The 41,579-nt window shown below is 62.3% G+C and carries 41 protein-coding genes; 19 read left to right on the top strand and 22 right to left on the bottom strand.

What is annotated here, in order from left to right; translation table 11 throughout:
- The first annotated feature begins 128 nt into the window (after positions 1-128).
- Together WBR57_RS14320 and rlmF are read left to right on the top strand one after the other, a co-directional pair.
- On the top strand, positions 129-2,975 hold the full coding sequence (locus WBR57_RS14320) for a valine--tRNA ligase (protein ID WP_424084373.1): 2,847 nt from the start codon (positions 129-131) through the stop codon (positions 2,973-2,975).
- Between the two features lie 212 nt (positions 2,976-3,187).
- Positions 3,188-4,207, top strand: a complete 1,020-nt coding sequence (rlmF, locus tag WBR57_RS14315) for a 23S rRNA (adenine(1618)-N(6))-methyltransferase RlmF (RefSeq protein WP_424084372.1) — start codon at positions 3,188-3,190, stop codon at positions 4,205-4,207.
- Positions 4,208-4,285: 78 nt separating this feature from the next.
- Here the strand turns inward: rlmF and WBR57_RS14310 are convergent, their stop codons facing one another.
- Positions 4,286-4,567, bottom strand: coding sequence for an HU family DNA-binding protein (locus WBR57_RS14310; protein WP_003188840.1), 282 nt, complete (start codon positions 4,565-4,567; stop codon positions 4,286-4,288).
- 396 nt (positions 4,568-4,963) lie between these two features.
- Between WBR57_RS14310 and yejK the strand changes: the two genes are divergently transcribed.
- Positions 4,964-5,968 carry a nucleoid-associated protein YejK gene (yejK, locus tag WBR57_RS14305; protein WP_048720332.1) on the top strand — a complete coding sequence of 335 codons (1,005 nt, stop codon included), beginning with the start codon at positions 4,964-4,966 and terminating at the stop codon, positions 5,966-5,968.
- Entirely contained in the window at positions 5,968-6,318 is a 351-nt protein-coding gene (locus tag WBR57_RS14300) for a glutaredoxin family protein (RefSeq protein WP_424084371.1), read from the top strand. The genes yejK and WBR57_RS14300 overlap by 1 nt, the downstream gene beginning before the upstream one ends.
- Here WBR57_RS14300 and WBR57_RS14295 read toward each other — a convergent pair whose 3' ends face one another.
- From WBR57_RS14295 to WBR57_RS14275, 5 genes are read right to left on the bottom strand one after another with little or no spacing between them, the layout of a single operon-like run.
- The gene (locus WBR57_RS14295) at positions 6,319-7,296 is read right to left on the bottom strand and encodes a FecR family protein (RefSeq protein WP_424084370.1); all 978 of its coding nucleotides are present in this window, start codon (positions 7,294-7,296) and stop codon (positions 6,319-6,321) included. It lies immediately after the preceding gene.
- Complete coding sequence (locus WBR57_RS14290) at positions 7,293-7,871, bottom strand: RNA polymerase sigma factor (RefSeq protein WP_424084369.1); 579 nt, start codon at positions 7,869-7,871, stop codon at positions 7,293-7,295. Before WBR57_RS14290 ends, WBR57_RS14295 begins: the two co-directional genes overlap by 4 nt.
- A gap of 8 nt (positions 7,872-7,879) precedes the next feature.
- Positions 7,880-8,206, bottom strand: coding sequence for a DUF3325 domain-containing protein (locus tag WBR57_RS14285; protein WP_424084368.1), 327 nt, complete (start codon positions 8,204-8,206; stop codon positions 7,880-7,882).
- Positions 8,207-9,781, bottom strand: a complete 1,575-nt coding sequence (locus WBR57_RS14280) for a PepSY-associated TM helix domain-containing protein (RefSeq protein WP_424084367.1) — start codon at positions 9,779-9,781, stop codon at positions 8,207-8,209. It abuts the gene before it with no gap.
- Complete coding sequence (locus WBR57_RS14275) at positions 9,778-10,080, bottom strand: DUF3649 domain-containing protein (RefSeq protein WP_424084366.1); 303 nt, start codon at positions 10,078-10,080, stop codon at positions 9,778-9,780. The genes WBR57_RS14280 and WBR57_RS14275 overlap by 4 nt, the downstream gene beginning before the upstream one ends.
- 182 nt (positions 10,081-10,262) lie before the next feature.
- Between WBR57_RS14275 and WBR57_RS14270 the strand changes: the two genes are divergently transcribed.
- The 3 genes from WBR57_RS14270 to fecA all read left to right on the top strand — a co-directional run bounded on the left by WBR57_RS14270 (position 10,263) and on the right by fecA (position 14,127).
- The gene (locus WBR57_RS14270) at positions 10,263-10,751 is read left to right on the top strand and encodes a sigma-70 family RNA polymerase sigma factor (RefSeq protein ID WP_424084365.1); all 489 of its coding nucleotides are present in this window, start codon (positions 10,263-10,265) and stop codon (positions 10,749-10,751) included.
- Positions 10,748-11,689, top strand: coding sequence for a FecR domain-containing protein (locus tag WBR57_RS14265; protein ID WP_424084364.1), 942 nt, complete (start codon positions 10,748-10,750; stop codon positions 11,687-11,689). The genes WBR57_RS14270 and WBR57_RS14265 overlap by 4 nt, the downstream gene beginning before the upstream one ends.
- Positions 11,690-11,790: 101 nt before the next feature.
- Complete coding sequence (fecA, locus tag WBR57_RS14260; protein ID WP_424084363.1) at positions 11,791-14,127, top strand: TonB-dependent Fe(3+) dicitrate receptor FecA; 2,337 nt, start codon at positions 11,791-11,793, stop codon at positions 14,125-14,127.
- 1 nt (position 14,128) lies between these two features.
- Here fecA and WBR57_RS14255 read toward each other — a convergent pair whose 3' ends face one another.
- Entirely contained in the window at positions 14,129-15,001 is an 873-nt protein-coding gene (locus tag WBR57_RS14255) for a LysR family transcriptional regulator (RefSeq protein ID WP_424084362.1), read from the bottom strand.
- Between the two features lie 106 nt (positions 15,002-15,107).
- Between WBR57_RS14255 and WBR57_RS14250 the strand changes: the two genes are divergently transcribed.
- Positions 15,108-16,616, top strand: a complete 1,509-nt coding sequence (locus WBR57_RS14250; RefSeq protein ID WP_424084361.1) for an MFS transporter — start codon at positions 15,108-15,110, stop codon at positions 16,614-16,616.
- 59 nt (positions 16,617-16,675) lie between these two features.
- Here WBR57_RS14250 and WBR57_RS14245 read toward each other — a convergent pair whose 3' ends face one another.
- Positions 16,676-17,086: an HPF/RaiA family ribosome-associated protein gene (locus WBR57_RS14245; protein WP_424084360.1), complete on the bottom strand. Its 411-nt coding sequence runs from the start codon at positions 17,084-17,086 to the stop codon at positions 16,676-16,678.
- A gap of 218 nt (positions 17,087-17,304) precedes the next feature.
- Positions 17,305-18,246, bottom strand: coding sequence for a LysR substrate-binding domain-containing protein (locus WBR57_RS14240; protein WP_424084359.1), 942 nt, complete (start codon positions 18,244-18,246; stop codon positions 17,305-17,307).
- A gap of 137 nt (positions 18,247-18,383) precedes the next feature.
- On the opposite strand from WBR57_RS14240, the gene WBR57_RS14235 reads away from it, so the two are divergent.
- Together WBR57_RS14235 and WBR57_RS14230 are read left to right on the top strand one after the other, a co-directional pair.
- Positions 18,384-19,760 carry an L-serine ammonia-lyase gene (locus tag WBR57_RS14235; protein WP_424084358.1) on the top strand — a complete coding sequence of 459 codons (1,377 nt, stop codon included), beginning with the start codon at positions 18,384-18,386 and terminating at the stop codon, positions 19,758-19,760.
- A 337-nt stretch (positions 19,761-20,097) separates the two neighbouring features.
- Positions 20,098-20,415, top strand: coding sequence for a DUF3509 domain-containing protein (locus WBR57_RS14230; protein WP_424084357.1), 318 nt, complete (start codon positions 20,098-20,100; stop codon positions 20,413-20,415).
- Here WBR57_RS14230 and WBR57_RS14225 read toward each other — a convergent pair.
- The gene (locus tag WBR57_RS14225) at positions 20,412-20,900 is read right to left on the bottom strand and encodes a phosphate-starvation-inducible PsiE family protein (protein ID WP_122543591.1); all 489 of its coding nucleotides are present in this window, start codon (positions 20,898-20,900) and stop codon (positions 20,412-20,414) included. The two genes, WBR57_RS14230 and WBR57_RS14225, sit on opposite strands and share 4 nt — an antisense overlap.
- Before the next feature lie 248 nt (positions 20,901-21,148).
- Between WBR57_RS14225 and WBR57_RS14220 the strand changes: the two genes are divergently transcribed.
- The gene (locus WBR57_RS14220) at positions 21,149-21,409 is read left to right on the top strand and encodes a YebG family protein (RefSeq protein ID WP_003171979.1); all 261 of its coding nucleotides are present in this window, start codon (positions 21,149-21,151) and stop codon (positions 21,407-21,409) included.
- A 55-nt stretch (positions 21,410-21,464) separates the two neighbouring features.
- On the opposite strand, the gene WBR57_RS14215 is transcribed toward WBR57_RS14220, so the two are convergent.
- Complete coding sequence (locus tag WBR57_RS14215) at positions 21,465-22,484, bottom strand: Glu/Leu/Phe/Val dehydrogenase dimerization domain-containing protein (RefSeq protein WP_424084356.1); 1,020 nt, start codon at positions 22,482-22,484, stop codon at positions 21,465-21,467.
- A gap of 188 nt (positions 22,485-22,672) precedes the next feature.
- Between WBR57_RS14215 and WBR57_RS14210 the strand changes: the two genes are divergently transcribed.
- Positions 22,673-23,476 (top strand): SirB1 family protein, encoded by an 804-nt coding sequence (locus WBR57_RS14210; RefSeq protein ID WP_424084355.1) that lies wholly within the window; start codon positions 22,673-22,675, stop codon positions 23,474-23,476.
- On the opposite strand, the gene WBR57_RS14205 is transcribed toward WBR57_RS14210, so the two are convergent.
- The 4 genes from WBR57_RS14205 to hmgA all read right to left on the bottom strand — a co-directional run bounded on the left by WBR57_RS14205 (position 23,400) and on the right by hmgA (position 28,091).
- The gene (locus tag WBR57_RS14205) at positions 23,400-24,788 is read right to left on the bottom strand and encodes an MFS transporter (protein WP_424084354.1); all 1,389 of its coding nucleotides are present in this window, start codon (positions 24,786-24,788) and stop codon (positions 23,400-23,402) included. The genes WBR57_RS14210 and WBR57_RS14205 overlap by 77 nt on opposite strands.
- A 72-nt stretch (positions 24,789-24,860) precedes the next feature.
- A complete protein-coding gene (maiA, locus tag WBR57_RS14200) occupies positions 24,861-25,505 on the bottom strand; it encodes a maleylacetoacetate isomerase (RefSeq protein ID WP_424084353.1) in 645 nt (214 codons plus the stop codon).
- Between the two features lie 12 nt (positions 25,506-25,517).
- On the bottom strand, positions 25,518-26,804 hold the full coding sequence (gene fahA, locus WBR57_RS14195; protein WP_424084352.1) for a fumarylacetoacetase: 1,287 nt from the start codon (positions 26,802-26,804) through the stop codon (positions 25,518-25,520).
- A 3-nt stretch (positions 26,805-26,807) separates the two neighbouring features.
- Positions 26,808-28,091 (bottom strand): homogentisate 1,2-dioxygenase, encoded by a 1,284-nt coding sequence (gene hmgA / locus WBR57_RS14190; protein ID WP_424084351.1) that lies wholly within the window; start codon positions 28,089-28,091, stop codon positions 26,808-26,810.
- A 120-nt stretch (positions 28,092-28,211) separates the two neighbouring features.
- On the opposite strand from hmgA, the gene WBR57_RS14185 reads away from it, so the two are divergent.
- Complete coding sequence (locus WBR57_RS14185) at positions 28,212-28,991, top strand: IclR family transcriptional regulator (protein ID WP_424084350.1); 780 nt, start codon at positions 28,212-28,214, stop codon at positions 28,989-28,991.
- Between the two features lies 1 nt (position 28,992).
- On the opposite strand, the gene dacB is transcribed toward WBR57_RS14185, so the two are convergent.
- The 7 genes from dacB to WBR57_RS14150 all read right to left on the bottom strand — a co-directional run bounded on the left by dacB (position 28,993) and on the right by WBR57_RS14150 (position 36,586).
- Positions 28,993-30,438, bottom strand: coding sequence for a D-alanyl-D-alanine carboxypeptidase/D-alanyl-D-alanine endopeptidase (gene dacB / locus WBR57_RS14180; RefSeq protein ID WP_424084349.1), 1,446 nt, complete (start codon positions 30,436-30,438; stop codon positions 28,993-28,995).
- Between the two features lie 102 nt (positions 30,439-30,540).
- Positions 30,541-32,961, bottom strand: coding sequence for a TonB-dependent siderophore receptor (locus WBR57_RS14175; RefSeq protein ID WP_424084348.1), 2,421 nt, complete (start codon positions 32,959-32,961; stop codon positions 30,541-30,543).
- A gap of 109 nt (positions 32,962-33,070) precedes the next feature.
- On the bottom strand, positions 33,071-34,006 hold the full coding sequence (locus tag WBR57_RS14170) for a glutathione S-transferase family protein (protein WP_424084347.1): 936 nt from the start codon (positions 34,004-34,006) through the stop codon (positions 33,071-33,073).
- A 75-nt stretch (positions 34,007-34,081) separates the two neighbouring features.
- Positions 34,082-34,357 carry a GIY-YIG nuclease family protein gene (locus tag WBR57_RS14165; protein WP_101266778.1) on the bottom strand — a complete coding sequence of 92 codons (276 nt, stop codon included), beginning with the start codon at positions 34,355-34,357 and terminating at the stop codon, positions 34,082-34,084.
- Positions 34,358-34,393: 36 nt separating this feature from the next.
- Positions 34,394-34,864, bottom strand: coding sequence for a nuclear transport factor 2 family protein (locus WBR57_RS14160; protein ID WP_424084346.1), 471 nt, complete (start codon positions 34,862-34,864; stop codon positions 34,394-34,396).
- Between the two features lie 86 nt (positions 34,865-34,950).
- Positions 34,951-35,586 carry a response regulator gene (locus tag WBR57_RS14155; RefSeq protein ID WP_424084345.1) on the bottom strand — a complete coding sequence of 212 codons (636 nt, stop codon included), beginning with the start codon at positions 35,584-35,586 and terminating at the stop codon, positions 34,951-34,953.
- A gap of 199 nt (positions 35,587-35,785) precedes the next feature.
- Positions 35,786-36,586 (bottom strand): response regulator, encoded by an 801-nt coding sequence (locus tag WBR57_RS14150; protein WP_424084344.1) that lies wholly within the window; start codon positions 36,584-36,586, stop codon positions 35,786-35,788.
- 361 nt (positions 36,587-36,947) lie between these two features.
- On the opposite strand from WBR57_RS14150, the gene WBR57_RS14145 reads away from it, so the two are divergent.
- The 6 genes from WBR57_RS14145 to WBR57_RS14120 form a co-directional block, all read left to right on the top strand.
- Complete coding sequence (locus tag WBR57_RS14145; protein WP_424084343.1) at positions 36,948-37,565, top strand: DUF1120 domain-containing protein; 618 nt, start codon at positions 36,948-36,950, stop codon at positions 37,563-37,565.
- Between the two features lie 39 nt (positions 37,566-37,604).
- Positions 37,605-38,222, top strand: a complete 618-nt coding sequence (locus WBR57_RS14140; protein WP_424084342.1) for a DUF1120 domain-containing protein — start codon at positions 37,605-37,607, stop codon at positions 38,220-38,222.
- A gap of 41 nt (positions 38,223-38,263) precedes the next feature.
- Entirely contained in the window at positions 38,264-38,893 is a 630-nt protein-coding gene (locus tag WBR57_RS14135) for a DUF1120 domain-containing protein (RefSeq protein WP_424084341.1), read from the top strand.
- 64 nt (positions 38,894-38,957) lie between these two features.
- Positions 38,958-39,581 (top strand): DUF1120 domain-containing protein, encoded by a 624-nt coding sequence (locus WBR57_RS14130; protein ID WP_424084340.1) that lies wholly within the window; start codon positions 38,958-38,960, stop codon positions 39,579-39,581.
- 22 nt (positions 39,582-39,603) lie between these two features.
- Complete coding sequence (locus WBR57_RS14125) at positions 39,604-40,302, top strand: fimbria/pilus chaperone family protein (protein ID WP_424084339.1); 699 nt, start codon at positions 39,604-39,606, stop codon at positions 40,300-40,302.
- 74 nt (positions 40,303-40,376) lie between these two features.
- Positions 40,377-41,579: fimbria/pilus outer membrane usher protein (locus WBR57_RS14120; RefSeq protein WP_424084338.1), on the top strand; the 1,203-nt coding region annotated here is incomplete at its 3' end.

The following is a 41,579-nucleotide window of genomic DNA, read 5'->3' as shown; positions in this document are numbered from 1 at the left end:
CGCGAGCAAGCCCGCTCCCACATTTGCTCAGCGCCAACCTTAAGCCCGTCTTCAACTCGCCCTCTCCCCTATCCCCCGTTATACTTGCCGGCTTTCCTGAATAAATGCCAACTAGGGTCCCGCCGCGCATGGATAAGACCTACCAGCCGCACGCTATTGAAACTTCCTGGTACGAGACCTGGGAGTCCGAGAATTATTTCGCTCCGCAAGGCGCGGGTGATTCCTACACCATCATGATTCCGCCACCGAACGTCACTGGCAGCCTGCACATGGGCCACGGCTTCAACAATGCGATCATGGATGCGTTGATCCGTTTCCGCCGCATGCAGGGCCGCAACACCCTGTGGCAACCGGGCACCGACCACGCCGGTATCGCCACCCAGATGTTGGTGGAACGCCAACTCGAAGCCACCGGCCAGAGCCGTCACGACTTGGGCCGCGAGAAATTCCTGGAAAAGATCTGGGAATGGAAAGACCAGTCCGGCGGCAACATCAGCCGTCAGATCCGTCGCCTCGGTTCGTCCGTCGACTGGAGCCGCGAGCGCTTCACCATGGACGACGGCCTGTCGGAAGCCGTCAAGGAAGCCTTCGTGCGCCTGCATGAAGACGGCCTGATCTACCGCGGCAAGCGCCTGGTCAACTGGGACACCAAGTTGCACACGGCGATTTCCGACCTTGAAGTGGAGAACCACGACGAGAAAGGTTTCCTGTGGAACCTCAAGTACCCGCTGGCTGACGGCGCCAAGACCGCCGAAGGCAATGACTACCTGATCGTCGCCACCACCCGTCCGGAAACCATGCTCGGCGATGCCGCCGTGGCCGTTAACCCGAACGACGAGCGCTACCAGGCGCTGATCGGCAAGTTTGTCGAGCTGCCGCTGGTGGGCCGCCGCATCCCGATTATCGCGGACGACTATTGCGACCCTGAATTCGGCACCGGCTGCGTGAAAATCACCCCGGCCCACGATTTCAACGACTATGAAGTCGGCAAGCGCCACAACCTGCCGCTGCTGAATATCTTCGATAAAAACGCCGCCGTACTGCCGGCCTGCCAGGTGTTCAACCTGGACGGCACGCTGAACGACAGCATCGACGGCAAGATCCCGGCCGAATACGCCGGCCTCGACCGTTTCGAAGCGCGCAAACAGATCGTTGCAGCCTTCGACGCCGCCGGCCTGCTGGTCAGCGTTGACGACCACGGCCTGAAAGTGCCGAAGGGCGACCGCTCCGGCACCGTAATCGAGCCGTGGCTGACCGACCAGTGGTACGTCTCTACCAAGCCGCTGGCCGAGCCGGCGATTGCTGCCGTGGAAGACGGCCGTATCCAGTTCGTGCCCAAGCAGTACGAAAACATGTACTTCTCGTGGATGCGCGACATCCAGGATTGGTGCATCAGCCGCCAGCTGTGGTGGGGCCACCGCATTCCGGCCTGGTACGACGAGTCGGGCAAGGTCTACGTAGGCCGTGATGAGGCCGAAGTGCGTGCCAAGCACAACCTCGGCCCGGACGTAGCGCTGCAACAGGACAACGACGTACTGGACACCTGGTTCAGCTCGGGCCTGTGGACCTTCTCGACCCTGGGCTGGCCGCAGCAGACTGAATTCCTGAAGAAATTCCACTCCACCGACGTGCTGGTCACCGGTTTCGATATCATTTTCTTCTGGGTTGCACGGATGATCATGCTCACCATGCACTTGGTGAAGAACGAGGACGGAACCCCGCAGGTACCGTTCAAGACCGTGTATGTGCACGGCCTGGTGCGTGATGGCCAGGGCCAGAAGATGTCCAAGTCCAAGGGCAACGTCCTGGACCCGCTGGACATCATCGACGGCATCGACCTGGAAACCCTGGTGCAGAAACGCACCTCGGGCCTGATGCAGCCGAAACTGGCGAAGAAGATCGAGAAGCAGACCCGCGACGAATTCGCCGACGGCATCGCCAGCTACGGCACCGACGCCCTGCGGTTCACCTTCTGCTCGCTGGCGTCGACCGGGCGCGACATCAAGTTCGACATGGGCCGCGTCGAAGGCTATCGCAACTTCTGCAACAAGATCTGGAACGCGGCGCGTTACGTGCTGGATAAAGGCGAAGACTGCGGCCAGAACGGCGAGGCCATCGAGCTGTCACTGGCGGACCGCTGGATCATCTCGCAGTTGCAGCGCACCGAAGCCGAAGTGACCCGCCAGCTCGACCAGTTCCGTTTCGACCTGGCTGCCCAGGCCTTGTATGAGTTCATCTGGAACCAGTATTGCGACTGGTACCTGGAACTGTCCAAGCCCGTGCTGTGGGACGAAAACGCGCCGATCGAACGTCAGCGCGGCACCCGCCACACCCTGGTCCGCGTGCTGGAAGTGGCCCTGCGCCTGGCGCATCCGTTCATGCCGTTCATCACCGAAGAAATCTGGCAGCGCCTGGCGCCGCTGGCCGGCAAAGACGGCAAGACCATCATGCTGCAACCTTGGCCGGTGGCCAACGAAGCGCGCATCGATGAGGCGGCCGAGAGCGATATCGAATGGCTCAAGACCCTGATGCTCGGCACGCGCAACATCCGCGCCGAGATGAACATCGGGCCGGGCAAGCCACTGGCGGTGTTTGTGAAGAACGCCAGCGCCGAAGACCAGCGTCGTCTCACCGAGAACGATGCACTGCTCAAGAAGCTGGCGAAGCTGGAGTCGATCACCGTACTGGCTGCCGGCGCCGAAGCACCGCTGTCCGCCACCGCGTTGGTAGGCGACATGGAAGTGCTGGTGCCAATGGCTGGCCTGATCGACAAGGGCGCGGAACTGGCCCGTCTCGACAAGGAAATCCTGCGCCTGCAAGGCGAAGTGCAGCGAGTGGGCGGCAAGCTGTCCAACGCGGCGTTCGTCGACAAGGCCCCGGCCGAGGTGATCGAGAAAGAACGCGCCAAGCTGGCCGAGGCTGAACAGGCCCTGGGCAAGCTGGCGGAGCAACATGCGCGGATTTCCAGCCTGTAAGGTGGACCGTGATTTAAAAAAGAGGCCTTCGGGCCTCTTTTTTTGTGCACGCAGTCAGTGTGGGAGGGGGCTTGCCCCCGATAGCGGTGTATCAGTCCGAGCATTTTTGCCTGTCACACCGCTATCGGGGGCAAGCCCCCTCCCACATTTGCCCGAGTTGCACTCAAGATGTGTGACAATGGCCGCCACTTTGAGCCAACACCAGAATCAACATGACCGCCCCCAGCACACCAAAACCTCCGCGCAAGAAGCCTAAAACCGCAGCCCCGGCCAAGCCCGTGGCGCCGCGCAAAGAGGCCACGCTGCACCCGCGCAACCGCCACACAGGCCGTTACGACTTCCCGGCGCTGATCAAGACCACGCCCGAGCTGGCGCAATTCGTGATCATCAACCCCTATGGCAAGGAAAGCATCGACTTCGCCAGCCCGGATGCGGTACGGGTGTTCAACCGGGCGCTGCTCAAGTCGTTCTATGGCATCCAGCATTGGGATATCCCGGCGGATTACCTGTGCCCACCGGTGCCGGGGCGTGCCGACTACGTGCACTTCCTCGCCGACCTGCTGGCCAGCGTCAATGACGGCAAGATCCCGCGCGGTTCGATCGTCAAGGTGCTGGACATCGGCATGGGCGCCAACTGCGTCTACCCGCTGATTGGCTATATGGAGTACCGCTGGAACTTCCTCGGCTCGGAGGTCGACCCAATCGCCGTGGCCGCCGCCAAGGCTATCGTGCAGTCCAACGACCTGAGCAAGGTCATCCAGTTGCGCCAGCAGACCAATCCCAAGCAAATCCTGCTGGGCTTGCTGGAGCCGGGCGAACGCTTTGACCTGACCCTGTGCAACCCGCCGTTCCATGCGTCCATGGAAGAAGCCACCAAAGGCAGCGAGCGCAAATGGCGTGCACTCGGCAAGGCCGACCCCAAGCGCAAGTTGCCGGTGCTGAACTTCGGTGGCCAGTCGGCCGAGCTGTGGTGTGAAGGCGGTGAAGCGCGCTTTGTGACGCAGTTGATCGCCGAGAGCGCGCATTTTGCCCACAAGGTGTTGTGGTTCAGTTGCCTGGTGTCAAAAGCGTCGAACCTGCCCGCGATCCAGACAGCCCTGAAAAAAGCCGGCGTGCTTGAAAGCCAGGTCGTGGAAATGTCCCAGGGCCAGAAGCAAAGCCGTTTTGTGGCCTGGACCTTCCAGACCAAGAATGAGCAGCAGATCTGGCGCCAGCGCTGGGTTCGCGACTAACCGTTCAGCGCAGCAAATCGCAGGCAACAAAAAACCGTGCCCGGATCGCTCCGGAGCACGGTTTTTTTTTGCTGCGTCTTACTTGTTAACAGCGTCGGTCAGGCCTTTGGCCACAACCAGCTTGATAACTTTCTTGGCAGCGATTTCGATGGCTGCGCCAGTCGAAGGGTTACGGCCAGTACGGGCAGGACGCTCGGTCACTTTCAGTTTGCCAACGCCTGGCAGAGTGATTTCGCCGCCGTTTTCCAGCTGATCAGCAACAACTTGGCTCAGTTGGTCCAGCAGGGCGCGCACGGTGGTTTTCGGTGCGTCTACTGCTTCAGCCAGGTCAGCGATCAGTTGGTCTTTAGTAATAGCCATTGTGGTGTTCCTTCCCTATCAAATTCATATGGATTGCAGAGTGCAGTGTCAGCCATCGAGCCCGACCGTCATGGCCTGGCACCCCCGGCTATAACCACGGAGATCGGGGTTATAGATGCTTGAAACGGGGATTGGTTCGACCTGACAGATGCTGAATGCACGCTTAACGCCGAGACTTGGCGTAAGACGGGGCAAAACTAGCACAGAGACGGGGAAATATCCGCCTCTACCTACCCATTTGGTCAGCTTTATCGCTCTAAACCGTGAAAAAAAGGCATATGGGCCGTCGGAGAGCGCCCAAACCACCCTTCAAAGCGCGTCTTGGCCAACGGGTGCGGTACACTGGGCGACTTTTTGGGGAGGCCGACCGCTCCCCTTCAACCAGCCGAGAAGCCTATGCCGATCCGTCATTGCATCGTCCACCTGATCGACAAAAAACCCGACGGCACACCTGCAGTTCTCCACGCCCGCGACTCCGAGCTTGCCGAGTCGGCCGCCATCGAGAACATGCTTGCCGACCTCAACGAGAGCTACAACGCCAAACAAGGCAAGGCCTGGGGTTTCTTCCATGCCGAGTCGGGCGCGCACCCGTTCAGCGGCTGGTTGAAGGAATATTTTGACGGTGGGCAGGATTTCACCACGTTCAGCCGCACCGCCGTCGAGCACCTGCAAAAGCTGATGGAAGAGTCCAACCTCTCCACCGGCGGCCACGTGCTGTTTGCCCACTACCAGCAAGGCATGACCGACTACCTGGCCATCGCCCTGCTGCACCACAGCGAAGGCGTGGCGGTGACCGAGGACCTCGACGTGACCGCGTCGCGCCACCTGGACCTGGGCCAACTGCACCTGGCCGCGCGCATCAACGTGTCCGAGTGGCAGAACAACAAGCAATCCAAACAGTACATCTCGTTTATCAAGGGTAAGAACGGCAAGAAGGTGTCGGAGTACTTCCGCGACTTCATCGGCTGCCAGGAAGGCGTCGACGGCCCCGGCGAAACCCGTACCCTGCTCAAGGCCTTCAGCGACTTCGTAGAAAGCGAAGACCTGCCGGACGAGTCGGCCCGCGAAAAAACCAAGACCCTGGTCGACTACGCCAGCAGCCAGGCCAAGCTCGGCGAACCGATGGGCCTGGAAGAACTGTCGGGTTTGATCGATGAAGATCGACCAAAGGCGTTCTACGACCATATCCGCAACAAGGACTACGGCCTGTCGCCGGAAATCCCGGCGGATAAACGCACTCTCAACCAGTTCCGCCGCTTCACCGGGCGTGCCGAGGGGCTGTCGATCAGCTTTGAAGCGCACCTACTGGGCGACAAGATCGAGTACGACGAAGCCGCCGGCACCTTGATCATCAAGGGCCTGCCGACCCAGCTGACCGACCAGCTCAAGCGTCGTAACTGATGCTCGGCGGGGTCTTTAAAAAAGTCCTGCTGGTGTTGCTGGTCGTGGTGGTCATCCAGAACTGGGGCAAGATCGAGCGGGTGTTCAACCCGTCCCAGGTCGTGCCGGAGCAGACCCGGGCCTCGGCGCGGGTGGTGCTGTACGCCACCGAGTGGTGCGGCTACTGCAAGCAGATCCGCCGCCTTCTCGATCAGAAGGGTATTCCCTACACCGCCGTCGACATCGAAAAGGACGCCCAGGCGCGCAAGGCGTATGAGGCGCTGGGTGGCGGCGGAATTCCATTCGTGGATGTGAACGGCACGCTGATCCGCGACTACGACCCCGAGAAAATCATGGCGGCGCTGAACTAATCAGCGCAGCACAATCACTCGTCCCAACAGGCTGCGCTGCTCGAAACCCAGTACCGCCTGCAATGCATTCAGCACCGCCTGTGGGTCTTTGCTGGGGAAACTGCCGCTGACGCGCCTGGTGCCCATCTCGTCATTGAGCAGCAGGATTCGGCCTGGGTAGTAACGGCCCAGATCCTTGACCACCTCCGCCAACGGCGCCTTGTAGTAGTTGAGCCAGCCATCGCGCCAGGCCAGGCGCGCTTCGCTGTCGACGGCATGCAGGGGCTCAGCCACACCGTTGGCATAGGCCACTTGCTGACCGGCTGTGAGGATTTGCTGCTGGCCCTGTTTCGATGGTGTCACCGCAACCCGCCCGGACAGCACCGTCACCTCGGCCCCTGCCGGTTGCAGGCGCACTTCAAACTGCGTGCCCAACACCCGCGCCTCGCCACTGCCCGCCTCCACTACAAACGGCCGGCCCGTGTGGGTCACGCTGAAAAATCCGGCACCCCGGCGCAACTGGATATGCCGCTCGCCCTGGCTGAAATCCACCGCAATGGCGCTGTCGGCGTCCAGGGTGACCTGGGATTGATCGGCCAGGGTCACGGTTTTCACCTCGCCCGGGGCGGTTACGTAATCGGCGCCAATGTCGTCGACCCAGCGTGACGGCTGCCAACCGGCGCCCACGCAAACCATCAGCAGCACGCACGCAGCCATGGCCAATGCGCCGGACCAGCGCACCGCGCGTGAGCGTTTCGAGGTGTTCATCGTCTTCAGATAGCCCTGCAACGCCAGCGCGTCTTCGTCCGCCAGCGTGCGCGCCGGCACTTCGCTCAACTCCCACAGCACCTGGGCCTGGGCATAGGCCTCAACGTGTGCAGGGTCGGCGCGCAACCAGTGACTGAACGTGGCCTGGTCGCCGCTGCTGGGCTGGTCATGCAGCAGGCTCAGCCAGGCCAGTGCCGCTTGCTCCTGGTCGGGCGTGGGGGTGAGGTTCACGGTGCTTTCCCTGGCGTGCGTGGGGGCGATGGTTCGCGAAGGCTGGCTTTGCAGGCTTCAAGGGCACGCATCATATGTTTTTCCACGGCACTTTGGGACAGCCCCATGGCTTTGGCGATTTGCGCGTATTTGCGGCCGTGGATGCGGTTGAGCAGAAAGATCTGCCGCGTGCGCTCGGGCAGGCTGCGCAGGGCCGCTTCGACATGCCGCAGGTCATTGCCCGCCTCCAGCGCCGCCTGGGGTTCGGAACCCTGGTTATCCTGCTGTTCGGGCAGCCAGCCTTCGCTGCTGCGCACCCGCGCGCCTTCGCTGCGCAGGTGGTCGATGGCGATATTGCCGGCACAGCGCAACAGGTAAGTGCTGAGCTCTTCGACCTGCACCAACGGCCGCCGCCAGAAGCGCAGGAATAGGTCCTGCACCAGGTCGGCGGCCGTGGCGCGGCAGCCCACGCGCCGGCTGACCAGGGCTTCCATCTGCGAGCGCTGGGACAGGAATACTTGCAGAAAATACGCGCGACCGCCCGCCGCTTCAGCCGGTTGGCTGTCCTGGGATTCGGGCGGCGTGCTGATCATCATGGCAGGGCTCAGAGAGTGGCGAAGGCAGCAACGGGGCTCGCCAGCAGGCCGACGCCTGCCAGGATCAAGGCCAGCCTTGGCCGATACGGCAACAACAGCACCAGCAGCAATGCGCTGAGCATCAAGACTGCGCACCACTCCACCAGGCCCTGGCCCCAACCGGCGAGGCTGACGGCCGGCCAGATCGCCCCGCTCAACAGCAGCCAGCCCAGCACCCGCAGCCCCAACCGCCGACGCGGTGAAGGCTTGCTGCGCAGCAACTCGCCATGGTGACGGTCGGTGGACAGGCACAGCGCGGTAAACCCCGCGTAACACATCAACAGCGCGAGCAGCATTCAGTTGGCCTCGCGCTTGAGGGTCAAGGGCCGTGCGCGTTCAGCCTTGGGCGCCGGCGCGCTACGGTGCTGCATCTTCCAGGCGGCCCAGCCGAGGAATACGCCGCTGGCCAGGCAGGTGAGGTCGAAGCCGGCCATGGCCCAGTCACCCGTTGCCAGTGAAACGCCCAAATGGCTGGAGGTGGTCAGCGCATTCAGCAGCGGAATCGCAACAAACAGCAGCGCGCCGAAACTCAATTGCTCGACCCAGCCCTGGCGACCGCGCCGCAGGATCGCGTGCAGCAGGCTCAGGCCCCAGGCGATAAAGAAGGCCTGCACTTCCCAGTCGGAGCGTGCGGCAAAGCTCACCGGCAACAAGCGGTTGGCCCAGAAGAACCCCGCAATTGCGATCATCAGCCCGGACATGCTGGCGACGTTCAGCACTTCCACCAACCGCAACTCGAAAGGCATCGCCGCGCTCTTGGCATGTTTGAGCTGACGCTTGCCCAGCCAGATCACCAGCCCGGTGCCGATCATCGCCGTGCCCGCCAGGCCGCAGATAAAGTACAGCCAGCGCAGCACCGGGCCGGCGAAATGCCCCATATGCAGGCCGTAGAAACTGCCACCGATCACCGCCGGTAACGATTGCCCGCTACTTGCCCGCAGCAGTTCGGACGTGGTGCCATTGAACGACACGGTACTGCCGGCCCCATGCACCACGCTGTCTGAACCGGCGCGGAATACATTCACCGATGCGTTCACATCGCCCGGGTTATTCACCGCGATTCGCCCCACATGGCCGCCGTCCCATTGCGCCCGTGCCCGCTCGTACATCGGTACCAGCGGCTGCAAGGTGCCAGGCTGCCCGAGCGCCGGTGCATTGTTGGTCGCCGGGAATACCTCATTAAAGAACGCGCGGGAGTCGTTGCCATACGAGGCCAGGATCGGCGCCGGCATCACCATGCTCATGAAGATCACCAGGCTGCTGTAGGTGATTATCAAGTGGAAGGGCAGCACCAGCACACCCACTGCGTTATGCCCGTCCAGCCAGGAACGCTGGCCTTTGCGGGGGCGGAAGGTGAAGAAGTCCTTGAAGATTTTCTTGTGGGTGATGATGCCGGTGATCAGCGCGACAAACATCACCATGGCGGCAATGGTCGAGAGCCAGCGGCCCCACGGGTAAGGCATCTGCAACTGGAAATGGAAGCGATAGAAGAATTCGCCGCCCATGCTTTCACGCGCCTGCACCGCCTGGCCGCTGACCGGGTCGAGGGTTTTCTGGATGAAATTGCCGCGTTTGCCGGGGTCGACCTTGTCTTGCCACATCACTGACAGACCGGGGTCGCGGCTGTCCGGCAGGGTGATGAACCAGCGTGCCGCCGTCGGTGCGACTTGCTGCAGGTAAGTTTGGGCGACCGTCAGGCTGCGTTTATCGTCCAGGGCATGGGCCTGCACTTCAGGTTGCATCCAGTGGCTGATTTCATCTTTGAAATACGACAGGGTGCCTGTCAGGAAAATCGCAAACAGCAGCCAGCCAAAGATCAGCCCGGCCCAGGTGTGCAACCAGGCCATGGCCTGGCGAAAGCCCTCTTTCATGTGCGTGCCATCCAGAATCCCACGCCCGCCAGGGTGGCGAACGCCGCGCTCGGCAACATCACACCGAACCACGCACGCGCCGCACTGCGGCAGGCGAAACACCAGAGCACCGCGAGCAGATAGAACACAAAGGAACTCATCATGCCGATGATGACTGCGTCGGCGCGGGCGGTGGGCATCCACAGCGCCAGGCAGATACTGGCCAACGAAGCCATCAGGTAGCCGCCCACCACGGCAGCCAGTACGCGCGAGGTCACGGCGAGACGGTAGGAGACAGGCAGCGAGGTTTTGCTTTTCATGCAGGGAGCGCCAGGTTCATCAGCGCGCAATATTAATGATAAATATTCTCATAAGCAAAAAAGAACGGATGAATCACCCGCTTTACCGGATTGCCGAAGGTGCTCCGGCGCCCTACAATGCGAACAATTCTTGTTCTCTAAAGCATGCCGATGCTAGCGGCCTGTCGTTAAGGGTGATCGCGTTGAGCCCGTCCAATACCGTTGAAGTTTTGTACAACGATCATCACCACTGGCTCACCGGCTGGTTGCGACGCAAGCTCGGCTGCCCGGAAAGTGCCGCCGACCTGGCGCAAGACACCTTCATCCGCGTGTTGACCGCCCGCGAGGCGCCCACACTGGTCGAACCACGCGCGTTCCTGACCACAGTCGCCAAGCGCGTGCTGTTCAACTTCTACCGCCGCCAGGACCTCGAGCGCGCCTACCTCGACGCACTGGCACAAATGCCCGAACACGTGGCGCCGTCGGAAGAAGAACGCGCAATCATCCTGCAAACCCTGGTGGAGCTGGACCAACTGCTCGACGGCCTGCCGGTCCAGGTCAAACGCGCGTTCCTGCTGGCCCAGCTCGACGGCCTGACCTATGCCCAAATCGGCGCCGAACTGGGCATCTCCATCGCCACCGTCAAACGCCATCTGAATAAAGCCGCCCTGCGCTGCTACTTTGCCCTATGAATGTCTCGACCCAGGTTGCCGAGCAGGCTGTGCATTGGCTGCTGGAAATGCAGCAAGGCGCACTCAACCCTCGCCAGCAGGCCGCGTGGCAGCAATGGCTGAATGCCCACAGCGAGCATCAGCGCGCGTGGGACCATATCCAGCGCGTCAACCAGCGCCTGCGCGGCATGCCCTCGCCCCTGGCGCACGCGGCGTTGAACGCACCGCAGTCGCGTAGCCGACGCCAGGCGCTGAAGTTGCTGTTGATTCTGGGCGCAGGCTCAGCCGCCGCCTGGAGCCTGCGCCAGCAGCACATCCTGCCGCCGCTGACCGCCGACTACCGCAGCCCCGTCGGCCAGCGACGCAACGTGCAATTGGCCGATGGCAGCCAGTTGCAGCTCAATACCGGCAGCGCGGTAGATGTACATTTCGACGGCCAGCAACGCCTGATCCGCCTGCTCGAAGGCGAAATCCTGCTGACCGGCACAGCCGGTAATACGCCGTTGCAGGTGCTCACCGGCCAAGGCCTGCTGACCAGCCAGGCGGCGCGCTTGAATGTGCGCCAGTTCAGTGATCACACCCAAGTGGCAGTGTTCGACGGGCGCGTCGACGTGATGCCCAACACCTACAGCGGCCTGCCCTTGACGGTCGAGGCCGCACGCCAGGTCAATTTCACCCGCAAGGGCTGGGACACCCCGCGCGCCACCGACGCCAACAGCGGCGCCTGGGCCGACGGCATGCTGATGGCCGCGCATATGCGCCTTGCGGACTTCCTCGCCGAACTCGGGCGTTATCGCCGTGGCCAGCTCAACTGCGACCCGCAGGTCGCCAATTTACTGATCTCCGGCAGCTACCCGCTGGACGACAGCGAGCGCATTCTCGACCTGCTGGAAGTCAGCCTGCCGGTGAAAGTACGGCGCTTTACCCGCTATTGGGTGACGGTAGAGGCGCGGGTATAAATCTTTTTCCGACTTTATTTAAAAAAAGTGAGCCGTTTTCCACACCTCGCGTGACAGAGAAGGAAAGCCACCTAGATCCTTCCTTCTCAGGACCGCACTTCATGCCCCAGCAACCGACTCTTCTTGCCCGCAGCCTGCGCCAGCTGTTGCTGGGCGCCAGCCTCAGTTTCAGCGCATTGCCCTCTGTGATGGCGGCCGACGCCAAGCCCTACCACATCGCCCCCACCTCGCTGGAAGCGGCATTGAATCAATTTGGCCGCGAAGCCGGGGTGTTGATTTCCTTCAGCTCCGAGGTCACGGCGGGCATGCAGAGCCGCGGGCTGTCCGGCCAATACGACGCTGCCGAGGGCTTGCAGAAACTCCTGGAAGGCACCGGCCTGCAAGCCCGCGCAGAAGGCGAAAATGCCTACAGCCTGCAACCGGCTTCAGCCCCCGCCAGCATTGAGCTGGGCACCTCCAGCGTGGTCGGCGACTGGCTCGGCGATGCGGCGCAAACCAATGTATTCGAACACCCAGGCGCGCGTGATGTGATCCGCCGCGAAGAGTTCGAACGCCAGGGCGCCACCCAGGCCCGCGACGTGCTCAACCGTATTCCCGGCGTCAACGCCCCGGAAAACAACGGCACCGGCAGCCACGACATGGCGCTGAACTTCGGCATTCGCGGCCTCAACCCGCGCCTGGCATCGCGCTCCACGGTGCTGATGGACGGCATCCCGGTGCCGTTCGCGCCGTATGGCCAGCCGCAGCTGTCTTTTGCGCCAATCAGCATGGGCAACATGGACGCGGTCGACGTGGTGCGCGGTGGCGGCGCCGTGCGCTACGGCCCGCAGAACGTCGGCGGCGTGGTCAACTTCGTGACCCGGGCAATCCCCGACGCGCCGACCGTCAAAGGCGGCTTGCAGACCGAAACCAGCCCATCTTCCAGCCATGACGGCTTCAAGACCACCGGCAACCTGCTGGCCGGCGGCACTGCGGAAAACGGCCTGGGCGGCGCAATCCTTTACTCCGGCACCCGTGGCGGCGACTGGCGCGAAAACAGCAACACGCGCATCGACGACCTGATCCTCAAAGGCAAATACCAGCTCGACGACGCCAACAGCTTCAACGCCATGGCGCAGTATTACGATGGCCAGGCCGATATGCCGGGCGGTCTTAACGTCGCGGACTACAAGGCCAATCCCTATCAGTCCACCCGCCCCTACGACAAATTCTGGGGCCGGCGCACAATGTTCAACGTCGGCTATCGCTACGAACAGGATCGCCGCGAATTCACCGTGAACAGCTTCTTCACCAAGACCCTGCGCAGCGGTTACCTGGACCAAGGCAACTTCCTCTCGTTGTCCCCACGCGAATATTGGGTGCGCGGCCTCGAAACCCGTTTCGCCCAGGGCTTCGACCTCGGCCCGACCAGCCACGAAGTGGGCGTGGGCTACCGCTACATCAATGAAGCCGGCCACGAACTGCGCTACCGCACGCCGATCAGCGCCAACCAGCAGATCCCCACCACCGACAGCCGCAACGACCGTGATACCCGCGGCGGCACCGAGGCCAACGCGTTCTTCATTGATGACCGGATCGATATCGGCAAGTGGACCATCACGCCGGGCATTCGCTACGAGATGATCGAGTCCCAGCAGACCAACAACCTGACCAACGTCAAGTACAAAGGCGACTACAACACCGCGCTGCCGGCGTTGAACGTGCTGTATCACCTCACCGACAGCTGGAACCTGTACGCCAACACCGAAGGCTCATTCGGCAGCGTGCAATACAGCCAGATGCCCAACCGCGTGACCAGCGGCGAAGTGAAGCCGGAGAAAGCCCGCACCTGGGAACTGGGCACGCGTTATGACGACGGCACCCTGCGTGCAGAAATCGGCGCGTTCCTGATCAACTTCGACAACCAGTACGAAAGCAACCAGACCAACGACTCGGTGATCGCCCGTGGCGAGACACGCCACCAAGGTATCGAGACCAGCGTCAACTACGCGCTCGATGGCTTGAGCCCGGCGCTGGCAGGCTTTGATGTGTACGCCAGCTACGCGTATGTCGACGCCACCATCCGCGAAGACGGCGCGAATAAAGGCAACCGCGTGCCCTTCTCGTCCAAACACAAAGGCACACTCGGCGTGGGTTACACCGAAGGTCGCTGGAAGCTCAACCTGGACAGCAGCTTCCAGAGCAGCCAGTTCGCCGACAACGCCAACACTGAAAAGGAAAGTGCTGACGGTGCCAACGGACGTATCCCAGGCTACATGCTGTTCAGCAGCCGCGCGGCGTATGATTTCGGCCCACAGCTGTCGGACTTGAACGTGGCGGTCGGTGTGAAAAACATTTTCAACACCCAGTATTTCACCCGCTCGTTCGACGATAACAACAAGGGCAAATACGTCGGCGAGCCGCGTACGGTGTACGTGCAGACCTCCATCGCGTTCTGACTCAACTGCCCGCCAGGCACGAGGGTGTCCCGGCCACCAACGCGTCAATGGCACAGCGCGTCTTGGCCGGCATATGCGCCGCCGTGGGCCAGATCACATGGATCGGCGCAGGCTGGTCGCGGTAGCTCGGCAGTACAGCCTCAAGCTGCCCGCGCAGCACATAGTGCGCAATCAACCAGCTCGGCAACCAGGCCAGCCCAACGCCGGCAATCGCGGCATCGGCCACGGCCTGGAGGTCGTCCATCAACAGCGGTGAGATGATGCCGGAACCTTGCGGCGTGAGGCTGCGGTAAGCAATGCCTCGCACGCCGGCGAGGTCTTGGATAGATTCAATCGGGCCCACCCGTTGCAAGAACGCCGGTGAGGCCGCCAGCCCCATGGCCTGTTCACCCAAACGCCGCGCGCTAAGCCGATCAGTGTCGGGCAGCGCACCGATCCGCACCGCGACATCAAAGCCCTCCTGCGCCAGATCCACGCGCCGATCGGCAAAGCTGACCTCGATCTCCAATCCCGGATAACGCTCCAGCAAGCCCCACAAGGCCGGCGCCGCATAGTGGTGACCAAAAGCCAGCGGCAAGCTCGCCCTTAAACGCCCGCGTGGCTGTTGTCGGCCACTTTCCAGCACCGACTCGGCGGCCTCGAGTTCTGCCAGCGCACGCAAGCAATGCTCGTAATACGCCTGGCCATCCTCGGTCAATCGCTGACGGCGGGTGGAGCGTTGCAGCAGGCACGTGCCCAGGCGCGCCTCCAACCGCGCCAGGCCCTTGCCGACGGCGGAGCGCGTGAGGTTCAGCCGCTCGGCCGCCTCGGTCAGGTTGCCGCTCTCGACGATTTGCAGAAACAGTTCAACGCCATCAAAACGCGGAGTGGCCATGGCTCGATTGTTTCCATTGATTCCCTGATAGGAGGAAAACTTATCACGAATCAGGAATCCTGTTCCCGAGAGAATGATGCGCTCATTCAAGCGAAAGGACCTCCCCATGCCACCCGCCGCCGCCGTATCGGCCGTCAACGCACCGCACACTGCCAGAGATGGCCTCGCCCTCACCGCCGTATGCCTTGTGGCACTGATGTTCGGCCTGGAAATCTCCAGCGTGCCGGTCATCTTGCCCACCCTTGAAAGTGAGTTGGGCACAGGCTTCCTGGACGCGCAGTGGATCATGAATGCCTACACCCTGGCCTGCACCAGCGTACTGATGGCTGCGGGCACATTGGCGGATCGTTTTGGTCGACGGCGCATGCTGGTGATGTGCTTGTGGCTGTTTGGATTGGCCTCGCTGGCCTGCGGGTTGGTCGACGATGCGTCCCTGTTGATCGCGGCGCGTTTCGTCCAGGGCGTGGGCGCGGGGGCGATGATGATCTGCCAGTTCGCGATTCTTTCGCACCAGTTCCGGGAGCCGGCAACGCGGGCGCGGGCCTTCGCAATATGGGGGGTGATCGCCGGCGTGGGCCTGGGCTTCGGGCCGATGGTCGGGGCGCTGATCCTGGCGGTGGCAGATTGGCGTTGGGTATTCCTGGTGCATGTGCCGCTCACGCTGTTCACGTTGGTGCTGCTGCACCTGAGCGTGCAAGAGTCGCGCGACCCGGCCGGCCATCGTCTCGATATCGCCGGCATGCTGACCCTGACGCTGTCGGTGTTCGCCCTGGTGTACTTCATTACCCAGGGCAGCGAAAACGGTTTCGGCACACCGGCCATGCTGGGCTGGGCCGGCCTTGCGCTGGCGGGATTGCTGTTGTTCATCGTTGTCGAACAACGCAGCGCACACCCGATGTTTGATTTCTCGGTGTTTCGAATCCAGCGTTTCAATGGCGCGCTGATGGGCTCGATCGGCATGAACTTCAGCTTCTGGCCCTTCATGATCTACCTGCCGCTGTATTTCCAGGCAGGCCTGGGCTACGACACGCTGACCACCGGCGGTGCCCTGCTCGCCTACACGTTGCCGACCTTGCTGGTGCCGCCACTGGCCGAGCGCCTGGCCCTGCGTTATGGCGCCGAGCGCATCATCCCCGTGGGCCTGGGCTTGATGGGCGCGGGGTTCGTGGTGATGGCCGTGGCCAATGGCGCCGAGCATCCGGGCATCATAGTTGTGCTGTTGGGCTGCGTGATCGCCGGTGTGGGGCTGGCATTGACCAACTCACCCACCACCAACACCACCACCGGCTCGGTCTCAGCCGACCGCGCGGGCATGGCCTCGGGCATCGACTTCAGCGCGCGGCTGATCACCCTGGCGCTCAACATCGCATTGATGGGCCTGGTGCTGTTGCTGGGGATCAGCCAGCACCTTTCCAGCCTGCTGCCCGCGACCACGGCAATGGATTGGCCGGCCATCAGCCAGAACATTGCGGCGGGCAAACTGGATACGCAGGGGTTGAGCAGCGCAGAGGCCCAGGCGGCCCTGCGGCATGGCGCCGGTTGGGCGATGCTCTTTGCGGGGTTGGGGGCATGCGGGCTGGCAGTGTTGAGCAGGTATTTCTTCCGCCGCAGCTAAACGAAAACGGGCCTGCATGTGCAGGCCCGTTTTATTCAGGATGAACGAACTGTCAGTGATCAGCCGTTGAATACGGCACGTTCTTTTTCCAGGAACTCCTGTTCAAGCTCATCTTCGTTGACCTTGGTGGTCGGCTGGTTTTTCCCGGCAGCGCGTGGCTTGCCTTGCAGTTTGCCAAACAGGTGTTCCAGCGCATGGTCCAGTTTGGTCGCGGCGCCGTCGATCGCCTGCTCCAGGGTATCGGCCTTGTGGAGCACCGAAAGCGGTTGATGGCCTTTTGGCCGGGCTTCCAGGCGGCAACTTAAATCATGGGGACCAGGCTTGTCGCCGTTCTCGTCCCGCAGGTAGACCTCGACACGGGTCAGGTCTTCTTCATAACGTTCGAGCGTGCTTTCAATGGTATTACGTACCCACTCCTCCAGTCGGATGCTGCTTTCAATATGGTTATCGCTATTGACTTGGATTTGCATAGTTCTTCCCTTATTTCAGCTAGCTCGCGGGAGGTCACGATTGCTTTACCAGGCAGGTAAAACCATGACCTCTTGATTACACAATTGGGCAGACCGAGAAACAATTCAACCCCTTTTCAAAGATAATTAGCACATTACAAATTAACTCTGACAACCATCAAACACGCTGTTATCGTCGGGAGTTGGGCGCACCTTCCTACCTGCCCAATTCCTTTCAATTACCCCTCTCCCAAGGGGTGCAAGCCACGAAAGATATTCGCTTCTTCCACCAGCCAATCATGGACCGCCCGCACGCCCGGATGGTTCAGCGCGCCTGGCGCGTACAGCAGCACATAGCGTTTGTGGTTGGGCACGGCCAGGCCGAAGGGCACGATCAAGGTGCCACGTTCCAGCTCATCGTTAAGCAAGGTGCGCCGCGCGATGGCCACGCCCATCCCGGCAATCGCCGCTTCGATGGTCAGGTGGTTGCGGTTGAACGTATGGCCGCGTCGTACATCGGCGTCGTGGTAGCCAATAGCGTCCAGATAAAACTCCCACTCGGCGTACTCATAACTCCCACGCCAGGCGGTGATGTCGTGCAACAACGGGAAATGCACCAGGTCAGCCGGCCCGTGCAAGGGCGGACGGCCACGTAGCAGGCCGGGCGCGCACACCGGGAAAATCTGCTCATCCAGCAAGGCTGTGGATAACAGGCCAGGGTAGCTGCCGTCGTTCAGGTCGATGGCCAGGTCGAAGTCCCCCTCGTGCAGGGCGATGCTGCTGTCTTCGGCGACCAAGCGCAGCTGGATATCCGGGAAACGTTGCTGCAGGCGCGGCAACCGCGGGGTCAGCCACTTGCCCAGGAAAGACGGGATCGAGCGCACGCGCAAGGTGCCGCTGATCATCCCCGCATCCAGGCGCTGCAATTCGGCATCAATGCTGCCGTAGGCCTCCCCTACCGTCGTCGCCAGCCGTTGCCCTTCGGCGCTGAGCTCCACACCCCGCGCCCGTCGGTGGAACAGCCGAAAGCCCAGGCGTTCCTCCAACTGGCGAATCTGCTGGCTCACCGCCCCCGGCGTGATGTGCAGTTCTTCGGCGCAACGGGTGAACGACAAGTGCCGCGCCGCACAGGAAAAAACGTGCAGCCAGACGTAAGTCTGACCATGAAGGGGCCGGGTCATAGCGTTTAGTCCTGCTAAAGGGTGTCTTAGAATAATTCGTTGGTCAGTGTCATTCCAGAGGATCAGTATCGCCTCAATTCCGCATGTCCTACAAAACATGGCAGCGATCCCTACTCCATTGCTTGTAAGGCTTTAGCATGGCTATCAGCGTTTTCGATCTATTCAAGGTGGGCATCGGCCCTTCCAGCTCGCATACCGTCGGCCCGATGCGGGCAGCGGCGACCTTTTCCCAAGCCCTGACCGACCAACAACTGCTCAGCCAAACCCGGCGTGTCGAAGTACGCCTGTATGGCTCGCTGTCGGCCACAGGCGTCGGCCACGCCACCGACCGCGCCTGTGTCATGGGGCTGATGGGCGAATGGCCGGACCGGATCGACCCCCTCTCGATCAACGGGCGCATCCAGCAACTGCGTGAGTCAGGCCGGTTGTTGCTCGCTGGGGTACAGGAGATTGCCTTCAATTGGCACACCGACCTCCTGCTGCTCGAAGAAAGCCTGCCCTACCACCCCAACGCCATGTCCCTGCACGCCTATGGCGAAAACGGCCTGCTGAGCGAACAAATCTATTACTCGGTGGGCGGCGGTTTCATTATCGAAGCGGCCGAGGCTGCCTCCGGCGTCGCGCCGACCAGCGCCGTGCAATTACCCTACGAATTTTCCAGCGCCGTCGAGCTGCTGGCCTTGTGCAACAAGCACGGCTTGCGGGTTTCGGAACTGATGATGGCCAATGAAAGGGCGTGGCGCAGCGACGAAGACATCCGCAGCGGCCTGTTGCACATCTGGTCGGTGATGCGCGAATGCGTCGAGCAAGGCCTGCGCGATGAAGGCATCTTGCCTGGCGGCCTGGATGTGCCGCGCCGCGCGGCGAAATTGCACCGCAGCCTGCTGGAAATCGGCAAGCCGAATGTCATCACCTCGACGTTGTCGGCGATGGAATGGGTCAACCTGTTCGCCCTCGCCGTCAACGAGGAAAACGCCGCCGGCGGGCGCATGGTCACCGCGCCGACCAACGGCGCCGCAGGCATCATCCCGGCTGTGCTGCATTACTACATGAAGTTCAACGCCGACGCGTCCGACGATGATGTGGTCAATTTCTTCCTCGCCGCTGCCGCCGTCGGCATTCTTTGCAAGAAGAACGCCTCGATCTCCGGCGCTGAAGTCGGCTGCCAGGGCGAAGTCGGTTCGGCCTGCGCCATGGCCGCCGCCGGCCTGGCCGACATCCTTGGCGCCACCCCGGAGCAACTGGAAAACGCCGCCGAAATCGGCCTGGAACACAACCTCGGCCTGACCTGCGACCCGGTCGGCGGCCTGGTGCAAGTGCCGTGTATCGAGCGCAACGCGATTGCCGCCGTCAAGGCGATCAATGCCACGCAAATGGCCCTGCGCGGTGATGGCAAACACTTCATTTCCCTCGACCGGGTCATCCGCACCATGCGCGATACCGGCGCCGACATGCATGACAAATACAAAGAAACTTCACGGGGCGGCCTGGCGGTGAGCTGGGTGGAGTGCTGATTGCGCTGTCTGTGCTCGTTTTCTCGGTACCGCCCTGAAATAGATCACTCACATCACAAACAACACAGGGCAAATGTGCGAGGGGGCTTGCCCCCGAACGCGGTGTGTCGGCCAATGAATGCTCGGCTGAAAGACCGCTATCGGGGGCAAGCCCCCTCCCACATCAGAATTTCACTTGAGGGTAGAGCGCCGCACGGCACGCCCTTTGCTGTACAGCCTGTGAGGCAAACGGAATTTGTAAAACCTCAACGACGTAGTGGCCGATGGTCAGGAGACGCGAACTAATCCCGACACCGGTCGTCAATGACTGCATGTTCTTATCAGGCGGTAACGCACCATGGACAATCCTTTTCAGATCATCACCGACACCTTCACGCCAAAATACCGCGTCAACCTGAGCATCCAGCGGCTGGATGGCAGCATCATGCTCACCCTCTCGGACGATACCGGGGTGGTCGCCAAACGCATGATCAGCGCCGAACAACGCAACGACCCGCAACGCCTCAAGCGCCTGGTGCAAAGCATCCAGTTCGGCATTGCGATCGAGCAGGGCCACAGCGCCATGGAGATCCTGGCGGTGATGACGGACGGCGATAGCCACAAAGTGCTGCAACGACCGCCCGCCCCCAGCCTGCCCTTCAACGTCGGGCTTTAAAGCTCGCCTTTCTCGGTTTCCAGGCTCGCCTCGCCCTTGCGACGCGGGCCTTCGACTTTCACCGAGGGGAACGCCGACGACGCGTAGCGCACCACCAGAATCGCAAACGCCAACAGCAGAATTCCGCCGCACAGGTAGATGATGCCGATATCGGGCGGGTTGTGATGGGACACGTTGGAAATCAGCAGGCGCGTCAACGCGGTGATCGCCACATAGATCAGAAAGCGCACCGGCATGTGGTTGGTCTTGAAATAAATCCCGACCATGGCGCCCAGTTCCAGGTAGATGAACAGCAACAAGATGTCATCAATCTTGATATGCCCGTTCTCCAGCATTCCCAGAAACTCCATCACCGCCGCCCACGCGGTCACCGCACCAATGGCAAACAGCGCCAGGTAGTGGAATGACTCGACAAACAGATTGCCCAGCGACTCGGCCAGGCCATGGACGTTCTGGCGCAGCTTTTCGGCCCAGTTGATTTTCACGATGATGCTTCCTTAGGTCGACTCGACCGGATAATGCGGGTTAGACGTGACGGTTGTTCTGCATGCAGAAAAAAGGCCAGAGGCAGGTCTAAGATGATGGCGGGGTGACATGAGGCACGCCTGACCTGTATTTCCCGACTACATTAAAAAACTGCTACCCAAACCGCGCGGTTTGGCTTACTCTTTTTGCTGTATATAAATACAGTAGTCGCAAAAGACAACTATCGTGAAGGCATGTGAGGTGGTGAATGGCCGTCGAAGTGGTATACCGCAGCAGCCGAGATCTGGAGCGTTTGTTCATGGATAAAGCCGAAGCTGACCGTCATGACAAAATGCTAGAACTCGCTGAGTTGCTGGCAGAAGTGTTGCAAAAGGCCGTGCCGTCGCTGAGCGAGCAGCAGGTGGAAGAAGCCGGGATCTACATGGCGAAGAACCGCGATGTATTTGCCAAGGCGTTCAAGAGCCAACCGGACGCGCTGTCCGAGTTGCTGAACGCAGCGGCGGAATAAAGCCCGAATTGAACAGGCCCTGAATCATCGATTCAGGGCCTTTTTAATGCCTGGCTTATTTGTAGAGCAGGCGCTCGGCCAGTTCGTCCGCCACTCGGGCGGGGGAGCGTTTTTCGGCCTGGGCGTGGGCGAAGATTTCCGTCAGGCGCGTGCCGATGTTCGACAGGTGCGCGGTAATACTGTGTAGCTCGGCACCGCTGTGTTTGAGAGCGACGTAAATCAGGCCACCGGAGTTGATCACGTAGTCCGGGGCGTAGAGGATGCCACGCCCTTCCAGTTGGTCGGCCACTTGCAGGTTGGTCAATTGTGCGCTGGCGGAACCGGCGACGGCGGCGCAGCGCAGTTGCCCAACGCTGGTGCGCGTGAACACCGCGCCGAGGCCGCATGGCGCCAGGATATCGCACGGGGTGCTAAGCAAAGCGTCGTTGGCGATCGGGTGCGCGCCGAATTGCTCCATGGCCAGTTGCACTTTGCCGTGGTCGATATCGCTCACCAGCAGTTCGGCGCCGGCCGCGTGCAATTGCTCGGCCAGGGCATAACCGACATTGCCAAGGCCCTGGATCGCCACGCGCAAGCCTTCGAGGTTATCACTGCCCAGGCGGGCCATGGCGGCGGCGCGAATGCCGGTAAACACGCCCATGGCGGCATGGGGCGCCGGGTCGCCTGCGGCAGTGGTGCTGGTAACGAAGCGGGTGTGCTGGGCAATGCAGTCCATGTCGGCCACCGACGTGCCGCTGTCGATCGAGGTGATGAAGCGGCCGTCGAGTTTTTCGATGCAGCGGCCAAATGCTTCGAACAGCGCCGCACGACTTTCCACGTGTACGGGACGGATGATCACGGCTGTGCCGCCACCCACCGGCAACCCAGCCAACGCGGCTTTGTAGCTCATGCCCTGGGCCAGGCGCGCGGCATCGGCGACGGCGCTTTCGTCGTCGGGGTAGGAGAGATAGCGACAGCCACCCAAGGCAGGGCCCAGGCGGCTGTTGTGAATGGCTATGACCGCCTTCAATCCCGTCACCGGGTCGATGCTCAGGTGCAGCGATTCAAGGCGGGTGCTGTGCATGAGCGCAAACATCGTCGAGCTCCCGAATCACTTCTTGTAGTCGCCAAGTATAGGCGTGCGCCAGAAAACTGCAGAAGCGCGCTGGAATAAGCCACCCGGTTTTGCAGGCTCCACGACATAAGCAGAAAGGATATTGCTCAAGCCACTGGACGAAAATTCCCAGCAAGGCTAAAACGGGGGGGCATCCGCCGGAGAATGCAATGAATCCCCGCACAGCCTTTTTCGCCTGCCTGGAACGTTTGCCCCCTGCGCTGTTTGAAGCCGCGCTGTGGATTGCCGCCGAGCACGACCCGGCAGTGCAGCCGTTGCTGATCCTGCAGGATCTCACCGCGCTCGAGCATCAGGTCGGCCTGGGCATGCCCATGCTGCCGGCGGATGAACTGGGCCAACCGCTGCTGCGGCGCATGAATGACCTGGGGTTCGCCCAGGATGAGTTCACCCCGTTGCGCCCCGCCGCCGCCCTGCTGGACAAGGTGCTGCAACGCAAACGCGGGCAACCCTTGGCCATGGGCTTGATTGCCATGGAGCTGGCGCGACGCCTGAATATCCCGATGGTCGGCGTCAATTTTCCGGGCCACTTCCTGTTACGTGTGCCGGGCGCCGATCACCTGCTGGACCCCTGCGGCGGTCGGCGCCTGTACCCCAACGATTGTCGCGAACTGTTGCAACGCCAATACGGCCCGAACCTCAAGCTACAGGCCGACCACCTGCACAGCGCCGAACCGCGCTCGATCCTGCAACGCCTGTCGCGCAACCTGCGCCAGCTGCACCTCTCGAATGACAACCCGCTGTCAGCCCTGATCGACGCCGAACGTGTGCTGGAGCTGGGCAACGCCAGCGCCGCCGATTACCTCGCCCGCGCCAGCCTGTATCAACGCCTGGACTGCCCGAACGCCGAGCGTTTCGACCTGGAACACGCGCTGATGCTCAGCGAAGACCCGATCCAGCGTCTGCGCCTGACGGAGCGGCTGGGGCATCTGCCGCCCAACTCGGTGGTGCACTAGGCTGCGGCGAGCGCACCTGAATAATCAACACCGCCGCAATCACCGCCGGAATCGCGCAGAAGAAGAAAATCTGCTGCACCGGAATGTGCATCGCCAACAGCATGCTGCCAAACAGCGGCCCCAGGATCGAGCCGAACCGCCCGACACCCAGCGCCCAGCCGGTTCCGGTGGCGCGCACCTGCGCCGGGTAGAAATTACTGGCGAACGCATTCAGGGTCAGCTGCCCACCGATGATGCAAAACCCCGCCGCAAAGACGCAGGCCACCAGGTAGCGCGGGTTGTCGTGGTTCAGGCCGAGCAAAAGGGTGCACACCGCCGCCGCCGCCAATACACCGGACAGCAGCCGCACCTTGCTTTTCAACCGGTCGGCAAACCATGCCATACCGATGGCGCCCAAGGTGCCGGCAAACAGGAACATCGAGGTCACCAGGTTGGCTTGCTTGAGCGCCAGGCCACTTTCCAGCAACAGCGACGGCAGCCAGCTGATCATGAAATACAGCAGGATCAGGCTGACAAAAAAGGTCGCCCAAATCAGCACGGTCGGCCGCGCATAGCCGTTGCGAAACAACTCGACCACAGTGAGCTGGCTGCCCTGCTCCTGCTGGTTTTGGGCATCGCTGGCTGGCGGTGGTTGCCAGCCGGGTAACATGCGCGCGGTGACTTTTTGCAGCCGCGCATAGGGGGGGGCATCACGCAGCAGGCGCGGCAGCGATTCAGGCAGTAACCACACCAGGAAAGGGAACAGCAGCAACGGCGTCACGCCGCCCGCGAGGAATACCGCCTGCCAGCCGTAGCCCTCGATAAACCCTGCCGCTACAAACCCACCCGCTGCGCCGCCGAACGAAAAGCCGCACGCCGCCAACGTCACCATGAACGTGCGCATGCGTGGCGGCGAATATTCCGACATCAAGGCCATGGCGCTGGGCATCGCACCGCCCATGCCGATCCCGCAGATAAACCGCGCGGCCATCAGGGTCGTCAGCGAGTTGGCGAACACCATCAGCACCGTGAGGCTGGCGTAGATCAGCACACAACCGAGCAGGATGCGCCGCACGCCAAACCGGTCCGCCAGCGGCGTAACCAGCAGCGAGCCCAACGTGAGGCCCAACAGGTTGGCGCTGAACACCGGGCCGAACGCGGCTTTTTCCAGGCCCCAATCCTTGGCCAGGGCGGGCACCACGTAGCCCAGCACCTGGGCGTCATAACCGTCGGTTACCAGCAGCAACGCCAGCAACAGGAGAATCAACCACTGATAGCGTGATACCGGACGGGCGTCGAGTGCCGCGCGAAAGCTGGCAATCTGAGTGTGCATGGCAAGGTACCTGTTATTTTTATAAGGATGACGCCAATCAAAATGTGGGAGAGGGCTTGCTCCCACATTGATTTAGGGTGTGTCAGGGGTATCCGGTTGATTGGCGGGGTGAGCCTGCATAAACGCCGGATGCTGCGCCGCCAACGCCGCCACCCGCCCGATGCGCGGGTACGCCGCCAATGGCACCTTGAAGCGCTCCGCCGCGTACAGCTGCGGAATCAGAAACGCATCGGCCAGGCCCGGCTGCTCGCCAAAGCAGAAACCCTCATTGCCAATCAACTGCTCCACCGCGCCCAGCCCCTGGCTGATCCAATGCCCGATCCACTCCAGGATCTGCGCCTCGTCATGCCCCCACTGGCGCAACAGGTTCTGGGTGCTGGAGTTGTGCAGCGGGTGAATATCGCAACCGATGATCGACGCCACCGCGCGCTCATGGGCACGGGTGGCCAGGTCCTTGGACAGCAGCGGCACCTGTGGATAACGTTCGTCCAGGTATTCGATGATCGCCGGCGATTGAATCAACAGCTCACCATCGTCGGTGCGCAAGGCCGGCACACGGCCTTGCGGGTTGATCGCCAGGTACTCGGGTTGGCGATTGGCCCCGCCGCCCGGCACCAGCAGATTCACCGGCACCGCGCTGAAATCCAGGCCCTTGAGCGCCAAGGCGATACGCACCCGGTACGACGAGGTGGAGCGGTAATAGGTATAGAGTTCCATCGCCCTGCCCTCTCAACGCGCGGCGACCACCGTGCCGCGGCACTCGCCAAAACCTATGGAGGCAAAACCTTCGCGGCTGCAACGCGCGCGCAGGATGATTTCGTCGCCGTCTTCGAGGAATTTACGCACCTCGCCGGACGGCAATTCAATCGGCTTTTTGCCGCCTTCGGTCATCTCCAGCAGGCTGCCGAACTGCCCTGCTTGCGGCCCGGACAGGGTGCCGGAGCCAAACAGATCACCGGCCTGCAACTGGCAGCCGTTGACGCTGTGGTGCGCGACCAATTGCGCGACGGTCCAGTACATGTGCAGGCTATTGCTCAGGGCCAGACGATGGGCCGGCAGGTTTTGCTCTCGCATCGAGTCGGTAGTCAGCAGCACTTCCAGTTCGATGTCCAACGCGCCGGTTGCCTGGTCACGCGCATCCAGCAGGTAGGGCAGCGGTTGCGGATCGCCTTCGGGACGAGCCGGTTGCGCTTTGCGGAACGGCGCGAGTGCTTCGGCCGTCACCACCCAGGGCGAGATCGTGGTGATAAAGCTTTTTGACAGAAACGGCCCGAGCGGCTGGTATTCCCAGGCCTGGATATCCCGCGCCGACCAATCGTTGAGCAGGCAGAAACCGGCGATGTGCTCGGCCGCGTCACCGATGGCAATCGAGTCGCCCAGGGCATTGCCCTGGCCGATCCAGATGCCCAGTTCCAGCTCATAATCCAGGCGCGCGCACGGACCGAATGTCGGCTCGGTCTGGCCGGCTGGCAGGGTCTGGCCTTTGGGGCGACGCACCTCGGTGCCCGACGGGCGAACGGTCGAGGCACGCCCGTGATAGCCGATCGGCACGTATTTGTAGTTGGGCAGCAGCGGGTTATCCGGGCGGAACAGTTTGCCGACGTTCTGTGCGTGTTCGATGCCGACGTAGAAGTCGGTGTAATCGCTGATTCTGGCCGGCAAGTGCATCTGGCAATCGGCGGCGCGGTGCAGCACCTGCGCCTCACGGGTGTGCAGCGTGCTGCCTTCGGCCAACAGCTCCAGCAAGCGTTCGCGCAAGGCCACGCGCGGGCCACGGCCCAGTTCGAAAAACGCGTTGAGTTGGCCGCCCGCGGTAGCTTCGACCGCGCGGCGCGCTTCGCCGTCGAACGCGTCGATGGCGGCGTGCAAGTCGAGGATCGCGTCGCCAATCGCCACGCCGGTGCGCGGCGCCGAGCCGTTGATGCTGAACACGCCCAGCGGCAGGTTCTGCAACGGGAAATCACTGTGCCCGTTGGCAGAGTCGACCCAGCTGCGGGTAAGGGTTGGCTGAGTCATGGGTTATCTCCGGTTCGGGTTGAAGGTGGCAGGCAACGAGGCCCAGCACGCGTCGTAAGAGGGCTGCAGTTGCGGGCATTGCAGCGCGAATTGCGTGGGCCGCAGCACTTGGCTGGTTTCGAACATAAAGGCCATGGTGTTATCGATCTTGTGCGGCGCCAGGTCCACGTTGATGGCCTTGGTGCAGGTCTCGCCGTCCGGGCCGTGAGCACTCATGCAGCTGTGCAGCGACGCGCCACCGGGCAGGAAGCCTTCGGCCTTGGCGTCGTAGACGCCCTGGATCAGGCCCATGTATTCGTTCATCAGGTTGCGGTGGAACCACGGCGGGCGGAAGGTGTTTTCGGCCACCATCCAGCGCGGCGGGAAGATCACGAAGTCGAGGTTGGCCAGGCCGTGCACGCTGGTCGGCGAGGTCAGGACGGTGAAGATCGACGGGTCCGGGTGATCGAAACTCACGGTGCCAAGGGTGTTGAAACGCCGCAGGTCGTATTTGTACGGCACATTGTTACCGTGCCAGGCCACCACGTTCAGCGGCGAATGGTCCAGCTCGCAGGCCCAGAGTTCACCGAGGAACTTCTGCACCAGCGTCGTCGGCTGTTTCAGGTCTTCGTAGTGGGCAACCGGGGTGAGGAAGTCGCGCGGGTTGGCCAGGCCGTTGCTGCCTATCGGGCCCAGGTCGGGCAGGCGCAGCGGCGCGCCGTGGTTTTCCGCGACGTAGCCGCGGGCCTGGGCGTCGAGCAGTTCGACGCGGAATTTGAGGCCGCGCGGCAATACGACGATCTCCAGCGGTTCCACCTCGAGCACGCCCAATTCGGTGGCGATGCGCAGGCGGCCCTGCTCGGGGACGATCAACAGCTCGCCGTCGGCGTTGAAGAACACGCGGTCCATGGATTGGTTGGCGCGGTAGTTGTAGATGCTGATGCCTGAGGGTTTTTCCGACCCCGAATTGGCGACCATGCCTACAAGCCCGTCGATAAAGTCGGTCGGTTCGCCGGGGATATCCAAGGGGTTCCAGCGCAGGCGATTGGGCGTGACTGCGCCCAGCGGCCCACCGGCCAGTTGCCGTTCCAGCTTGGCGAACGCCGGGTGGTTGGCCGACGGCTGGATGCGATACAGCCAGGTGCGGCGGGCTTCGCTGCGCGCCACGGTAAACGCGGTGCCGGAGAACAGTTCGGTGTACAGCCCATAGGGCGCTTTTTGCGGGGAGTTCTGGCCGACGGGCAGTGCGCCAGGCAAGGCTTCGCTGGCGAATTCATTGCCGAAGCCCGACAGGTATTCGAGGTTCATGGATCATCCTCTGTACGGAAGTTGTTTTTATCGTAATCCAGTTACGCATAACGTAATTTGATCACTATCGACCGTCAAGCTATAAAGACGCCCATTCATCTCTCGGATTCTCGCCCTTCCATGGAAAAGCCCCGCGACACCGGTAAACAGAAAGTCCGCTCGGCCGAAGTGGGCACCGATATCCTCAAGGCCCTGGCCGAGCTGTCGCCGGCCACGTCGCTGTCGCGCCTGGCCGAACATGTGCAGATGCCGGCGAGCAAGGTTCACCGTTACTTGCAGGCGCTGATCGCCTCGGGTTTTGCCGAACAGAACACCGCCACCAACCATTACGGCCTGGGCCGCGAAGCGTTACGTGTGGGCTTGGCCGCGCTGGGCAGCATGGACGTGTTGAAAGTCGGCGCCCTGCCCCTGGCGGAACTGCGCGATGAACTGAATGAAACCTGCTTCCTGGCGGTGTGGGGCAACCAGGGTGCAACGGTGGTGCAGATTGAACCCGCCGTGCGTGCGGTCACGGTGGTGACACAGCTGGGTTCGGTGCTGCCACTGCTCAGCTCGTCCACCGGGCTGGTGTTCAGTGCATTCCTGCCAGCGCGAGAAACCGTCGAGTTGCGCGAACGCGAAATTGAGGCGGGTATCGCCCACGCCTTGGCGGACGACCAGGCCTACGCCAGCGCCTGCGCACAGATCCGCCAGCGAGGCCTGCATTTTGTACATGGCCTGCTGATGCCCGGCGTGGACGCCCTGTCGGCACCGGTGTTCAACGCCATCGGGCAGGTGGCGGCGGTGATGACCGTGGTGGGGCCTACCTCGCTGTTTCACGCCGACGAAGATGGCCCGGCAGCCCAGCGCCTGCTGGCGGCGACCCGGGCGGTGAGTTGGCGCATGGGCTATCAGCCCTGAACTAGTCGCGCCATTGGGTCAGGGCCAGCGCCACGCGGTTTTCCAGTGCGCGGATCGGCGCCGCGTCGCTGATATAGTTATTGCTGATCATCGAGAACACCAGGCGCCGTCCCTCGGCGTCGGTGATGTAACCGCTCAACGACGACACGCCGGCCATGGAGCCGGTCTTGCCGTGCAGGTTGTTTTGCGCCGCGGTGCCGCGCAGGCGATTGCGCAGGCTGCCGCCGGTCATGCGGTCGGCATTCCCGGCAATCGGCAAGGCCTCGTACCAGGCCGCGAACCAGGGTTGCCTGGCAGTCGCCACCAACAGATCCGTCAGGTTCTGCGACGACACCAGATTGCGCCGCGACAGGCCTGAACCGTCGACCTGGCTCAACGTCGCCGGGTCCAGCCCCTGGCGCTGCATAAACGCCGCCACTGCCGCCACACCCGCCGCTGCCGTACCGGCATTCGCCGTCTTGCGGCCCATGGCTTTGAGCAAGGCTTCAGACATGTTGTTGTTCGAGAGTTTGAGCAACGGCGTGATCAAGTCCTGCAACGGCGCCGATTGATGCTCTGCCAAGACCGTGGCCGTCGCGGGGCTTGTGCCACCGATCACCCGTCGCCCCAGTACCTGGATGCCCTGCTGCGCCAGCGCCTGTTCAAACAGATTGGCCACCAGCTGCGTCGGCTCCCACACACTCACCCACTGCCGGCGTTGCTGGCCCGGCGCCAACGCGCCCGTGAGTTGCAGCAGGTTGGTGCCGTGCTGGCGGGTGATCGCGTAGCTGTTGCCCGCGCCACTCACCGCACGGTTGCTCAGTTGCACATAATCAGTGGCCGGGCTGATCACCACGTTCAGCGGTTGGCCCGCCGCGACGGGGGCCTTGGCGGTGACGAGTAACGTGCCTGCATCAAAATCCGTATTCGGCGACACCGTCAGTGCCGAAATCTGCGCGCCGTAGTAGGTGCTTTCGTCGTCCTGGGCCCAGTCCACGCCCAAGCGCTCGGCATCGAAAAAGGTGTCGTCGAACACCAGGTCACCCTGCACCTGGCGCACACCCTGGCTCGCCAGCTGAGCGGCAAGTGCCTGGTAGTCGGCGAACTGCGTAGTCGGGTCGCCCAGGCCACGCAGGTACAGGTTGCCAGCCAGGCGCTCGCCCTGGCGGGTGCCGTTGCTCAACAGCTGGGTGGAAAACCGGTACTGCGGGCCCAGCACATCCATCGCCGCCGCCGTGGTCAGTAGCTTGAGGTTGGAAGCCGGAATCAGCCGCGTGCGGGGGTTGTGCTGGTAGAGGGTGTTGCCGCTGCGGGCGTCGCGCACCATCAGCGAAACCGTGGCGCCGTTCAGCGCCGGGTCGGCCAGGAGGTGGTCCAGGGTTGCCGGGGTGGGCGTCGGCGAAACGCTCGCGCACCCCCCCAGCAAAAAGCTCAAGCACAACAGGTGTAGCCATCGTCCAAAGTGCATCAGAATCGTGTTCCGCAAAGCTGTCAGTGGCGACAACGCTAACAGCTCCGCCCCCCTGTGGCGAGCAAGGCTGCTCGCCACAAAAACACCGCAGATAATCGCTTAGAACGCCAGCGTGCTCGACACCGACACCTGCCGCGCATCCCCCATGGACACAAACAAGCGGCTGGCCGCCGAGGTGTAATAGACGCGGTCGAACAGGTTCTTCACGTTGAGCTGGAACTTGACCTTCTGCCCGTCGATCTTGGTGTCGTAGGTGGCGAACGCGTCTGCCACGGTGTAGCCCGGCAGGGTGAAGTCGTTGGCGGCGTCGCCTGCGCGCTCGCCCACATAGCGCGCACCGGTGCCCACGCGCAGCTGGTCGCCGCCGAAGATATTACCGAAGTCGTAGGCTACCGACAGCGAGCCGGTGTGCTTGGCGACGTTTTGCAGGCGGTTGCCCTGCAGCGTCGGGTCTTGGTCTTTCACGTCCAGGGCGTCGGTGTAGGCATAGCTGCCGATGACGCTCCACTGGTCGGTCAACTGGCCAGTGGCATCCAGCTCCAGGCCGCGCGAGCGCACTTGGCCGGCGATGCTGTAAATGGTGTTTGCACCGGAGCCCACCGACACCAGCACATTGCGCTTGTCGATATTGAACAACGCCGCGCTGGCAGTGATGCGCCCAGGAATATCGAGCTTAGCGCCCAGTTCCCAGGACTTGGATTCTTCCGGTGTGAGGTCGCCGGTCAAGGTGCTGCCATCGGCCAGCGCCGCGATGGTCGAGTTGGGTTTGAACGACTCGGTGTAGCTGCCATAAAACGACAATTCGTCGGTGTAGCGATACACCAGGCCGGCACGTGGCACCCAGGCTTGGCCGTTGCCATTGGTGTTGGCCTTGAACGGCACGCCCTTGCCGGCGTACTGGTCATACATCTGGTAGCGCGCGCCGGCCACGAATATCCACTGGTCGGTGAGGTGGATAGCGTCCTGGAAGAACAGCGAGTCGCTACGCAGCAGGTCGGTCTGGGCGCTGTCGGCAGCACTCACGGTGGTGCCCGCCACTTCGTTGCCATACACCGGATTGTTGTAGTTGAAGGTGCCGCGCGAGTTCTGCCGAATCAGATCGGCGCGGTAGATCTTGCGGTATTCGTCATCCAGGCCGAACACCAGGTCATGCTGCATGCCCAGCACGTTGACCTTGCCTTCGAGGCTCGCGGTGGTGAAACGGTCGGTGGTGATCGCGCCTTGGGTGCCGTCCATCTTGCGGGTCAGTGTGCCGTTGGCATTCACCGCGCTGACACGCACCTGGCTGGCATCGTAGGTTTCGCGGTTCCAGCTGTAGCCGAAGTGCGCTTTCCAGTCGTCATTCAAATCGTGGTCGGCTTCGAAACGGTACAGGTCCGAGCGGCCTTCCATGTTGTTGAACGGCTCATCCAGGCGCCGGGTGGCGGGGATATCCAAAGGATGATTGGTCTTGGGGTCGATCGCCGTGCCCCGGTCGAACGGCGAGAGAAATTCCCGATGCTCGTAGGCAAACAGCAGCTTGGTGCTGTCGCCGAACCACGCCAACGACGGCGCCACCAGCGTCTCGCGGTGGGTGCCGAAGTTGCGCCAGTAGTCCTCGTCTTCATGGTCGACGATCAGGCGATACGCCAGGCCCGAATCGCCGATGGGCCCGGTGGTGTCAAGGCTGCCGCCGCTGCCGTTCTTGCCGTCGCCAAAGGTCGAGCCGCGTGCGGTCAGCGCGGTGGACTGGGTCAGTTGCGGTTTTTTGCTGACGATATTGACCACGCCGCCCGGGTCCTGGATGCCGTAGAGCAGCGACGACGGGCCCTTGAGCACTTCGACGCGCTCGGCGGTGGCGTTCAGCGCACGGCCCTGCACCAGCGGCATGCCGTCCTGCATGATCGAGCCGTTACGGTTGTCGCCGAAACCGCGCAGCATCACTGCGTCCTGGGTGCTGGCCAGGGTGTTGGCCTGGGTGATGCCGCTGATATTGGCGAGGGCGTCATCCAGGTTGCGTGGGGTCTGGTCGCGCAGCACTTGGGCCGGTACCACGTTGACGGTTTGCGGGGTTTCCAGCAGCAGGCCGTGGGAACGCATCACCGAGCTGGTAGGCGGCGGCTGGTAGCTGGTGCTGTCCTCGGTTTGGCCGGTACCGCTGATGGTGGTGGCGCCCAGGTTCAGCGCGCCGTCGGTGGGCACGGGTTCCAGGGCCAGGGTGCGGGCGTCGATCTGGCGGAAGGTAAAGCCGGAGTTGCCCAGCAGGCGTTGCAGCGCCTGGGTCGCGCTCATTTGCCCGCTGACGGCCGGGGCAATCAGGCCGTAGGGCGCTTCGTCGGTGTAGATCACGCTGATCCCGGTGACCCGGCTGAAATCGCTCAGGGCCTGGGGCAGCGGTTTGGCTGCCAGGGCAAAATTGAACTGGGCGCTTTGCTGCTCCTGTGCCTGCGCCACGCTCAGGGGCAACAATGCCAGCCCCGAAACCGCCAATACCGAGGCTCCCAGCCACTGTTTAACCAAACCGCCCGCCGTCGACTTCATGCTGTGAGAACCCGTGTAGAAAACGCTGTTAATGCGAATAGATCGCAGTTTCAAGCACTACACGGATGGGCGGGCGATTTACCTCACCTTTATTTGCAGATATTTTTTCTCACTGCGCCTGAATGCGGAAACCCAAGCGTGGGAAATGCACATGTACGGTGCCGGCACGTTCATCAGTGCGCCGTAGGATCAGTTCCTCGCGCCCGGCAAACAACAGCTCGCCGGCCACGGGGTCAGTGCCGTAGTCAGTGGCGGAAATCGTCACCTGCTGGCCGGCCTTGAAGCCGTTCAAGTCCTCGAACAGCTCATCGGGCAGCGCCGCCGGCGCCGTGTTACGCGCCACTTCCAGGGCCTGCTCGGCATTCATCTGCGTGCTGGTGCCGTGACCAAAGCCCAGTACCCGGTCCAACCAGGCAGCGACGGCCGGGTAGGCATCCACCAGCGGCGCAGTCACGGACGAGCCCTTGAGGAACCACAACGGATGGGCCAGGGCAAAGTCAGCAATCGACGGTTCGCCAAACAGGAAATCCCCCGGCGCATGCTGCAATTGCTGGTCGATACGGCCAATGATCGCCGGCCATTGGTGCTTGGCCTGGTCCAGTTGCACGCGGGCAGCCGTGCCGCCGCTGAACAGTTTGCTGCGGTCAGCCACCAGCACCTGGAGCATTTGCGGTGGCACCTTGGCGAATTTGACCGCCAGGGACTCGGGCTGAAACACCAGCGCCACGGCCTGGGAAAACACCACTGAATCAGCCCAGGCGGCAAAGGACTGGGTCACCAGTTCCAGGCCCTGAGGGAATAGCGCCGGCGCGGATTTTTCCTGCTCCAGGCGCCGAGCGATCAGCGCGGTGTCGCAGTAGACATCCGCGCCGACTTGCAGCACCGGGGTCTTGCGATAGCCACCCGTCAGGGCAGTAAGATCAGGCTTGGGCATGACCGGCGAGATATGCACCGAATGCCAGGACAAGCCTTTGAAGCCCAGCAACAGGCGGGCTTTTTCAGCAAAGGGGGATTGCGGGTAGTGGTGAAGGATCAACTCGGACATGCCAGGCTCCGCTCGAGGGATGAGCCGCTAGCTTAGCCTGCAACATTGCGTGTGGGGACGATGGGAACCCATCAGTCAAATCAATGAGCCGCTGGCCGCCAGGCATTCCTTGGCACTTTTCTTCAATTTCTTGATCAGGCGCTCCTGGCGCAAGGCCTCGCCCTTGCTCGCGCATTGCTCGGTATACACCAGCGCTACCGCCGGGCTGGAGAGGAAAAACCGGGCGCCCTTGCCGCTCTGGTGAGAGGCAAAGCGGCGCACCGGGTCATTGCTGATTCCGCAATACAGCGCGCCATTCGCGGCGCGTACCAGGTAGACGAACCAGGGTTTGGGTTCAGTGGGAGTCGTCACGAGCCAATTCGTTAAACCGGAAGAACGCCAAGCTTATCAACGACTGGCCTGAAATGCCTTCAAGCCTTTGAGCGCCTGGGCGCGCACGGCGTTTTTCAGCGCAGGCGACCAGCCCAGCAACAAGCCCTTGAGGCCTAGGGCCTGGCGCGACCAGCGCCACAGGTCAAAGTGGTCGTGGTGCTCGCAGATCTTGCCGTCACGGAACACAAAGCGTGCGCCGATATCGTTGATCACGGTATTGCCGGTCGCGCTGAACAGGTACGTTGCGACCCAATGCGCGCTGCCGGTGGTTTCATCGCTGCGCACATGGTCGAAAGTCAGGGAAAAATCCTTGGCGCGGGTGGTCAGCATGCGCCACATATCCCCGGCGTCACGCCCACGCAACTCACCGAACGCCGGGTCGCTGAACAGCACGTCCTCGGTGTAGCAGGCCACCATGGCCTCGGCGTCCAGGCGCTGGAAAGCACTGTAGAACTCGGTGATCAAGGCGTTATGGGCGTCGCTCATGGGCAGTTTCCGCAAAGGGGGTGGCAGGGCTGGATACGATAATCCTCGGTGGCCGGGAACACTACCGGCATTGATCACTGGAATGGCTAAGGAATCATCCCGCAGCTACGCGCATAGGCGAACAGGTCGACATCGCTGGAAATGCACAGCCGGTTCATGGCCGTGCTTTTTTGTTTGCTGATGGTGGAAATGCTGCGATTGACCTGGGCCGCAATCTCGCTGACGGTCATGCCGCTGGCGAGCATGCGCACCACTTCGCGCTCGCGGCTCGACAACTGGGGCTGCTGGGACTGGTCGCCAGTGCCCGACTCGACCATCTGCGCGCGCAAGGCCTCGCTGACGAACGTCTTGCCCTGGCAGACCGCCCGGATCGCCGAAGGCAACTCCTTGGACGAGGCGCTCTTGGCGACAATCGCCTGGGCACCCTGGGCAAAGGACGCGCGCAACGTGGCGACATTGGCGAACATGGTCACCAGAATCACCGGCATATCGGGATACTGGCGATTCAACAAGCCCAGCAACACGTAGCCATCCGCCTGTTGCCCGCCCGGCATGGCGAAGTCGGTGACCAGTACATCGCAGGGTGTCGTGCCCAGCACATCGAGCAGCTCATCGGGCCCATCGGCCTCACCCACCACCTTGCACTTGCCGCTCGCCTCGATCACCACCCGCTGTCCAATTCGAACCAGCGGGTGATCGTCAGCAATAATTACGCGAAGCATAGAAAACCACGAATGATGGCAAATTGTTCTTAAAAAATAGCGCTGGAGATCGCCGCCAACAACCATCGAACGGCGATCGATTTCCACCAAGTCCCGTGTTTTTTGGCTGCGCGATTAATGCCCACAAAACAAAAGGAAAAACCTTACAAAACAAAGCCACAAAGAAACGGAACCAATCCTACATATCGCTGAATCGGCGTCATAAATCTGTCAAATAGCGCAAATACACCATCACGTCCTGCTCGAACTGTTGCAGCGCCCGCTGGTTCAGCACGATGCCATGCTCACGCACGCTTGCGATCAGCCGTCCCGCAAGTGGGTCGGGTTCACTGCCGGCGAGGAACGCCAGGCTGCCCAGCAAGCGATGCAGGCAGTCGAGCACGGCTTGGCGGTCCAGCGTGCGACAGGCCTGGAGCAGGCCCGCATAATCTTTATTGGCTTCGTGCAGCAGGCTGTGCAGCAAGCGATTCACTACCTGCTCGTCGCCAAAGGTCTCGATCAGTTCGGCACGGGTAGGCCGGTGGGCATGCAGGCATGGCGCAGAAAGGCCGACCACGCGATTGGACGGCCCGGGCAACCAGTGCTCCAGCACCTCGCGCAGGCGTTGCGCCGACACCGGTTTAAGCAGCCAGGCGTCCATGCCGGCCTCGAGGCCGCGCTGCAAATCGTCGGCGTCCAGTTGCGCAGACAGGGCAATGATCGGGACCCGCGGCAAGCCCTCGATGCGTTCGCGAAGGCGCACCTGCCGGGCCATGGCATAGCCATCCATCACCGGCATCCGGCAGTCGCTGATGACCAGGTCGAAGTGTTGGCGCTCGCCGGCCTCGACCGCCGCCTGGCCGTCGCATACCCACTCGTGATCCAAACCGAATTTTTGCAGAAACCAGCCCATCAGTGCGCCGTAGGTGGCGTGGTCTTCGGCGACCAGTACACGCAAGTTGAGCCAGTGAGCGGGAGGATCGCCCCACGGGCCATGACCTGCAGGGCTTATTGGCCTCATGGCCACCTCGATATGGATACAGACGATGGAGGTCCTGTTGGCGGCCGACTCGAGCACACGCAAAAAGGACGAAATATCGTCACTACGTATCCATATCAATATGGCTCATAGCGATACAAAAACTACGAAAACATAAATTTTCCTACGCCTTGGACGGCCAATTCCGACACCCGGTGTTTTCTCGTATTAGTTGTATTTCCCCATCTACCCCCCGGCGCTAAATTGCGCCCCAGCCCAAAAGGGCAACCCGTCAACTCACCTGGCGGCCAACTATCCGAACTGACCGAACGCCCAACCGCGCCTCTTCATGCGCTGCGGTGACGCGCACCCGTCAGTTGAACTAACACCGAGACAACTCACCATGAACAAGCACCTGATCGCCCTCGCCAGCACCCTGCTGATCACCGGCACGTCTACCGCGTTCGCCGCCAGCACCGTGGACCTGACCGTCAAGGGCATCATCACCCCGAACGCCTGTACGCCTAGCCTTTCCAGCGGCGGCGTGATCGATCACGGCAAGATGTCAGCCAAGGACCTGAACACCGACAAGATCACCGTACTCCCGGCCCATTCCCTGCAAATGGCCGTGAGCTGCGATGCCGCTGTGTTGTTCGCCCTCAAGGGCACCGACAACCGATTGGGCTCGGGCACCGGTAGTTACTTCGGTCTGGGCATGATCAATGGCACGCAAAAACTGGGCGGATATACCCTGTCCCTCGCCACCCCGGTGGCGGACGACGAACCCGTTCAAGTCATCGGCTCCTTCAACAACGGCACCAGCTGGGAGAGTTGGAACAGCTTTGAAACCGGCGTACTCCTCTCCGTCGGCACCCTGGCCGACGACTCTGCCCCACGCCCCACCCAGGATCTGGTCGCCGAGGTGCGCTACAGCGGTTACATCAACCCTACCGACGGCCTGGACCTGAGCAACGAAGTCGATATCGACGGCTCGGCCACCCTTGAAGTGATGTACCTGTAACCCACCCGCCAGCCTCAACATCAAAGGTCCCGCTAGCCTATGAATGCCTCGCCCGTTGTCTTTCTCGCCACCTTGTTGCTCGCGCCGCCGGTACTCGCGGCCAGCACTACCGATTTCACCGTCAAGGGCACGATCACGCCCAACGCCTGTGACCCCATGCTCTCCGGTGGAGGCGTGGTGGACTACGGGAAGATGACGGCCAAGGCGCTCATACCGGATGCTCCGACATCGTTGCCGCCCCAGGTGATGCAGCTGGAGATCCAGTGCGACTCCCCGACATTCCTGGCGCTGAACACCATCGATAACCGCGCCGGCTCCTCGGCGATCAGCCCTCGGGCCCACGGCCTGGGCATGACGCCCAACGACGAAAAGCTCGGCAGCGTCAATTTCGGCCTGTACAACGCAGTCGCCGATGGCAACGTGGTCAGAACCATCACCTCACAGGACGGCGGCGCGACCTGGCAGCCTTCGGTGATGCTCAGCCACTACGTCATGACCGCGATCGGCAGAGCTGATTTCAGCCTGACGCCCATCGCCGTCACCCGCTTCACCGCCGACCTGCGTCTGTACACCATGATCGATGGCACCGACCGCCTGACCGTACTCGATGAAGTTCCCATGGACGGTCACGTCACGGTGCAAATGACTTACCTCTAAAGCCTCTTAATCCGGACTGACTCGAAAGGAACGTGAGCGCTATGAACATCATCCGCACAACCCTGGCCGCCGCATTGATGCTGAGCATCGGTGCCCCTGCCTGGGCGGCGTCAACCGTCGACCTGACCGTCAAGGGCAAGATCACGCCCAATGCCTGCACTCCCAGCCTTTCCGGTGCCGGTGTGATCGACTACGGCAAGGTGTCCGCCAAGGACTTGAACCTGACGACCCCCACGTCGTTGCCTGTCGCCACGCTGCAACTGACCATTACCTGCGACGGCAGCACCCTGTTCGCGGTCAAGGGCACTGACAACCGCGCCGGCTCCAACAGCAGTGCCTACGGGTATGGCCTGGGCCTGATCAACGGCACGCAAAAACTCGGGGCCTATGACCTGACCCTGCAAAACGCGGTGGCCGATAGCGTCGACACCATCGTCCTGGAGTCATCGGATAACGGCACCACCTGGCGCGACCTGGACGATACCGCACTGGTGCCCAGCTCACTGGCCGCCTTCGGTGACCGATCAAGCGGCGTCTGGCTGCCCGTTGCAATCGAGCAAGTGACTACTGACCTGGTCGTCTATGGGCGTATCGCAAGGGCGGACAGCCTGGATCTAAGCGATGAACACCTCATCGATGGGTCCGCCACGTTCGAAGTGAAATACCTGTAAACCCGCGCCCCTGACCATCCAAGGCCAGGGGCGTTCCTGCATTGAACACACAGAAGACCGAATGATGAACAGAACCCTACGCCTGTACGCGGCGCTGTTATTGCTCAACACCGGCTCCGTGTTTGCCAGCACCGCAACTGACCTGACCCTGTCGGGCCTGGTCACACCCAGCTCCTGCACCATCGCGCTTTCCGGCAGCGGGATCATCGACCATGGCACCATCCCCGCCCATAGCCTGAACCTCGAGGCCCCTACCCCATTGCCCAGCCGATGGCTGGAAGTGGAAATCATCTGCAGTGCCCCGATGCTGTTTGCCTTGATCGGCCTGGACAGCCGGGAGGATTCCTCCACCACACCGGACACCGCCTACGGCCTGGGCAAAAACCCCCATGCGCCGACCGAACACCTGGGCAGCGTCGACTTGGCGTTCGAGGCCGCGCAAGGCGACGGGCAAGCCATGCAGTCGCTTGCCTCAAAAACCCAGGGCGGCCTCTGGTCACCGCAACCGGCCATCCACCCCCGCACCCTGATGGGCTTTGCCCGCCCTGGGCGACCGTTTCCCGAACCCATTATCACCCTCACCACCCGGATACGCGCGCAGACCACCATCAACCCGGCAAACCGGCTGACTCTCAGGCAGGACGTTCCTCTCGACGGTTCGCTGGTCCTGGATTTGCGTTACCTCTAAAACCCCTTTTAGGAACTGCGTCATGAAGATTTACCCAACCCTGCTGGCCCTGGGCTGGCTGTTGAGCAGCCAGGTGTATGCCGACGGCATGGTGCCCGACACCTCGGTCGTGATCGTCAACGAGGCCGATGGCGAAGCCTCGGTGTCGGTCACCAACACCGACGGCAAGCTTGCCCTGCTGCACGTGACCCTCGAAGACATCCCCGAAGACACCGAGCCCTTGCTGTTTGTCACCCCGCCCCTGGCAAGGGTCGAGGCCGACAAGAGCCAATTGGTGCGGTTTATCCTGCAAAACCGTACCCCCCTGCAAACCCAGCGCCTGAAGCGGGTGATCTTCGAAGGTATGCCCAAGGACCGCGATGCGCGCCAGGCCGGGCATGCACGGGTCGGGGTGACCGTGCGGCAGAACCTGCCGGTGATCCTTCATCCCAAGGGGTTGGCACCCAACCGGACGCCGTGGACCGGGCTGACCTGGTCGCTGAACCATGGCCAGCTGAATATCGCCAACCCCACGCCGTATGTCGTGCGCCTGGCCCAGGAGCTGCAATTGCTACCCGGCAAGCACAGCCTGGTGCTGCCGCGCACTTACGTGCTGCCCGGCGAAACCCTGCGGCTCAGTACCCCCCACACAGGCACGGCGGTACGCCTGCAACCGGCCACCGTCTACGGCTTTGCCGTCGCCGCCTACGAAGCACCGATCACCGCTGCAAACGCCGAATAACGAAGTGACAGCCCAGTGACCGTCACCGGGAGGCCCGCCAACCGCTGCTGGCTTCCATAACTTGAGTGCCTTACGTGAACACAGTAACCACTGACCCGGGTGGCGAAGCCGTACCCGATTTCCCGCTGCGCTCCACCCTGGCGCGGGCCGCGCTGCCATTGACCCTTGCACTACTGATACCCGATGCGTGGGCAGACTCCTTCGACCCGCAAACCCTGCACCAGCGCGGTATCGACCCGCAATTGGCCTACCTGCTGCTGGACGCGCCGCGCTACACCAGCGGGCGGCACGCCGTCAGCCTGAATGTGAACGGCCTGCGGCGTGGCCGTGTGGATGTATCGTTCGACAGTCAGGGCGCACTGTGTTTTGACCGGCCCTTGCTCGACGCCGCTGACCTGGTAGTGCCGACGCCCGTGGACGGCCGGGGCTGCCATGACTTCCTCGCCGAATACCCGCAAACCGTGGTGGAACAAGACCCCGCCAGCCTGAGCATCAGCCTGGTAGTGCCGACCGATGCGCTGCGCCCGCGTCAGCGCGAGCTGTCCGGCTATCACACCGGCGGCTTCGCCGGCCTGCTCAACTACGACGTCACCGGGTTGTACAACCGCTATGGCGACGACGCCAGCCGCTTCGGCTCGGCCAATACCGAGGTGGGGTTCAACGCCGGCGACTGGATCGCACGCAGCCGCCAGGTGCAGACCTGGCAAAATTCACGCTCGCGCACCACCCACTTGGAGGCCTACGCCCAGCGCACGTTCGCCGAGCAGCAAGCGGTGCTGCAGGCGGGACAGATCAACCTCTACAACCCGGTGCTGTCATCGGCGCAGATCACCGGCATGCAGGTGTTCACCGAACAGGCGCTGCAGGACCAGGAACAAGGCTCGACCATCAGCGGTATCGCCAACAGCCCCGCCCAGGTTGAAGTGCGCCAGAACGGCGCGCTGATTCACTCCACGGTGGTGCCCGCCGGGCCGTTCTCGCTGACCGACGTCAGGCGCCTGAACACGCGCTCCGACGTTGAAGTCACCGTCAAGGAAAGCAGCGGAGAAGAACGCCGCTTCACCGTGCCGGCGGCCATGCTCGGCATCGGCCTGCCGGCACCGGGCTACTCTGTGGGCGCCGGACGGGTACGCAATATCGGCAATACCCGGGGGGAAGACCCTTGGGTGCTCAGCGCCGGCTGGAGCGGCGCGTTGAACCCTCGGCTGAGCCTGGGGGCAGGCGGGCTGGTCGCCGAGGATTACCGCGCCCTGGGCGCCAGCCTGGGCCTGCTGCCC

The sequence above is a fragment of the Pseudomonas sp. genome (assembly GCF_049590575.1).
Classification (GTDB): domain Bacteria; phylum Pseudomonadota; class Gammaproteobacteria; order Pseudomonadales; family Pseudomonadaceae; genus Aquipseudomonas.
This window is presented reverse-complemented; position numbering and strand designations above follow the sequence as displayed.

Bases quoted from the DNA above. Each gene is read 5' to 3' on its own strand.
- WBR57_RS14320 (WP_424084373.1), top strand. From the start codon at position 129: ATGGATAAGACCTACCAGCCGCACGCTATTGAAACTTCCTGGTACGAG.
- fecA (WP_424084363.1), top strand. From the start codon at position 11,791: ATGCCCCAGCAACCGACTCTTCTTGCCCGCAGCCTGCGCCAGCTGTTG.
- WBR57_RS14235 (WP_424084358.1), top strand. From the start codon at position 18,384: ATGGCTATCAGCGTTTTCGATCTATTCAAGGTGGGCATCGGCCCTTCC.
- WBR57_RS14145 (WP_424084343.1), top strand. From the start codon at position 36,948: ATGAACAAGCACCTGATCGCCCTCGCCAGCACCCTGCTGATCACCGGC.
- WBR57_RS14130 (WP_424084340.1), top strand. From the start codon at position 38,958: ATGAACAGAACCCTACGCCTGTACGCGGCGCTGTTATTGCTCAACACC.
- WBR57_RS14265 (WP_424084364.1), top strand. From the start codon at position 10,748: ATGAATGTCTCGACCCAGGTTGCCGAGCAGGCTGTGCATTGGCTGCTG.
- WBR57_RS14185 (WP_424084350.1), top strand. From the start codon at position 28,212: ATGGAAAAGCCCCGCGACACCGGTAAACAGAAAGTCCGCTCGGCCGAA.
- WBR57_RS14290 (WP_424084369.1), bottom strand. From the start codon at position 7,871: ATGATGATCAGCACGCCGCCCGAATCCCAGGACAGCCAACCGGCTGAA.
- WBR57_RS14250 (WP_424084361.1), top strand. From the start codon at position 15,108: ATGCCACCCGCCGCCGCCGTATCGGCCGTCAACGCACCGCACACTGCC.
- maiA (WP_424084353.1), bottom strand. From the start codon at position 25,505: ATGGAACTCTATACCTATTACCGCTCCACCTCGTCGTACCGGGTGCGT.
- WBR57_RS14230 (WP_424084357.1), top strand. From the start codon at position 20,098: ATGGACAATCCTTTTCAGATCATCACCGACACCTTCACGCCAAAATAC.
- hmgA (WP_424084351.1), bottom strand. From the start codon at position 28,091: ATGAACCTCGAATACCTGTCGGGCTTCGGCAATGAATTCGCCAGCGAA.
- WBR57_RS14175 (WP_424084348.1), bottom strand. From the start codon at position 32,961: ATGAAGTCGACGGCGGGCGGTTTGGTTAAACAGTGGCTGGGAGCCTCG.
- WBR57_RS14220 (WP_003171979.1), top strand. From the start codon at position 21,149: ATGGCCGTCGAAGTGGTATACCGCAGCAGCCGAGATCTGGAGCGTTTG.
- WBR57_RS14155 (WP_424084345.1), bottom strand. From the start codon at position 35,586: ATGCTTCGCGTAATTATTGCTGACGATCACCCGCTGGTTCGAATTGGA.
- WBR57_RS14245 (WP_424084360.1), bottom strand. From the start codon at position 17,086: ATGCAAATCCAAGTCAATAGCGATAACCATATTGAAAGCAGCATCCGA.
- WBR57_RS14285 (WP_424084368.1), bottom strand. From the start codon at position 8,206: ATGCTGCTCGCGCTGTTGATGTGTTACGCGGGGTTTACCGCGCTGTGC.
- WBR57_RS14135 (WP_424084341.1), top strand. From the start codon at position 38,264: ATGAACATCATCCGCACAACCCTGGCCGCCGCATTGATGCTGAGCATC.
- WBR57_RS14125 (WP_424084339.1), top strand. From the start codon at position 39,604: ATGAAGATTTACCCAACCCTGCTGGCCCTGGGCTGGCTGTTGAGCAGC.
- dacB (WP_424084349.1), bottom strand. From the start codon at position 30,438: ATGCACTTTGGACGATGGCTACACCTGTTGTGCTTGAGCTTTTTGCTG.
- WBR57_RS14215 (WP_424084356.1), bottom strand. From the start codon at position 22,484: ATGTTTGCGCTCATGCACAGCACCCGCCTTGAATCGCTGCACCTGAGC.
- rlmF (WP_424084372.1), top strand. From the start codon at position 3,188: ATGACCGCCCCCAGCACACCAAAACCTCCGCGCAAGAAGCCTAAAACC.
- fahA (WP_424084352.1), bottom strand. From the start codon at position 26,804: ATGACTCAGCCAACCCTTACCCGCAGCTGGGTCGACTCTGCCAACGGG.
- WBR57_RS14310 (WP_003188840.1), bottom strand. From the start codon at position 4,567: ATGGCTATTACTAAAGACCAACTGATCGCTGACCTGGCTGAAGCAGTA.
- yejK (WP_048720332.1), top strand. From the start codon at position 4,964: ATGCCGATCCGTCATTGCATCGTCCACCTGATCGACAAAAAACCCGAC.
- WBR57_RS14280 (WP_424084367.1), bottom strand. From the start codon at position 9,781: ATGAAAGAGGGCTTTCGCCAGGCCATGGCCTGGTTGCACACCTGGGCC.
- WBR57_RS14150 (WP_424084344.1), bottom strand. From the start codon at position 36,586: ATGAGGCCAATAAGCCCTGCAGGTCATGGCCCGTGGGGCGATCCTCCC.
- WBR57_RS14160 (WP_424084346.1), bottom strand. From the start codon at position 34,864: ATGAGCGACGCCCATAACGCCTTGATCACCGAGTTCTACAGTGCTTTC.
- WBR57_RS14275 (WP_424084366.1), bottom strand. From the start codon at position 10,080: ATGAAAAGCAAAACCTCGCTGCCTGTCTCCTACCGTCTCGCCGTGACC.
- WBR57_RS14210 (WP_424084355.1), top strand. From the start codon at position 22,673: ATGAATCCCCGCACAGCCTTTTTCGCCTGCCTGGAACGTTTGCCCCCT.
- WBR57_RS14255 (WP_424084362.1), bottom strand. From the start codon at position 15,001: ATGGCCACTCCGCGTTTTGATGGCGTTGAACTGTTTCTGCAAATCGTC.
- WBR57_RS14240 (WP_424084359.1), bottom strand. From the start codon at position 18,246: ATGACCCGGCCCCTTCATGGTCAGACTTACGTCTGGCTGCACGTTTTT.
- WBR57_RS14140 (WP_424084342.1), top strand. From the start codon at position 37,605: ATGAATGCCTCGCCCGTTGTCTTTCTCGCCACCTTGTTGCTCGCGCCG.
- WBR57_RS14170 (WP_424084347.1), bottom strand. From the start codon at position 34,006: ATGTCCGAGTTGATCCTTCACCACTACCCGCAATCCCCCTTTGCTGAA.
- WBR57_RS14300 (WP_424084371.1), top strand. From the start codon at position 5,968: ATGCTCGGCGGGGTCTTTAAAAAAGTCCTGCTGGTGTTGCTGGTCGTG.
- WBR57_RS14205 (WP_424084354.1), bottom strand. From the start codon at position 24,788: ATGCACACTCAGATTGCCAGCTTTCGCGCGGCACTCGACGCCCGTCCG.